The sequence below is a fragment of the Pseudomonas sp. AU12215 genome, assembly GCF_001675465.2.
Lineage (GTDB): Bacteria > Pseudomonadota > Gammaproteobacteria > Pseudomonadales > Pseudomonadaceae > Pseudomonas > Pseudomonas nitroreducens.
This window is the reverse complement of sequence record NZ_MACM02000003.1, coordinates 1-56,209: the sequence shown is the minus strand read 5'-3', so window position 1 is coordinate 56,209 and position 56,209 is coordinate 1. Positions and strand designations below refer to the sequence as shown.

General features: G+C 65.4%; 53 protein-coding genes and 1 riboswitch (1 of these 54 cut by a window edge). Of the genes, 24 read left to right on the top strand and 29 right to left on the bottom strand.

Going from position 1 to position 56,209, the window contains the following annotated elements; all coding sequences use genetic code 11:
* The 3 genes from rnt to bfrB form a co-directional block, all read left to right on the top strand.
* Positions 1–577, top strand: the 3' portion of a protein-coding gene (gene rnt, locus A9513_RS00575; protein ID WP_024765402.1) for a ribonuclease T. Its footprint begins 104 nt before the window's first position; only the last 577 of its 681 coding nucleotides appear in the window; its start codon lies off the left edge, out of view; the stop codon is at positions 575–577.
* A 363-nt stretch (positions 578–940) separates the two neighbouring features.
* A complete protein-coding gene (locus tag A9513_RS00570; protein ID WP_024765401.1) occupies positions 941–1,156 on the top strand; it encodes a bacterioferritin-associated ferredoxin in 216 nt (71 codons plus the stop codon).
* 218 nt (positions 1,157–1,374) lie between these two features.
* On the top strand, positions 1,375–1,851 hold the full coding sequence (gene bfrB, locus A9513_RS00565) for a bacterioferritin BfrB (protein ID WP_024765400.1): 477 nt from the start codon (positions 1,375–1,377) through the stop codon (positions 1,849–1,851).
* A 48-nt stretch (positions 1,852–1,899) separates the two neighbouring features.
* On the opposite strand, the gene A9513_RS00560 is transcribed toward bfrB, so the two are convergent.
* From A9513_RS00560 to A9513_RS00550, 3 genes are all read right to left on the bottom strand, one after another.
* On the bottom strand, positions 1,900–3,063 hold the full coding sequence (locus tag A9513_RS00560; RefSeq protein WP_065083704.1) for an MFS transporter: 1,164 nt from the start codon (positions 3,061–3,063) through the stop codon (positions 1,900–1,902).
* A gap of 64 nt (positions 3,064–3,127) precedes the next feature.
* On the bottom strand, positions 3,128–3,454 hold the full coding sequence (gene grxD, locus A9513_RS00555) for a Grx4 family monothiol glutaredoxin (protein ID WP_024765398.1): 327 nt from the start codon (positions 3,452–3,454) through the stop codon (positions 3,128–3,130).
* 135 nt (positions 3,455–3,589) lie between these two features.
* Positions 3,590–5,683: a molybdopterin oxidoreductase family protein gene (locus A9513_RS00550; RefSeq protein ID WP_065083703.1), complete on the bottom strand. Its 2,094-nt coding sequence runs from the start codon at positions 5,681–5,683 to the stop codon at positions 3,590–3,592.
* Positions 5,684–5,996: 313 nt separating this feature from the next.
* On the opposite strand from A9513_RS00550, the gene argF reads away from it, so the two are divergent.
* Both argF and A9513_RS00540 read left to right on the top strand, forming a co-directional pair.
* On the top strand, positions 5,997–6,914 hold the full coding sequence (argF, locus tag A9513_RS00545) for an ornithine carbamoyltransferase (RefSeq protein WP_024765396.1): 918 nt from the start codon (positions 5,997–5,999) through the stop codon (positions 6,912–6,914).
* Between the two features lie 20 nt (positions 6,915–6,934).
* On the top strand, positions 6,935–7,996 hold the full coding sequence (locus tag A9513_RS00540; RefSeq protein ID WP_024765395.1) for an ABC transporter ATP-binding protein: 1,062 nt from the start codon (positions 6,935–6,937) through the stop codon (positions 7,994–7,996).
* Here A9513_RS00540 and A9513_RS00535 read toward each other — a convergent pair.
* From A9513_RS00535 to ybaK, 3 genes are all read right to left on the bottom strand, one after another.
* Positions 7,993–8,937 (bottom strand): electron transfer flavoprotein subunit alpha/FixB family protein, encoded by a 945-nt coding sequence (locus A9513_RS00535; protein ID WP_065083702.1) that lies wholly within the window; start codon positions 8,935–8,937, stop codon positions 7,993–7,995. The genes A9513_RS00540 and A9513_RS00535 overlap by 4 nt on opposite strands.
* A 95-nt stretch (positions 8,938–9,032) precedes the next feature.
* The gene (locus A9513_RS00530) at positions 9,033–9,818 is read right to left on the bottom strand and encodes a PhzF family phenazine biosynthesis protein (RefSeq protein ID WP_024765393.1); all 786 of its coding nucleotides are present in this window, start codon (positions 9,816–9,818) and stop codon (positions 9,033–9,035) included.
* Positions 9,819–9,902: 84 nt separating this feature from the next.
* Positions 9,903–10,373: a Cys-tRNA(Pro) deacylase gene (gene ybaK, locus A9513_RS00525; protein WP_065083701.1), complete on the bottom strand. Its 471-nt coding sequence runs from the start codon at positions 10,371–10,373 to the stop codon at positions 9,903–9,905.
* A 172-nt stretch (positions 10,374–10,545) separates the two neighbouring features.
* Here ybaK and glpK point away from each other — a divergent pair, with 172 nt between their 5' ends.
* The 5 genes from glpK (at position 10,546) to A9513_RS00500 (ending at position 17,723) form a co-directional block, all read left to right on the top strand.
* Positions 10,546–12,060, top strand: a complete 1,515-nt coding sequence (gene glpK, locus A9513_RS00520; RefSeq protein ID WP_065083708.1) for a glycerol kinase GlpK — start codon at positions 10,546–10,548, stop codon at positions 12,058–12,060.
* A gap of 181 nt (positions 12,061–12,241) precedes the next feature.
* Positions 12,242–12,997 (top strand): DeoR/GlpR family transcriptional regulator, encoded by a 756-nt coding sequence (locus A9513_RS00515; RefSeq protein ID WP_024765390.1) that lies wholly within the window; start codon positions 12,242–12,244, stop codon positions 12,995–12,997.
* Between the two features lie 142 nt (positions 12,998–13,139).
* The gene (gene glpD, locus A9513_RS00510; protein ID WP_065083700.1) at positions 13,140–14,681 is read left to right on the top strand and encodes a glycerol-3-phosphate dehydrogenase; all 1,542 of its coding nucleotides are present in this window, start codon (positions 13,140–13,142) and stop codon (positions 14,679–14,681) included.
* Positions 14,682–14,801: 120 nt separating this feature from the next.
* Positions 14,802–17,285, top strand: a complete 2,484-nt coding sequence (locus A9513_RS00505) for an autotransporter outer membrane beta-barrel domain-containing protein (protein WP_065327301.1) — start codon at positions 14,802–14,804, stop codon at positions 17,283–17,285.
* 111 nt (positions 17,286–17,396) lie between these two features.
* The gene (locus A9513_RS00500) at positions 17,397–17,723 is read left to right on the top strand and encodes a GlpM family protein (RefSeq protein WP_164488295.1); all 327 of its coding nucleotides are present in this window, start codon (positions 17,397–17,399) and stop codon (positions 17,721–17,723) included.
* Between the two features lies 1 nt (position 17,724).
* On the opposite strand, the gene A9513_RS00495 is transcribed toward A9513_RS00500, so the two are convergent.
* The 5 genes from A9513_RS00495 to A9513_RS00475 all read right to left on the bottom strand — a co-directional run bounded on the left by A9513_RS00495 (position 17,725) and on the right by A9513_RS00475 (position 24,332).
* Entirely contained in the window at positions 17,725–18,810 is a 1,086-nt protein-coding gene (locus A9513_RS00495) for a helix-turn-helix transcriptional regulator (protein WP_024765386.1), read from the bottom strand.
* Positions 18,811–18,970: 160 nt separating this feature from the next.
* A complete protein-coding gene (locus A9513_RS00490; protein ID WP_065083698.1) occupies positions 18,971–19,930 on the bottom strand; it encodes a PDR/VanB family oxidoreductase in 960 nt (319 codons plus the stop codon).
* Between the two features lie 179 nt (positions 19,931–20,109).
* On the bottom strand, positions 20,110–21,231 hold the full coding sequence (locus A9513_RS00485) for an aromatic ring-hydroxylating dioxygenase subunit alpha (protein WP_024765384.1): 1,122 nt from the start codon (positions 21,229–21,231) through the stop codon (positions 20,110–20,112).
* 139 nt (positions 21,232–21,370) lie between these two features.
* Positions 21,371–23,002, bottom strand: a complete 1,632-nt coding sequence (locus A9513_RS00480; RefSeq protein ID WP_269215969.1) for a BCCT family transporter — start codon at positions 23,000–23,002, stop codon at positions 21,371–21,373.
* Between the two features lie 244 nt (positions 23,003–23,246).
* Positions 23,247–24,332, bottom strand: a complete 1,086-nt coding sequence (locus A9513_RS00475) for a tartrate dehydrogenase (protein WP_065083697.1) — start codon at positions 24,330–24,332, stop codon at positions 23,247–23,249.
* Positions 24,333–24,434: 102 nt separating this feature from the next.
* Here A9513_RS00475 and A9513_RS00470 point away from each other — a divergent pair, with 102 nt between their 5' ends.
* A complete protein-coding gene (locus A9513_RS00470) occupies positions 24,435–25,349 on the top strand; it encodes a LysR substrate-binding domain-containing protein (protein WP_065083696.1) in 915 nt (304 codons plus the stop codon).
* A gap of 103 nt (positions 25,350–25,452) precedes the next feature.
* On the opposite strand, the gene A9513_RS00465 is transcribed toward A9513_RS00470, so the two are convergent.
* Positions 25,453–26,448 carry an alpha/beta fold hydrolase gene (locus tag A9513_RS00465; RefSeq protein ID WP_024765380.1) on the bottom strand — a complete coding sequence of 332 codons (996 nt, stop codon included), beginning with the start codon at positions 26,446–26,448 and terminating at the stop codon, positions 25,453–25,455.
* A 193-nt stretch (positions 26,449–26,641) separates the two neighbouring features.
* Between A9513_RS00465 and A9513_RS00460 the strand changes: the two genes are divergently transcribed.
* Both A9513_RS00460 and metR read left to right on the top strand, forming a co-directional pair.
* Complete coding sequence (locus tag A9513_RS00460; protein ID WP_024765379.1) at positions 26,642–27,085, top strand: CopD family copper resistance protein; 444 nt, start codon at positions 26,642–26,644, stop codon at positions 27,083–27,085.
* 127 nt (positions 27,086–27,212) lie between these two features.
* Positions 27,213–28,133, top strand: a complete 921-nt coding sequence (metR, locus tag A9513_RS00455; RefSeq protein ID WP_024765378.1) for a transcriptional regulator MetR — start codon at positions 27,213–27,215, stop codon at positions 28,131–28,133.
* Positions 28,134–28,385: 252 nt separating this feature from the next.
* On the opposite strand, the gene A9513_RS00450 is transcribed toward metR, so the two are convergent.
* From A9513_RS00450 to A9513_RS00440, 3 genes are all read right to left on the bottom strand, one after another.
* Positions 28,386–29,030: a glutathione S-transferase family protein gene (locus tag A9513_RS00450; protein ID WP_024765377.1), complete on the bottom strand. Its 645-nt coding sequence runs from the start codon at positions 29,028–29,030 to the stop codon at positions 28,386–28,388.
* 57 nt (positions 29,031–29,087) lie between these two features.
* A complete protein-coding gene (locus A9513_RS00445) occupies positions 29,088–30,410 on the bottom strand; it encodes an APC family permease (RefSeq protein WP_024765376.1) in 1,323 nt (440 codons plus the stop codon).
* Positions 30,411–30,574: 164 nt separating this feature from the next.
* On the bottom strand, positions 30,575–31,396 hold the full coding sequence (locus tag A9513_RS00440; protein ID WP_065083694.1) for a carbon-nitrogen hydrolase family protein: 822 nt from the start codon (positions 31,394–31,396) through the stop codon (positions 30,575–30,577).
* 147 nt (positions 31,397–31,543) lie between these two features.
* On the opposite strand from A9513_RS00440, the gene A9513_RS00435 reads away from it, so the two are divergent.
* The 5 genes from A9513_RS00435 (at position 31,544) to A9513_RS00415 (ending at position 37,354) form a co-directional block, all read left to right on the top strand.
* Positions 31,544–32,323 carry a helix-turn-helix transcriptional regulator gene (locus A9513_RS00435; protein ID WP_024765374.1) on the top strand — a complete coding sequence of 260 codons (780 nt, stop codon included), beginning with the start codon at positions 31,544–31,546 and terminating at the stop codon, positions 32,321–32,323.
* Positions 32,324–32,426: 103 nt separating this feature from the next.
* Positions 32,427–33,806, top strand: coding sequence for an L-serine ammonia-lyase (locus A9513_RS00430; RefSeq protein WP_065083693.1), 1,380 nt, complete (start codon positions 32,427–32,429; stop codon positions 33,804–33,806).
* A 329-nt stretch (positions 33,807–34,135) separates the two neighbouring features.
* Positions 34,136–35,746, top strand: a complete 1,611-nt coding sequence (locus A9513_RS00425) for an FMN-binding glutamate synthase family protein (protein ID WP_024765373.1) — start codon at positions 34,136–34,138, stop codon at positions 35,744–35,746.
* A 110-nt stretch (positions 35,747–35,856) separates the two neighbouring features.
* Positions 35,857–36,693: an AraC family transcriptional regulator gene (locus A9513_RS00420; RefSeq protein ID WP_037011285.1), complete on the top strand. Its 837-nt coding sequence runs from the start codon at positions 35,857–35,859 to the stop codon at positions 36,691–36,693.
* Positions 36,694–36,745: 52 nt separating this feature from the next.
* A complete protein-coding gene (locus A9513_RS00415; protein WP_065083692.1) occupies positions 36,746–37,354 on the top strand; it encodes a LysE family translocator in 609 nt (202 codons plus the stop codon).
* A 4-nt stretch (positions 37,355–37,358) separates the two neighbouring features.
* Here the strand turns inward: A9513_RS00415 and A9513_RS00410 are convergent, their stop codons facing one another.
* A complete protein-coding gene (locus A9513_RS00410; RefSeq protein ID WP_038803779.1) occupies positions 37,359–38,267 on the bottom strand; it encodes a LysR substrate-binding domain-containing protein in 909 nt (302 codons plus the stop codon).
* A 118-nt stretch (positions 38,268–38,385) separates the two neighbouring features.
* Here A9513_RS00410 and A9513_RS00405 point away from each other — a divergent pair, with 118 nt between their 5' ends.
* Both A9513_RS00405 and A9513_RS00400 read left to right on the top strand, forming a co-directional pair.
* Positions 38,386–40,143: an amidohydrolase gene (locus A9513_RS00405; protein ID WP_065083691.1), complete on the top strand. Its 1,758-nt coding sequence runs from the start codon at positions 38,386–38,388 to the stop codon at positions 40,141–40,143.
* Positions 40,144–40,293: 150 nt separating this feature from the next.
* Positions 40,294–41,037: a TorF family putative porin gene (locus A9513_RS00400; protein WP_024765369.1), complete on the top strand. Its 744-nt coding sequence runs from the start codon at positions 40,294–40,296 to the stop codon at positions 41,035–41,037.
* Here the strand turns inward: A9513_RS00400 and A9513_RS00395 are convergent.
* The 12 genes from A9513_RS00395 to A9513_RS00340 form a co-directional block, all read right to left on the bottom strand.
* Positions 41,034–41,426, bottom strand: a complete 393-nt coding sequence (locus A9513_RS00395) for a DoxX-like family protein (protein WP_024765368.1) — start codon at positions 41,424–41,426, stop codon at positions 41,034–41,036. The two genes, A9513_RS00400 and A9513_RS00395, sit on opposite strands and share 4 nt — an antisense overlap.
* Positions 41,419–41,847, bottom strand: a complete 429-nt coding sequence (locus A9513_RS00390; RefSeq protein ID WP_065083690.1) for a thiol-disulfide oxidoreductase DCC family protein — start codon at positions 41,845–41,847, stop codon at positions 41,419–41,421. Before A9513_RS00390 ends, A9513_RS00395 begins: the two co-directional genes overlap by 8 nt.
* Before the next feature lie 69 nt (positions 41,848–41,916).
* Complete coding sequence (locus A9513_RS00385) at positions 41,917–42,372, bottom strand: DUF3237 domain-containing protein (RefSeq protein ID WP_024765366.1); 456 nt, start codon at positions 42,370–42,372, stop codon at positions 41,917–41,919.
* A 70-nt stretch (positions 42,373–42,442) separates the two neighbouring features.
* Entirely contained in the window at positions 42,443–43,264 is an 822-nt protein-coding gene (locus tag A9513_RS00380) for a class I SAM-dependent methyltransferase (protein ID WP_065083689.1), read from the bottom strand.
* A gap of 1 nt (position 43,265) precedes the next feature.
* Positions 43,266–43,637, bottom strand: a complete 372-nt coding sequence (locus tag A9513_RS00375) for a nuclear transport factor 2 family protein (RefSeq protein ID WP_037011283.1) — start codon at positions 43,635–43,637, stop codon at positions 43,266–43,268.
* Between the two features lie 102 nt (positions 43,638–43,739).
* Positions 43,740–44,564 carry an aldo/keto reductase gene (locus A9513_RS00370; RefSeq protein WP_065083688.1) on the bottom strand — a complete coding sequence of 275 codons (825 nt, stop codon included), beginning with the start codon at positions 44,562–44,564 and terminating at the stop codon, positions 43,740–43,742.
* A gap of 102 nt (positions 44,565–44,666) precedes the next feature.
* Positions 44,667–45,761 (bottom strand): D-alanine--D-alanine ligase, encoded by a 1,095-nt coding sequence (gene ddlA / locus A9513_RS00365; protein WP_065083687.1) that lies wholly within the window; start codon positions 45,759–45,761, stop codon positions 44,667–44,669.
* A 92-nt stretch (positions 45,762–45,853) separates the two neighbouring features.
* Positions 45,854–46,807, bottom strand: coding sequence for an ABC transporter substrate-binding protein (locus A9513_RS00360; protein WP_255302808.1), 954 nt, complete (start codon positions 46,805–46,807; stop codon positions 45,854–45,856).
* A 47-nt stretch (positions 46,808–46,854) separates the two neighbouring features.
* A complete protein-coding gene (locus A9513_RS00355) occupies positions 46,855–47,559 on the bottom strand; it encodes a ferredoxin (protein WP_065083686.1) in 705 nt (234 codons plus the stop codon).
* The gene (locus A9513_RS00350; protein ID WP_255302809.1) at positions 47,559–49,448 is read right to left on the bottom strand and encodes a TonB-dependent siderophore receptor; all 1,890 of its coding nucleotides are present in this window, start codon (positions 49,446–49,448) and stop codon (positions 47,559–47,561) included. The genes A9513_RS00355 and A9513_RS00350 overlap by 1 nt, the downstream gene beginning before the upstream one ends.
* 159 nt (positions 49,449–49,607) lie before the next feature.
* Positions 49,608–49,815, bottom strand: a riboswitch (cobalamin riboswitch).
* Positions 49,816–49,874: 59 nt separating this feature from the next.
* Positions 49,875–50,303: a VOC family protein gene (locus A9513_RS00345; RefSeq protein ID WP_024765359.1), complete on the bottom strand. Its 429-nt coding sequence runs from the start codon at positions 50,301–50,303 to the stop codon at positions 49,875–49,877.
* Positions 50,304–50,363: 60 nt separating this feature from the next.
* A complete protein-coding gene (locus A9513_RS00340) occupies positions 50,364–51,092 on the bottom strand; it encodes a bifunctional 2-polyprenyl-6-hydroxyphenol methylase/3-demethylubiquinol 3-O-methyltransferase UbiG (RefSeq protein ID WP_024765358.1) in 729 nt (242 codons plus the stop codon).
* A 165-nt stretch (positions 51,093–51,257) separates the two neighbouring features.
* Here A9513_RS00340 and A9513_RS00335 point away from each other — a divergent pair, with 165 nt between their 5' ends.
* On the top strand, positions 51,258–51,626 hold the full coding sequence (locus A9513_RS00335; RefSeq protein WP_024765357.1) for a cupin domain-containing protein: 369 nt from the start codon (positions 51,258–51,260) through the stop codon (positions 51,624–51,626).
* Here the strand turns inward: A9513_RS00335 and A9513_RS00330 are convergent, their stop codons facing one another.
* Complete coding sequence (locus tag A9513_RS00330) at positions 51,627–52,625, bottom strand: GlxA family transcriptional regulator (RefSeq protein WP_024765356.1); 999 nt, start codon at positions 52,623–52,625, stop codon at positions 51,627–51,629.
* A 101-nt stretch (positions 52,626–52,726) separates the two neighbouring features.
* On the opposite strand from A9513_RS00330, the gene A9513_RS00325 reads away from it, so the two are divergent.
* The 3 genes from A9513_RS00325 to A9513_RS00315 all read left to right on the top strand — a co-directional run bounded on the left by A9513_RS00325 (position 52,727) and on the right by A9513_RS00315 (position 55,969).
* Positions 52,727–53,275, top strand: a complete 549-nt coding sequence (locus tag A9513_RS00325; RefSeq protein WP_024765355.1) for a cysteine hydrolase family protein — start codon at positions 52,727–52,729, stop codon at positions 53,273–53,275.
* Between the two features lie 165 nt (positions 53,276–53,440).
* Positions 53,441–54,037 (top strand): LemA family protein, encoded by a 597-nt coding sequence (locus tag A9513_RS00320; RefSeq protein WP_024765354.1) that lies wholly within the window; start codon positions 53,441–53,443, stop codon positions 54,035–54,037.
* Positions 54,038–54,058: 21 nt separating this feature from the next.
* Positions 54,059–55,969 carry a M48 family metallopeptidase gene (locus A9513_RS00315; RefSeq protein WP_065083685.1) on the top strand — a complete coding sequence of 637 codons (1,911 nt, stop codon included), beginning with the start codon at positions 54,059–54,061 and terminating at the stop codon, positions 55,967–55,969.
* The last annotated feature ends 240 nt before the right edge of the window (positions 55,970–56,209 follow it).

Genomic DNA, 56,209 nt, shown 5'->3' with positions numbered 1-56,209 from the left:
GGTGGACGTCGAGACCGGCGGCTTCAATGCCGCCACCGACGCCCTGCTGGAAATCGCCGCCGTCACCATCGGCATGGACGAAAGCGGCTACCTGTTCCCCGAGCACACCTACTTCTTCCGTGTGGAGCCCTTCGAAGGCGCCAACATCGAGCAGGCCGCGCTGGAGTTCACCGGCATCAAGCTGGACCACCCGCTGCGCATGGCCGTGCCGGAAGAACAGGCTCTGACCGAGATCTTCCGTGGCATCCGCAAGTCGCTGAAGTCCAACGGCTGCAAGCGGGCGATCCTGGTCGGCCACAACAGCAGCTTCGACCTGGGCTTCCTCAATGCAGCGGTGAACCGCAGCGGCGTGAAGCGCAACCCATTCCATCCCTTCTCCAGCTTCGATACTGCGACCCTCGCAGGTCTCGCCTACGGCCAGACCGTCCTGGCGAAAGCCTGCCAGACCGCCGGCATCGAGTTCGACAACCGCGAAGCGCACTCGGCGCGCTACGACACCGAGAAGACCGCCGAGCTGTTCTGCGGCATCGTCAACCGCTGGAAGGAGTTCGGTGGCTGGATGGAAGACGATCACTGATCGGCTTCAACGCCCCATGAAAAAGCCCCGCACTGGCGGGGCTTTTTCATGGAGCCGGCATCAACACCCCGCCTTACCTGCAGGAGCGAGCTTGCCCTCGCGAACCCCAGCGCCTTCGGATGCCTGACAGGCGGGATTGGCGCCATAGCTGCCCCTGTTCGCGAGCAAGCTCGCTCCTGCAAAAAACATATCGCTCCCGGTGCCTATGCGCGCAGCCCGCAATCCACGCGGGTTAGATGCTAAGTCATTGAACCCAATGACCATTTGTCAGACATCCCGGATGCGTACTCGAGAACTTTTGACAATCATTCTCATTATTATTAGTATCGCTTCCAACAACCCCACAGCGACTGTAGTGCAACCATGTACGTCTGCCTCTGCCAAGGTGTCACCGATACTCAGATCCGCGATGCGATCTACGATGGTGCTTGCAACTATCGCGAGGTGCGCGAGTGCACCGGCGTCGGCACCCAATGCGGAAAGTGCGCGTGCCTGGCCAAACAGGTCGTTCGCGATACGCTCGGCGAACTGCAAAGCGCCCAGAGCATGAACTACAACCTGGCCTACGCGGCGAGCTGAAAAAATACCGCTGATCCGTTCAGCAGGAATTCCGAAGAAACCGGGCACTGGCCCGGTTTTTTTATGCCTGAAATTCAGGGATTTAGCGCCGGGATGCGGAATGAAAACATTCGCATTCATATTCCTTTTTATAACAAATTCAAGCACTTATGTTTGACATATGGTTATAAGGGGGCGAGAATTTCAATCTCTCCCACTCCACACGGCAGGACCCCGGCATGAAAGGCGACAAGAAAGTCATCCAGCATCTGAACAAGATCCTCGGCAACGAGCTGATCGCCATCAACCAGTACTTCCTGCACTCGCGCATGTGGAACGACTGGGGCCTGAAGCGCCTCGGCGCGCACGAGTACCACGAGTCCATCGATGAGATGAAGCACGCCGACAAGCTCATCGAACGCATCCTGTTCCTCGAAGGCCTGCCCAACCTGCAGGACCTGGGCAAGCTGCTGATCGGCGAGAACACCCAGGAAATGCTGCAGTGCGACCTGAACCTGGAGCTCAAGGCCACCAAGGACCTGCGCGACGCCATCGTGCATTGCGAAAGCGTGCATGACTACGTCAGCCGCGACCTGCTCAAGGACATCCTCGAGTCCGAGGAAGAGCACATCGACTACCTGGAAACCCAGCTCGGCCTGATCCAGAAAGTCGGTCTGGAAAACTATCTGCAGTCGCACATGCACGAAGACGACTGATCAGGAACAAGGCACCGGCGCGGTTGTGGACGCCGGTGCCCTTCCCTTCTAGCCGTTCGCCTTCGGCGGACGCCGCACCAGCCCGGCCTTGAATACCAGGCCAGCGCACAGTCCGATCACCACCAGCAGCGACAGGCGCAGCCCCACGTGCTCGGCGAGGAAGCCGATCAACGGCGGGCCCAGCAACAAGCCGCCATAGCCGAACGACGCCACTGCGGCCACGCCGCGCGAAGGCTCGACGCCCGGCCGGTTGCCTGCCGCGCCGATCAGGATCGGCACCACCACCGACAACCCCGCGCCCACGAGGGCGAAACCGGCAATCGCGCCGGAAATCCACGGGCTGAACAGCGCCAGCAGCATCCCCGCAATGGCCAGCAGCGCCAGGTTGCGTACCAGCGCCTCGTCGGCGAAGCGCACGCGCAGGCGGTCACCGAACAGACGCCCCAGCACCATGGTCGCGGAGAACGCCGCGAAGCCCAGTGCCGCCACTCGCTCCGACGCTCCCATGACCTGGTGCAGCAGCAGGGCGCCCCAGTCGGCGACCGCGCCTTCGGAAACGAACGCGCACAGCGTCAGCACCCCAAGACCTATCAGTGCCGGTGGCGGCAGGCGCCAGCCACGTTGGGCTGGCGCCTCCTCCTCCGTGGGCTCCGGGCGCCCTTCGAACAGATGACGGGCGAAGAACGGCAGGATCGCCACCGCGATGACTGCCAGCAGGGTGAAGTGCCAGACAGGCGCCATGCCGGCAAAGATCGCCGCGCCGATGGCGCCGGTGAGTCCGCCCAGGCTGTACATGCCATGCAGGCTGGAGATGCACGGCCGGCCGAGGCGCCGCTCCACTTCCACCGCCTGGGTGTTCATGGCCACGTCCATGGTGGCGAAGGTCAGGCCAACCAGCAGCAGCCCCGCTGCCAGGTACCAGACGTTAGGCGCCAGCCCGAGCAATGGGAAGCAAGCCATCAGCGCCAACCCGGAAACCACCGTGATCGCCCGGCTGCCATAACGCCGTACCAATGCCCCGGCGAAAACGAATGCCAGCAGCGCGCCCACTCCGGCGCCCAGCAACGCCTGGCCCAGTTGCTGCTCGTCCACGCCGGTCATGTTCTTCAGCGCCGGCACCCGGCCCATCAGGCTGCCATGCACCATGCCGCCCATGGCGAAGCAATAGCCACACGCCCAGCGTGCGGCCTTGGCCCGTGATTGTTCACTCATCCTTTATCTCTTCCCAAAAACAAAGCCCCGCCAAGGCGGGGCTTTGTGCGACAGCACGAAAGACTCAGGCGTTGGCCTTGCCTACGGCGTCCTTGATCAGCGGTTGCAGCTCACCCTTTTCGAACATCTCGGCCAGGATGTCGCTGCCACCGACCAGCTCGCCACCGACCCACAGTTGCGGGAAGGTCGGCCAGTTGGCGTACTTGGGCAGGTTGGCGCGGATTTCCGGATTCTGCAGGATGTCGACGTAGGCGAACTTCTCGCCACAAGCCATCAGGACCTGGGCGGCGCGGGACGAGAAACCGCACTGCGGAGCATTCGGCGAACCCTTCATGTACAGCAGGACAGGGTTGTTGGCGATCTGCTCTTTGATGGTATCGATGATATCCATGAACTTCCTCGGCTGAACTATCAGATACTGATCCGGCAGCCGCCTCCTCGGATGGCGATGGCCGGCACGGTACCGCGCATTGTACTGCAAAGCCGAGCGCTACGCTCGGCTTTGCAGATGCCTTGCGACAGCCTGTCAGGCCGCCTCGACCTCCACTGGCACACCGTTCAGCGCGGTGTTTCCGGAGAGCGCATCCAGATGTCGCTCGTCGGTGAGGTCATTGGCACTGGCGCCGCCCTGCTCGCGAGCAATCGACAGCTGCACGCCCGGCCGTGCGTGCCCCCAGCCGTGGGGCAGGCTGACGACCCCGGCCATGACTTCGTCGCTGGCCGCCACCTCGATCTCGATACTGCCGACCCGCGAGCGCACACGTACCTTCTGCCCGTCCACCAGCCCGCGCGAGGCGAGGTCCTGCGGGTGCATGAGCAGTTGGTGCCGCGGCTTGCCCTTCACCAGGCGGTGATAGTTGTGCATCCAGGAGTTGTTGCTGCGCACATGGCGGCGACCGATCAGCAGCAACTGGTCAATGGCCGGCGACTGGGTATCGGCGAAGCGACGCAGGTCATTGAGGAAGATTTCCGGCGCCGCCTCGATGCTATGGCTGGCCGTCTTCAGCCTCGGCGCCAGGTTCGGCCGCAGTGGCCCGAGGTCCAGCCCGTGGGGATACTCACGCAGACGTGCGAGATTCAGTTTGTGCTCGGAAGCATCGCCATAGGGGCCGAAACGCAGGCCCATCTCGATCATCTGCTCCGGCGCCATGGTCGGTTTCAGCTCGGTACCGCTGCGCGCCGCATAGGCCTTGGCCAGGCCGACGAAGATTTCCCAGTCGTGCAGTGCGCCTTCGGGTTTCGGCAGGATCGCCTCGTTGAAGCGGGTGACGTTGCGTACGGCAAAGACGTTGAAAGTGGTGTCGTAGTGATCGTGCTCCAGTGGCGCGGTGGGCGGCAGGATCAGGTCGGCGTAGCGCGTGGTTTCGTTGATATAGAGGTCCACGCTGAGCATGAACTCCAGGCCGTCCAGCGCCTGTTCCAGGCGTCGGCCATTGGGCGTGGACAGCACCGGGTTGCCCGCCACTGTCACCAGCGCACGCACCTGCCCTTCGCCTTCGGTGAGCATCTCTTCGGCCAGCGCTGCCACCGGCAATTCGCCGCCATATTCCGGCAGGCCGGACACACGGCTCTGCCAGCGGTTGAACGCGCCACCCGCCGTGGTCGCCACCAGGTCCACCGCCGGCGTGGTGCACAGGGTGCCGCCGACGCGGTCGAGGTTGCCGGTGACCAGGTTGATCAATTGCACCAGCCACTGACAGAGGCTTCCGAAAACCTGGGTGGAAACGCCCATACGCCCGTAGCAGACGGCCTTGTCGGCGGCGGCGAAATCCCGCGCCAACTGGCGGATGGCGTCGGCCGGCACGCCGCAGCGAACGGCCATGGATTCGACCTTGAAGGGCGCCAGCGCCTCACGCACCACGCCCAGGCCATTGACCGGCAACGAGGATTCGCGGGTCAGACCTTCGCTGAGCAGCGTGTCGAGGATGCCCAGCAACAGCGCGGCATCTTCGCCGGGGCGCACGAACAGGTGCTGGTCCGCAATCGCCGCCGTCTCGGTGCGACGCGGGTCGACCACCACCAGCTTGCCGCCGCGCGCCTTCACGGCCTTCAGACGTTTCTCCACGTCCGGCACGGTCATGATGCTGCCGTTGGACGCCAGCGGGTTGCCGCCCAGGATCAGCATGAAGTCGGTGTGGTCGATGTCCGGAATCGGGATCAGCAGGCCATGGCCGAACATCTGCTGGCTGACCAGATGATGCGGCAGTTGGTCCACCGAGGTCGCCGAGTAGCGGTTGCGGGTCTTCAACTGGCCGAGGAAATAGTTGCTGTGGGTCATCAACCCGTAGTTGTGCACGCTCGGATTGCCCTGGTACACCGCCACGGCGTTGCTACCGTGGCGCTCGCGGATTTCCGCCAGGCGCGTGGCCACCAGCTCGAAGGCCTCGTCCCAGCCGATCGGCTGCCACTCGTTGCCGACACGGCGCACCGGCTGGCGCAGGCGGTCCGGGTCGTTCTGGATATCCTGCAGCGCCACCGCCTTGGGGCAGATGTGGCCACGGCTGAAGCTGTCCTGGGCGTCACCCTTGATGGACAGAATGCGCTCGTCCTCGGTCTCGATGGTCAGGCCGCAGATGGCCTCGCACAGATGGCACGCACGGTGGTGGAGGGTCTTGCTCATGGCTCGCCTCGTTATTGTTGTCGCCGGCGCTCATGGAGCCGGTCGCGGGGTCGCAAGCACTATGAATCCAGTCCCGGCGAAGCACCACCAGCTTCCGTCGGGTGAATTGCGCGGCATCAGGAACGACCATGGTCAAGCCCCGCCCGACGGGCCTTCCGGGTGAAACTTGCGTAGATCCGTCATTTCCTTATAGGATCGCGCCTTCCCCCATTTTCCGCTCCATGCGGTCCCGCCGCAGGTTCAGCCCGTTTTTTCTCACGAAAGCCGGTCGGTACCTCGGCCTGATTCTGAGAATAAGTAGTAGGTACGAACCATGAGCGCACGTCACTTCCTCTCGATGCTGGATTACACGACCGACGAACTGCTCGGTCTGATCCGCCGTGCCACCGAGCTGAAGGACCTGCGCGACCGAGGCGTGCTCTACGAACCGCTGAAGAACCGCGTGCTGGGCATGATCTTCGAGAAGGCCTCGACCCGGACGCGAATCTCCTTCGAAGCCGGGATGATCCAGCTCGGCGGCCAGGCCATCTTCCTCTCCCCGCGCGATACCCAGCTGGGCCGTGGCGAGCCGATCGCCGACGCCGCGCGGGTGATGTCGCGGATGGTCGATGCCGTGATGATCCGCACCTTCGCCCACAGCAACCTGATCGAGTTCGCCGAGAACTCCCGCGTGCCGGTGATCAACGGCCTGTCGGACGACCTGCATCCGTGCCAGTTGCTGGCCGACATGCAGACCTTCCATGAGCACCGCGGCAGCATCGCCGGCAAGACCGTGGCCTGGATCGGCGACGGCAACAACATGTGCAACAGCTACATCGAGGCGGCGATCCGCTTCGACTTCCAACTGAATGTGGCCTGCCCGGAAGGCTACGAGCCCAACGCTGCCCTGATGGAGCAGGCCGGTGAACGCGTGAAGATCTTCCGTGACCCGCGCGAAGCGGTCGCCGGCGCACATCTGGTGAGCACCGACGTCTGGGCTTCCATGGGCCAGGAGGACGAAGCAACCGCGCGCCTGCGCCTGTTCCAGCCATATCAGGTAACACGTGCGCTGCTCGATGGCGCGGCGGCGGATGTACTATTCATGCACTGCCTGCCGGCCCACCGTGGCGAAGAGATCAGCGAAGACCTGCTGGACGACGCGCGCTCCGTGGCCTGGGACCAGGCGGAAAACCGTCTCCACGCCCAGAAAGCCCTGCTCGAACTGCTGGTCGAGCACGCGCATTACGCCTGAGCCCTCCTGTTTCGAGCCCGATGACCAAACCGCTGCTGCTCACCCTCGACGACCTTTCCTGTGGCTATGAACAGCAGCGTGTGGTGCAAGGCGTCAGACTGCACCTGAACGCCGGCGACATCGGCTGCCTGCTCGGCCCCTCGGGCTGCGGCAAGACCACCACCCTGCGCGCCATCGCCGGTTTCGAGCCGGTGCAGGGCGGGCGTATCGAACTGGGCGGCGAAGTGATTTCCCGCCCCGGCTTCACCCTGTCGCCGGAGAAGCGCCGGATCGGCATGGTATTCCAGGACTACGCGCTGTTCCCGCACCTGTCGGTGGCGGATAACGTCGCCTTCGGCATCCGCAAGCACCCCGAGCGCCAGCGCATCGTCGGTGAGCTGCTGGAGCTGGTGAAGCTCGACGGCCTCGGCCAGCGTTTCCCCCATGAGCTTTCCGGCGGCCAACAACAGCGCGTGGCCCTGGCCCGTGCACTGGCCCCGCAGCCGCAACTGCTGCTGCTCGACGAACCCTTCTCCAATCTCGACGTGGAGCTGCGCCGCCAGCTCAGCCATGAGGTGCGCGACATCCTCAAGGCGCGTGGCACCAGTGCGATTCTGGTCACCCACGACCAGGAAGAAGCCTTCGCCGTCAGCGATCATGTCGGTGTGTTCCGCAACGGCCTGCTGGAGCAGTGGGATACGCCATTCAATCTCTACCACGAGCCGCAGACGCCCTTCGTCGCCAGCTTCGTCGGCCAGGGCTATTTCATTCGTGGACAGATGCGCGGGACCGATGCGGTGCAGACCGAGCTGGGCCTGCTGCGCGGCAACCGCGCCTACTGCCTGCCCGACGGCTGCGCGGTGGATGTATTGCTGCGCCCGGATGACCTGGTGCCGGCCGCCGATGGCGCGCTGAAGGCGCGCATCGTCGGCAAGTCGTTCCTCGGTGCGGCTACCCTGTATCGCCTGCAATTGCCCACCGGCACCCAGCTGGAATCGCTGTTCCCCAGCCATGCCGACCACCAGCCGGGCGATGAAGTGGGCATCGGCGTCGCCGCCGAGCATCTGGTGCTGTTCCCGGCGCAGGGCAGCGTGGCGCTCTAGGCGAGCGCCTTCTCCAGTTCAGGCAACAACTCGAACAGGTCGCCCTGCAAGCCATAGTCGGCGATCTCGAAGATCGGCGCGTCCGGATCGAGATTGATCGCCGCGATGACCTTGGCGTCCTTCATGCCCGCCACGTGCTGCACGGCCCCTGAGATCCCCACGGCGAGATAAAGCTCCGGCGCGACGATGCGCCCGGACTGGCCAATCTGCAATTCCGCCGGGGCAAAGCCGGCATCTACCGCTGCCAGTGACGCACCCACGGCGCCGTGCAGCCGGTCCGCCAGCGGATAGAGCGCGGCGAAGCCTTCTTCGGTTTGCAGCCCACGCCCGCCGGCGACTATGACCTTCGCCGACTCCAGCGCAGGGCGCTCGAAGTCCGGGTGTTCCTCGCCCTGCCACTGCGACAGACCGAGATCGCCCGCCCCGCCGATACGCTCCAGTTCGGCATTGCCGCCGGCCAGTGGCAGCGGATCGAAAGCGGTTGGGCGAATGCCCAGCACGATCGACGGCCCCTCGCAGCGCACCGTGGCGATGGCATTGCTGGCGTAGATCGGGCGCTGGAAGGTCTGTTCGTCGATGACGGCGATGACGTCGGAGACCGCATCCACATCCAGCAAGGCTGCGATGCGCGGCAGGCAATCGCGGCCCACGGCGGTGGCCGGCGCGAGGATGTGGCGGTAACGCGGAGCCAGTTGCACCACCAGTGCCGAGAGGTTTTCCGCCAGCAGGTGGTCGTAGGCGGGATCGCCTGCCAGCAGGACGCGATCAACGCCCTCGACACCACAAGCCCGTGTCGCCAGTTCCTCGAGGCCACTGCCCGCAAGCAGCAGATGAACTTCGCCGCCGATCTGCCGGGCGGCGGCCAGAGCGTTCAGGGTAGCGGGCGCCAGGACGGCGGAGTCGTCGGTAACGTGATAGTCAGCGATGAGCAGAAGGGCCATGGGCCTGCCTCCAGGTCGGTGAGCCGCGCCGAACGGGCGCGGTTTCCAGTGAAGGCCAGCCTACGCCGGGGAGCGCAAAGCCCCCCGGTCACAGATCAAACAACCAGCAGACGACCGCTGGCGACCAGACGCGCGTAGCCGGCGATGCTGACGCGCTCGCCTTCCAGGCGGCACCACAGCTCGCCGCCGCGTGCGGAGGCCTGGAAGGCGCGCATCTGCAGCTTGTTCAGGCGACGCGACCAGTAGGGGATCAGCACGCAGTGGGCGGCGCCGGTCACCGGGTCCTCGTTGAGGCCGATGGCCGGGGCGAAGAAGCGCGAAACGAAGTCATAGCCGTCGCTGCGCGCGGTGACGATCACACCCAGGTACGGCAGGCGCGCGAGAGCAGCGAAATCGGGCTGGCAGTCGCGCACCGCCTGTTCCGACTCCAGCAGCACCAGCAGGTGGTTGGCGGTGTTCAGTGCGTCCACCACGTCGACGCCCAGCGCATTCTGCAACTCCACCGTAGAGCCGGATTCGCTCGGCGGCTGCGCCGGGAAGTTCAGTGCCAGCCGGCCTTCCTCACGAGTCACACGCAGCGGACCGGACAGGGAGTTCAGCTCCAGCACTTCGCCCGGCTCGTCGAACACTTCGAACAGCACGTGGGCGCTGGCCAGGGTGGCGTGGCCGCACAGCGGCACCTCGGCGGTCGGGGTGAACCAGCGGATGCGCCAGCCGGCCGGCTCCCTCACCAGGAAGGCAGTCTCAGACAGGTTGTGCTCGGCGGCGATCTGCTGCATCAGTTCGTCGCTCAACCAGGCATCGAGGCGGTACACCATGGCCGGGTTGCCGGCGAACGGGCGATCAGTGAAAGCGTCTACCTGGTGAAAATCGAGCAGCATGGCAGTCTCCTGAAAAGTGATGTCCGAGCATGACAGAAGCCGATGAACGACGAACCGTACAGAAGCGAGCAGACAGTCGTTCGCTCAACCGCGACCGATGGGGGCGAAGGTCGCCGATGTCAGCCCGGCCAGCGTCTCGGCGCTCAACTCTACTTCCAGCCCACGGCGGCCGGCGCTGACGTGGATGGTGGGGAACCCCTGGGCGGATTCGTCGATGAAGGTGCGCAAGCGTTTCTTCTGCCCCAGAGGGCTGATGCCGCCGACCAGGTAGCCGGTGGCGCGTTGCGCGGCGTTCGGGTCGGCCATGTCGGCCTTCTTCACGCCCGCCGCATGGGCCAGCGCCTTGAGATCCAACGTGCCCACCACGGGCACCACCGCCACCAGCAACTCGCCCTTCTCGCTGGCCGCCAGCAGGGTCTTGAACACCCGCGCAGGGTCGAGGTTGAGTTTCTCGGCAGCCTCCAGGCCATAGGATGGCGCCTTCGGGTCGTGCTCATAGCTCAGCACGTGGTGTTCGGCGCGGTTCTTCTTCAGCAGGTCGATGGCGGGGGTCATGATCGGCGGGCTTCTCGCAAGCGGCTTTCCAGCGCATAACAGTAAGCCAAGGCGTGCTGCACTGCACGGTGTTCGCTTCACCGGCGCGGACGAATCCCGTATGGTCTGCGCCATTCACCTTCCGGCCCGCGTGGCCGGGACTGCCGAACGGAATCCGCACAAGGCCGCCGCCATGACGAACCTTACGAACAAGAAATACGTCGTCGCCCTCGACCAGGGCACCACCAGCTCGCGCGCCATCATCTTCGACCATGACGCCAACGTGGTCAGCGTGGCCCAGCGCGAGTTCGCGCAGATCTACCCGCAGCCGGGCTGGGTCGAGCACGACCCGATGGAAATCTGGGCGACCCAGAGCTCGACCCTGGTCGAGGCGCTCGCCCAGGCCAACATCAGCGTTGCCGAGGTGGCGGCCATCGGCATCACCAACCAGCGCGAAACCACCCTGGTGTGGGACAAGGCCAGCGGCCGGCCGATCCACAATGCCATCGTCTGGCAATGCCGGCGCAGCGCGGCCATCTGCGAGCAGCTCAAGCGCGATGGCCTGGAACAGTACATCCGCGATACCACGGGGCTGGTCATCGACCCCTACTTCTCCGGCACCAAGCTCAAGTGGATCCTCGACAACGTCGAAGGCGCCCGGGAACGTGCGCAGCGCGGCGAGCTGCTGTTCGGCACGGTCGACAGCTGGCTGATCTGGAAGCTCACCGAAGGCGAGGTGCACGTCACCGACTACACCAATGCCTCGCGCACCCTGATGTTCGATATCCACACGCTTGACTGGGACGAGCGCCTGCTCGCCGCGCTGGATGTGCCGCGCGCCATGCTGCCGCAGGTACGCGCATCTTCCGAAGTCTACGGCCACGCCAAGGTCGGCGGCCTCGGGGTGCACCGCACGCCCATCGCCGGGATCGCCGGCGACCAGCAGGCCGCACTGTTCGGCCAGATGTGTGTGGAACCGGGTCAGGCGAAGAACACCTACGGCACCGGCTGCTTCCTGTTGATGAACACCGGCGACAAGGCGGTGAAGTCCACCCACGGCCTGCTCACCACCATCGCCTGCGGCCCGCGTGGCGAAGTCGCCTATGCGCTGGAGGGCGCAGTGTTCAACGGTGGCTCTACCGTGCAGTGGCTGCGCGACGAACTGAAGGTGATCAACGATGCCCACGACTCCGAGTACTTCGCCACCAAGGTGAAGGACAGCAACGGCGTCTACCTGGTCCCCGCCTTCACCGGCCTCGGCGCGCCCTACTGGGACCCGTATGCCCGCGGCGCCCTGTTCGGCCTGACCCGCGGAGTGAAGGCCGATCACCTGATCCGTGCCACCCTGGAATCCATCGCCTACCAGACCCGCGACGTGCTCGACGCCATGCAGCAGGACGCCGGCGAACCGCTGCGCGCGCTGCGGGTGGACGGTGGCGCGGTAGCCAACAACTTCCTCATGCAGTTCCAGGCCGACATCCTCGGCACTCCGGTGGAGCGCCCGCAGATGCGCGAGACCACCGCCCTCGGCGCCGCCGTGCTGGCGGGCCTGGCTAGTGGCTTCTGGGGCGACCTCGCAGAGCTGAAGAACAAGGCAGTGATCGAGCGGGTATTCCAGCCGGCCTGCGACGAAGCCGAGCGCGCGCGGCTATACAAGGGCTGGCAAAAAGCCGTCGAACGCACCCGTGGTTGGGCAGCGGAAGACTGATTGCTCTGCTGTAGGACCGAGGGGGACGCCCAGTCCTTGTTCGCGAACCGCTTGATTCCACAGAACCCGGCGGGGTCCGCGAGCAATAACGATGGCGTCCCCCTCGCTCCTACAAGTCCATGACAGCGTCGGCTCAGTGCGGCATCCTTGCCCTCCCGGCCCGTCCGCACGAGCGAACCGCATGAACCTGCCACCCCGCCAGCAGAACATCCTCGATCTGGTCCGCGAACGCGGCTACCTGAGCATCGAAGAGCTCGCCCAGCAGTTCGCCGTCACGCCGCAGACCATCCGCCGCGACATCAACCAACTGGCCGAGCAGAACCTGCTGCGCCGTTACCACGGCGGCGCGGCCTGGGATTCGAGCATCGAGAACACCGCCTACAACACCCGCGCCGACCAGATGCGCGACGAGAAGCAGCGCATCGCCGAAGCCATTGCCGCGCACATCCCGGACAATGCCTCGCTGTTCATCAACATCGGCACCACCACCGAAGCCATCGCCCGCGCCCTGCTCGGCCACCGGAATCTGAAGGTCATCAGCAACAACCTGCACGTCGCCAGCATCCTCGCCGGCAAGGACGATTTCGAAGTACTGATCGCCGGCGGCACGGTGCGCAGCGACGGCGGTGTGGTCGGGCAGGCGGCAGTGGATTTCATCGAGCAATTTCGCGTCGACTTCGCCGTGGTGGGCATCAGCGGCATCGACGAAGACGGCAGCCTGCTGGACTTCGACTACCAGGAAGTGCGCGTCTCCCGCGCCATCATCGATAACGCGCGGCAGGTATTCCTCGCCGCCGACTCCAGCAAGTTCGGCCGCAACGCCATGGTGCGCCTGGGCCCGATCTCCCTGGTCAACCGGGTCTTCACCGACAGCCCGCCACCCGCCGCCGTAGCGCGCCTGATGAGCCAGCACAAGGTTCAGCTCGAGCTGGTCTGAGACTTCCCAGTCATTTCACTTTCGAACATTCAGACGAATACCTGCGCGAATTCGCGCCAAAGGCTGGTCATTTTTCGTTCACTGAACTAGGATATTTTCGAAAACGAACATAAAAGATTCACTTTCAACACCAGGCGGCCCCATGAATTCCACCCGCTCGCGCCACGCGCCCCTTGCCGAAGTCTATGACCTGGCCGTCGTCGGCGGCGGCATCAATGGCGCGGGGATCGCGGCGGACGCCGCCGGGCGCGGGCTGTCGGTGTTCCTTTGCGAACAGCATGACCTCGCCGCCCACACCTCCTCCGCCAGCAGCAAGCTGATCCACGGCGGCCTGCGCTACCTGGAACACCACGAATTCCGCCTGGTCCGCGAAGCCCTCGCCGAGCGCGAGGTACTGCTGGCCAAGGCTCCGCACATCGTCCATCCGCTGCGCTTCGTGCTACCGCACCGCCCGCACCTGCGCCCGGCCTGGATGATCCGTGCCGGCCTGTTCCTCTACGACCACCTGGGCAAGCGCGAGAAGCTGCCGGCATCCCGTGGCGTACGCTTCGGCATCGACAGCCCGCTCAAGGCCGAGATCACCCGCGGATTCGAATATTCCGACTGCTCGGTGGACGACGCCCGCCTGGTGGTACTCAACGCCATGGCCGCACGCGAGAACGGCGCGCATATCCACCCGCACACCCGCTGCGTCAGCGCGCGGCGCAGCAAGGGTTTGTGGCACCTGCACCTGGAACACCGCGACGGCAGCCTCTACTCGATCCGCGCCCGCGCGCTGGTCAACGCCGCCGGCCCCTGGGTCGACCGCTTCCTGCGCGAGGAACTGCGCCAGAAACCGCCCTACGGCATCCGTCTGATCCAGGGCAGCCACCTGATCGTGCCGCGCCTTTACGACGGCGAGCACGCGTACATCCTGCAGAACGAGGATCGGCGCATCGTCTTCGCGATTCCCTACCTGCGCCAGTTCACCCTGATCGGCACCACCGACCGCGAATACCAGGGCGACCCGGCGCAGATCAGCATCAGCGAAGCCGAGACCGACTACCTGCTCAATGTGGTCAACGCGCATTTCAAGCGCCAGTTGAGCCGACAGGACATCCTGCGCAGCTTCTCCGGCGTGCGCCCGCTGTGCGACGACGAGTCCGACGATCCGTCCGCGGTCACCCGCGACTACACCCTGGCGCTGGACAACACCCCTGGCGAAGCGCCGCTGCTGTCGGTCTTCGGCGGCAAGCTGACTACTTACCGCAAGCTCGCCGAGGCCGCACTGGAGCAGTTGGCGCCGCACTTCGCCGGCGTGATGAAAGCGAGCTGGACCGCCAGTTCCCCGCTGCCCGGCGGCGAAGCCATGACCACCGTGGAAGACCTGGCCATCCAGCTCATGGAGCGCCTGCGCCAGCTCGACCCGGCCCTCGCCCGGCGCTGGGCCAGCACCTATGGCAGCCGCATCTGGAAGCTGCTCGACGGCGCGCACAACCTCAGCGAACTGGGCGAACACCTGGGCGCCGGGCTCTACGCGCGGGAAGTGGAATACCTGGTCCGCGAGGAATGGGCCCGCGACGCCGACGACATCCTCTGGCGCCGCACCAAGCTCGGGCTGTTTCTCAATGCTCAACAGCAACACCAATTGCAGCGCTATCTGACACCCGAAAGCCCTGCTCTGCCGAGTGCGTCTATTGCATAAGGCGACGCCAACGATCACCCGTTAACTACAACGTTTTCGGACGCAACTGATATTTCCCCCACCTGAATCGCCGTAGCCTCCTGCCTTTTCCAGGGATAGCCCCAACAATCAGGAGGTTACATGTCGACCCGACACCGTCTCGCTATCGTTATTGCTTCAATCATGGCCGACCAGGCGTGCGCCGAGAGCCTTTCCGTCATCGGCAATCCGTTGCAGTTGGCAGATACCTATACCAATTCGATCGACCTGGTTGGCGAGGCTCACACCACCGAGCCGCTGCTCACCGCCTGGATATCTGCCACCGGCACCTTTCAGGGCGGTCTGAACAATCACGCCACAGTGACGGTGAGCGGCCCGACCGCCGGGACCATCAGTGGCAATGGCGCGCTCTACCTCCAGTCACGAAACAGCTCACCAGCCAGCATCCAGGGCGACTTCGTCCAGGCGGGATCGCTACAAGCCAGCAACATCGCCGATGCCACCGTCTATGTGGGGAAGGCCAACATCAGCGGCAAGTTCAGCAACCAGGGTACGATCAGCCAGAGCAACACGTTGGGCGCCCTCTCCCCCACCCTCGACAACTACAACCTGCTGATCGATCAGTCGACACTGGGAGGCGGCTTCGAAAACAGCGGAGTCATCCACTCCCAAGGGGATGATTTCCAGAACCTGGTCATCGAGAACAGCAAGCTCTACTCCTTCAGCAACAGCGGCACCATCAGCGCCGATGGTGCGCGCAGCGTCGCAATGCTGTTCGGCCAAGGCAACAAGCTCCTCAACACGTCAGACGATGTCCTCTACAACAGCGGCACCATCAGCGCCAAAGGCCAAGGCTCGATTGCCCTGAAAGTGGAATCAGGATTGGGGGTCGAGAACGCCGGCCTGATTCAGGCGGACGGTACTGCTGTCGATCTTTCCCAGACCAGCGTCTACTACACACAGGAGGATGGTCTGACCGCGGGAGGGCAGATCGCCCTGTTAGGCAACTTCTCGCCGGACTCAACAGCCAGCAGCGGCACTCTTGCCAGCTTCGATGGCGGTGCAGTGCAAGGCGATATCCGTAACATGTGGGTCACCGAGGTGGATGGCAACGTGGCCATGGACTCCGCGCTGATCCAGACCCGCTACCTCGAACTGGGCGGCGGCCGCCTGACACTGCTACGGCCCCACACCGTGCTGGAAGGCAACCTGGAGCTGATCGGCAGCGAAATGGAGCTGACGCTGAGCCGCGCCACCGAGCAGAACCGGCCGATTCTGAAGGTTACCGGCGAGGCGGAGGTGGATCCGGGCAGCAGAATTCTGCTCACACCCAAACCCAACGACTTCAGCACCCAGGGCGACCAGCGATATCAATTGATCAGCGCCAGCCGCTGGTACCAGTTGGGCCAGGAATCGGTAGAGGTTCCCATCTCCGCCAGTGAGCTGTCAGTCGCCAGTACTTCCGCGCTACTGACGGTCAATAGCCATGAGTTCGAAGGCAACACCCTGGTCGCCAACCTGCGAGCCATCACCGGCGAAGAGGCCGGCCAGATAGTCGCCGAGGAGGGCGCCAGCGTGGATGCGCAGACTGCCATTGGCGAGCTCTCCGGTCAGATAGACAAACTTCTGCCCACCGACCCAATCTTCGAGCAGATTGCAAACGCGGACGCCGGGCAGATCGCCAAGTTTGCCGAGTCACTCTATCCCGAGGTGAATGGAGGGGCCAATGCAGCGGCCATCTCCCAGCAGCGGCAAATGGAAAACGCCGTCCGCCAGCGTGGTATGGCATTGCGTCAACTCCCCGACAACCTTGATAAGGGTGGAGTCTGGGTTCAGGGGCTTGACGGCCACGGCAGCCAGGGCAGGCGCCAGGACATCACTGGCTTCGATATGAACGCGAGCGGCATTGCCGCAGGGGCGGACGCCGTCCTGGCCCCTGGCCTGATTGCCGGACTGGCATATGGCTACATGGACGGGAACGTCAAGAGCCACAACGGCAACAAGACCGACATCGACGGCAACGCACTAACACTCTATGGCAGCTACCAGCAGGGCGGGTACTTCGTCGACGCCAACCTCTCCTATGGCTGGAGCGAAAACCACAGCAAGCGTTACATCGCCGATACCCGCGCCAAGGGTAATTATCACGGAAAACTGGCCGGAATGAGCCTTCTGGCCGGGTATGATTTTGCCTTGGCCCACGGGCTAGTTCTTGAGCCGCGAGTGGGAGCGCGCTACAGCAATGTCCGACTGGACAACTACGACGAGAGTGGCTCCAGCGCGGCGCTTCACGTCAATAGCCAACGCTACGAGCGCGGCGAACTCGGCGCCGGCTTGCGAGTAGCTGGCGCGCTGCCTGCTGGGAAAGGCCAATTGGTACCGGAGGCGTCGCTCATGGCCTGGCACGACCTGATTGGTGACCGCACGTCCACCACCAGTAGCTTCCTGATCGGCGGAGGCGACTTCGAAACCACAGGTGTACGCCTGTCTCGCGATAGCTATGAAGCTGCCCTGGGGCTCGACTATCGCCTGGGTGCGGTGAGCCTGGGAGGCGGCTATCGCTACGAAGGCAGCAAAGACTTCAACGGCCGTAACCTGGAGGCGCGCCTGCGATATGACTTCTGAGGTCCGTTGACTTCCCAGCCACAGAACGAGATATCCACACTGCCCCATGAGGCATACTACGCGACGCCACCGCCCCGGTGGCGTCGCCGCATAGAGAAAGACGTGGACCTGATCCTCAAGGCAGCCCTCGGCGCCGGCGTGGTGCTGATCCTCGCCGCGCTGTCGAAGACGCGCAATTACTACATCGCCGGCCTGGTGCCGCTGTTCCCCACCTTCGCCCTGATCGCCCACTACATCGTCGGCAAGAGCCGTTCGCTGGACGACCTGAAGACCACCGTCCTGTTCGGCATGTGGTCGATCATTCCCTACTTCGTCTACCTGGCCGCGCTCTACCTGATGGTGGATCGCATGCGCCTGGAGCTGTCGCTGGCGATGGCCGCGCTGGCCTGGCTGGTAGCAGCTTCGCTGCTGGTGTTCGTCTGGGTGCGCCTGCACTGAGTCAGGCGCGCGCCGCCAGCTGCGCTTCCAGTTCGCTGATTCGCGCCTGCAGGCGATCACGCTCGGCGCGTTCGGCACGGATGTCCTCGAACACGCTGATCAGGTGATCGGGCACCCCGTCCTGTGCGCGACGCTGCAGCGAGGTGCGCACGCGCACCCAGACATAGTCTCCGTCGCGGCGGCGCAAGCGTTTCTCGACCACATAGCGATCGAAATGACCGGCCAGCAATTGACGCAGGAGCTCCAGGTTGGTCGCCAGGTCGTCGGGGTGGGTAATATCCTGGAAGGTGATGGCGTACAGCTCCTCGGGGCGATAACCGAGCAACTCGCAAAGGCTGCCATTCACCCGCTGCCAGCTGCCGTCCAGCCCAATGTAGGCCAGTGCGCCCCAGGTCAGCTCGAAGATCGCCCGGAAACGCTCCTCGCTGTTGCGCAGTCGTTCCTCGGTGGCCATGCGCTCGGTGTTGTCCATGCTGATGCCGACCATCTTCAGTGGTCGGCCGACGGCATCGTTGACCACCGTGGCGCGCGAGGCGATCCAGCGCAGGCTGCCGTCGGGCTGGAGAATGCGGAAATCGCACTCGCAGCCCTTGCCCTCGGCAGCAGCACGCTCATACATCGCCTGCATGGTGGCCACGTCCTCCGCCGGGAGGTGGCTCCAGAACGTCTGGTTGGAGCTGACATGCCAGCCGTAGACCGCCTCGACGTTCGGCGAATAGGTCACTTCGTCGCTGATCAGGTTCCATTCCCAGGTGACGATCCGCGCGCCCTCTTGGGCCAGCTTCATCCGCGTCTCGCTCTCCATGATCTCGGCGGTGTAGCGACGGCGCAGGTCGGTCATCGGCAGCTCGATCGGCTCGGCATCCTGCACGCTGCGCAGGGCTTCCTCGCCGTAGCGCAGCCAGAGCCAATTGACCTTGAGAAAGTCCGCCAGCCGACGCAGGTTGTCGTAGTCGATCTCGCCGCCCTTGGTCCACTTGTGCACCGCCGTGCGCGAAATACCCAGGGCCGAACCCACTGCCTGCAACGTCAGCTTGTGGTGTTCGAGCAGTTCCTTGAGACGGAAGGCGAAGCTGTTTTCCATCATGGGTAGCGCGGTTTCCTGGAGGTAATCGAGGACCGCAGTATACACAGCTGTAAACCGGTGGATGACAGCACTGGACGTGCAGGAACGAGCTTGCTCGCGAACACACCCCGCCGCGCAGTGAGTTCGCGAGCAAGCTCGCTCCTGGATCAAGGCCAGGAAGCTACAGGTCGATCACCAACCGCTCCCCGCGAGCGCGGGAGACGCAGAGCATCAGGGTCTGTTGCGACGCCTTTTCCTCGTCCGACAGGTACTGGTCGAAATGCTCCACCTCGCCTTCGAGGATGCGCGTCTCGCAGGTTCCGCAGACACCCTCGCGGCACAGGCAGTCCACCTGGGCGGCCTTGACGTTCTCGATGGCCTGGATGATGGTCATGCCCTCCTCCACCCGCAGTTCACGGCCGGAGCGGCCCAGTACCAGGGTGAAGGCGCCACCGCTGGCGGGAGCGGCCGCAAACTGTTCGAAGTGCACGCGCGCGTCAGCGATTCCAGCCTTCCTCGCGCCATCGATGACGGCATCGATCAGTGGCTTGGGCCCGCAGACATAGACGTGGTCATTCGCCGCCAGGGAGGCGAACAAAGCGGCCAGATCGAGTCGGCGATCCTCGCTGTCCACATAGAAACGCACATTTCCGGCATGCGGACCGTCTGCCAGTTCGCCCTGGAAGGCGCCATGCTCCTGGCTGCGGAAGGCGTAATGCAACTCGTACGGGACAGCGCCGCCTTCCAGTTCATGCAACTGGGAAAGGAATGGCGTGATGCCGATACCACCCGCGATCAATACGTGACGCCCGGCCTTGGGATCGAGGGCGAAAAGGTTGTTCGGGGTGGAGATCGTCAACTGGGTGCCGACTTCGACCTGCTGGTGCATGAAGGCCGACCCGCCCTTGGATTGCTCTTCCCGTCGAACGCCGATCTGGTAGTGACTGAGGTCGCGCGGATCGCTCATCAGCGAATAGGCGTTGCTCAGGCCGTCGGCCATCTTCACGATCACGTGGCTGCCGCCGCTGAAGGCCGGCATTGGCTGGCCGTCGGCTCGCGCCAGGGTGAAGCGCTTGATCTGCGGGGTTGCCTGCTCCACGGCAGTCACGCGCACGCTGAACATCTCGTAGGTATTGGCCATGGTTCACCTCAACTGACCGGGTGGCCGCGCCACCCGCCTCTCTTCCGGCTCCCCGAGCGGCGGAGGAAGAGAGCTGTTTTCTTGGGAATGCCGCCCCGCTGTCTGCGGGGCGGGTGCCCTGCGCCAACTTCGTCGATGCAAGGCCTCACGCAAGTGCCGCCCACAGGCGGCGCACCGGATCAGTCCAGGTGCGACACGGCGATCAGGTTGTGGAAGTGGGCGATGCCGTGCTCGCTGATACCCGTGCGCTGCTTATCCACCATGATCCGGCCCTGGCCGCGGTAGCCGCGGGACTTCAGGCCCTTCTGCACGCTTTCCACCAGACGCAGGTCTTCCGGCCGGAACACTTCGCGGTACCAGTCGATGAGCTTCTGCTGCTCCTCGGTGATGTCCTTGTTGAGGAAGTAGATGTCGTAGTGCTGCAGCGTGGTTTCGGCGTCGACCGGGAACTCGTAGATCACGGTCATGAAGTTGGCGCCCGGCGGCACGTTGAACATGGTGCACGGCCAGGCCCAGAAGCCGGAGAAGGACGGATCGCTCACCGACTCGTCGACCTTGAAGGACTGCTCCGAAGACTTGGCGACACCGTACTGCAGGGTCCAGTTGCCGTGCAGGGTGTGGACGTACTGGCCGACGTCCACCGAGTCGGCAAAGCTCGGGTGGGCCGGGCCGCAGTGGTAGCACTCCATGTAGTTGTCGACGATGGATTTCCAGTTCGCCGGGGTCTGGCTGACGAAGCGCGCGGCCAAGTGCAGATCGTCGATCACGGCGCAGGCAGCGCGCATCTTGGCTTGCAGGCCGGGCAGTTGGTCTTCCACGCTGCCGGCGTTCGGGTCCATATTGATGAAAATGAAGCCGGCGTATTCCTCGACGCGCAGTTGCACCAGGCTGTAGTCGCCCTTGTCGAAGGCCTCGACCTGGTCGCAGTTGCGAACGTGGGTCAGCTCGCCGTCGAGCTTGAAAGTCCAGGCGTGGTACGGGCACGCGATGACGTTCTTGGCAATGCCGCCAGTGCCTTCGAGCAATTGGTGACCACGGTGCGGGCAGACGTTGTAGAAGGCGCGCAGCACATCGTCGCGGCCGCGCACGACGATGATGCTCTCGCCGATCACCTCGCGGACGATATAGGCATTCTTCTCGGCCACTTCACTGCGATGGCCCAGGCAGATCCAGCTGTGGGCGAAGATCTTTTCCTTCTCATGCTCGAATACGGCATCGCTGGTGTAGAAGTTCGCCGGAATGGTGTAGGCGCGCTCGTGGTCGCTGCAAAAATCGGCGGGCAGGCGTTCGAAGTCGGTCATCGGATATCTCCAGGCTTTCATCGACTCGCGCAGGGCGCGGTCCATTTGTTTTTGGTTTACTGCAACCCGTTGGTTAACAGCGCAGGCAAAAAAAAGCCTGCGGGTGGCGTCGCCCGGGCTGGCGACGCCACGCAGGAAATCACTGGGCCAGGGCCACTTCCCGTACGGGTTCGGCGATAATCGGGGGCTCGACTACGGCCTCGCCTGCCAGCGCCATCGCTGCGGCCTCCTCCTCGATGCGGTAGGCCGGCATCGAGCCATAGTCCGCCAGCATCCACTTGAAGAAGCCATAGACCTTGACCAGCAGGATCAGGGTGAACGGAATCGCGGTGAGCACCACGGCGGTCTTCATCGTCGACAGCGAGGCCTTGGCGAACAGCATGGCCAGCGGCACCAGGGTCAGGGTGACGGCCCAGAACAGGCGGTGGGTCGGCGTCGGATCATCGCCTTCCTGCAGGTTGCGGGTGCTTGTGGCGGCCACGGCGTAAGCCGCGGCATCCATGTGCGAGGCGCAGAACACGGCCATGATGAACAGGTACACGGCGAGGAACAGCTTGCCCCACGGCAGCGCCAGCAGCAGCGCCTCTACGGCGCTTTCGCCCCCCTGCTCGGTGAGGATCTTCGGCACATCGACGGCACCGGTGATGAACTGGTGCATGCTGTAACTTTCCAGCGCACCGAAGAAGAACCAGCAACCGAAGCTGCCGCCCAGCAGCAGGGCGAATACCACTTCGCGCATCTGCCGGCCGCGCGATACGCGGGTCACGAACATGGCCACGCCAGGGGCGTAGGACACCCACCAGAGCCAGTAGAACACCGTCCAGTTGCGAGTGAAGGCGCCATCGCCGGCCGGGTCGGTGAACAGGCTCATGTGCACGTAGTTCTGGATCATCAGGCCGATGCCGTTGGCGGTGTTATTGATGGTGAACTGGGTCGGACCGACCAGCAGCACCACCGCGGCAAACACCAGCGCGCCGTAGCAGACGATCTTGCTCAGTTTCTGCAGGCCGCCATCGATGCCGATGTAGGAGCTCAGGGAGAACAGCACGGCGATCACACCGATCACCAGTACCTGTACGGTGAAGGTATCCGGCGTGCCCACCAGCCCGGACAGGCCACGGGTCAGGGTCGAGGCGGTCAGCGCCAGGGACACGGTGAGTGCGCCCATCATGGTCAGCAGGAAGATCAGGTCCACCAGGCGCCCCACCGGACCGGTGGCCTTGAAGCCGGTGACGGCCTCGACGATGGAAGCCAGGTTCAGGCCGCTCTTCTTGCGCACGTGGAAGTGGTAGGCCATAGCCAGGGATGCCAGGGCGTAGATCGACCAGGCGCTGATGCCCCAGTGGAAGAAGGAGTAGCCGACGCTGTACTCCAGCGCCTCACGGGATTGCGGAACGATGTTCAGGCCGGGGGTCTGGTAGTAGTAGGCCCACTCCATCACGCCCCAGTAGAGCGTGGAGGAACCCATGCCAGCGCAGATGAACATGAATACCCAGGTGGCCGTGGAATATTCCGGTTTGCCGCTACCGAAGCGGATGTGGCCGTACTTGCTGCAGGCGATGTAGAGCACGGCCAGGGAGCTGCCGAAGATCAGCAGCTGCACGGCGGTGCCGAAGGTGCGGGTAGCAACCTCGAACAGCTGATTCGCGGCTTGCTCGGCCTGGGCCGGAAACGCAGCGAGCCCGATCACGGTCAGGAGCACCGCGACCAGGCTCATGGATATCAGGAATACATCGACCTTCTGGGTCTTGCGGGGCATCAAGGGGGACATCAGGCGTCTCCTGGGACGTTTTTTGTTGTTGTTGCGCATCCGCCGCAGGCTGCGGATGAAGCATCGTCGGACCAGTTGACTCAAACGCGAATAAACCACTGGTTAACAACGATCTAATGGTTAACAGTCTGCGATGAATCGCCGCAGGGTGCAAGAGCTACCCATCGACTCATGCTGCCCTGCCACGACGCCCGTAACCGCTCAGCTACGGGCTTTTCATGGGCAATCCCCGCAGATGTAGGATTTATCTGCTAACGATCTCAGCAATTGCCGCACCCACCGTCTGGGTCGACAACTGCCCGCCCATGTCTCGTGTCACCGATCCATGGGCGATGACCTGTTCGATGGCCGCGAGAATATCGTCGTGGGCCGCGCGGTAGCGCGCATCGCCCTGGCCCACGAAGTCCAGCATCAGCGCCCCGGACCAGATCATGGCGATGGGGTTGGCGATGTTCTGGCCGAAGATGTCCGGCGCCGAACCGTGCACGGGCTCGAACAGCGAGGGGAATCTGCGCTCGGGGTTGAGGTTGGCCGAGGGTGCGATGCCGATGGTGCCGGCACAGGCCGGGCCGAGGTCGGAGAGGATGTCGCCGAACAGGTTGGAGGCCACTACCACGTCGAAGCGCTCGGGCTGCAGGACAAAACGGGCGCAGAGGATATCGATGTGCTGCTTGTCCCAGGCGATCTCCGGATAGCCGGCGGCCATCGCCGCGGTGCGCTCGTCCCAATAGGGCATGCTCACCGCCATGCCGTTGGACTTGGTGGCCGAGGTCAGGCGCTTGCGTTCGCGGGTCTGCGCCAGGTCGAAGGCGTATTTCAGGATGCGGTCGACGCCGCGACGGGTGAACACCGATTCCTGCAGCACGAACTCGTTCTCGGTGCCTTCGAACATGCGCCCGCCCAGGGACGAATACTCACCCTCGGTGTTCTCGCGGATCACCACGAAGTCGATGTCGCCGGGCTTCTTCCCGGCCAGCGGGCAAGGCACGCCGGGGAACAGGCGCACCGGACGGATGTTCACGTACTGGTCGAAGTCGCGGCGGAACTTCAGCAGCGAGCCCCACAGGGAGATATGGTCCGGTACCTTGTCCGGCCAGCCGACGGCGCCGAAGAACAGCGCGTCGAAATCCTTCAGCTGTTCGAACCAGTCGTCCGGCATCATCTTGCCGTGCTCCAGGTAGTAGTCGCAGCTGGCCCAGTCGAAGTGCTCGAACTCCAGCATCAGTCCGTGCTTGCGCGCAGCGGCCTGGACTACGCGCAGACCTTCGGGAAGGACTTCCTGGCCGATGCCGTCTCCGGGAATGGCGGCGATTCTGTATGTCTTGCTCATGGGGCACCCTCGCTGGTGTGAAGTTGGAAGCAGTGCCAGCCATGCTATAAGTGGCAAAAACAAACATAATCCTTGCCACCGTAGATTCTTGAAACACGAACTGTGAACAATCTGCCGAACCTGGAAGATCTCCGTGTCTTCGTCCACGTGGCACGCCGCTCCAGCTTTGCCGGCGCCGCCAGCGAGCTGGGCATGTCCGCCGCCTTCGTCAGCAAGCGTATCCGCCTGCTGGAGGAGGGCCTCGGCGTGCGCCTGCTGCACCGCACCACGCGGCGGGTCTCGGTGAGCGAAGATGGTGAGCGCATCTATCAATGGGCGCTGCGCATCCTCGATGCCGTGCAGCGCATGGGCGATGACGTCAGCGCCCTGCACCGCGAGCCCAGCGGCCAGCTGCGCATCGCCAGCAGCCTGGGGCTGGGCCGGCGCTTCGTCGCTCCCGCGCTTTCGGAACTCGCCGCGCGCCACCCGCAACTGGATATCCGCCTGGATGTGCAGGATCGCCTGGTGGACCTGATCGACGAAGGTTTCGACCTGGACGTGCGGGTCGGCAACGAGATCGATCCGAACCTCATCGCCCGCCCGCTGGCGCGCAACCGCAGGGTACTCTGTGCGGCGCCGGATTATCTGGAGCGCCGCGGCACCCCGCGCACCCTTGCCGAGCTGGCCGGGCACGATTGCCTGGTGATCAAGGAGCGCGACCATCCCTTCGGCGTCTGGCACCTGCAGGGACCGGAAGGCGAGGAAAGCGTGAAGGTCACCGGGCCGCTGTCGTCCAACCACGGCGAGGTGGTGCACCAGTGGTGCATCGACGGGCGCGGCATCCTGCTGCGCTCCTGGTGGGACGTGCACGACAGCCTGGAGGATGGCCGACTGGTGCAGGTGCTGCCCGAATACCAACAGCCGGCGGACATCTGGGCCGTCTACGCCGCCCCACTGGCCAGCTCGGCCAAGGTGCGGGTGGCGGTGGAGTTCCTGCGGCAGTATTTCGCCGAGCGCTACAGCTTGCCCGCCCCCTGAAACTCACAGCGAGCGTGGGAGCGGTTTCCGGCCGCGATGTGCAACCGGCCGGCTCAGCGTGGTCGGAAATCGATCGCGGACTACGTCCGCTCCTGCGAAAGCCTCAGAGTTGGGCGACGTGTCCGCCACCCTGGTGCTCGCGCAGGTACGGCAGCACTGCGCCGAGCAAGGGTTCCTTGAAGTCTTCCTGGAAACGGTGCGCCATCCCCGGAATCAACTTCAGCACCGAGCCGCGAATGTGCGCGGCCACATGCACGCCGTGCATCACCGGCAGCAGCGGATCGGCCGTACCGTGGACCACCAGGGTCGGCACGTTCAGTCGGTTGAGCAGTTCCACGCGGCTGGGCTCGGCGAGGATTGCCAGCATCTGCCGCTGCACGCCTTCGGGGTTGAAGGCGCGGTCGTAGGAGCGCGCCGCCTGCTGCAGCAACTGCTGGCGGTCGTCGTGAACCTGCGGACTGCCGAGGGCAGCCAGCAGGTCGGCCTGCTGTTCGATGGCCTGTTCGCGGCTGGCGGCCTCGCGCCGGGCGAGCAGGCGCAGCAGCGACTCGCTGGGCGCCGGCAGGCCTTCGGCGCCGGAGCTGGTCATCACCAGGGTCAGGCTGATCACGCGATCCGGCGCGAGGTCGGCGACATGCTGCGCGATCATCCCGCCCATGCTCGCGCCCAGCACATGGGCGCGTTCGACGTGCAGGGCGTCCAGCAGGTGCAGTGCGTCGCCGGCCATGTCGGTCAGGCTGTAGGGCGCGCTCACGGGCAGGCCAAGGCGATAGCGAATCACTTCGTAGGTCAGGTTGCCGCTGGGCGTAGGAACACGCCAGGAAGACAGGCCAACATCGCGGTTGTCGTAGCGGATCACCCGGAAGCCCTGCTGGCAGAGCGCCTCGACCACCTCATCCGGCCAATGGATCAGCTGGCCACCCAGGCCCATGACCAGCAGCAGCGTCGGGTCCTGCGGACGCCCGATGCTCTGGTAGGCCAGGCGCACGTCGCCCAGGTCGACCAGTTCGGTCGGCACCCGCGCATCGCAACGATCGGCGGCAATAGCAAGGGAGGGCAAGCCGCAGAAAAGAACGACTGCCAGTAGAAAAGCACGCATGAATGAAAATCCGGAACGCAAAACCCCAGTTGATAGCGATTCTGATGAATTTCCGTCGCTCGCTCTGCCACAGGTCCGTGACAGTTTGATGAAAGGCGCTGAGCGGTCGCCGACGGCCCTTCCCATGATGCGGATCAAGAGCGGCCGCCCCCAACAGTCGCGAAGATAGAAGCCCCCGCTCGGAAGCTCTGCCATGGCCTACCCCATCCTGCTGGTGCTGCACCTGTTCGCCGCGATCCTGTTCGTCGGCACTGTGTTCTTCGAAGTGCTCATCCTAGAGAGCATCCACCGCCATGTGCCGGCGCGGGCGATGAAAATGGTCGAGGGCGCGCTCGGCCGTCGCCTGCGCCGGGTGATGCCCTGGGTCATCCTGACCCTGTTCGGCAGCGGCCTGGGCATGCTGCACCTGCGTTACGCGCCGCTGCTGGCCGAGCCGCTGGCATCGCCCTTCGCCACCCTGCTCAGCCTCAAGCTGCTGCTGGCCCTCAGTGTCCTGGGCCACTTCATCTTCGCCATGTATTCATTGCGTGTCGGGCGCATGACCGGCCAGCGTTCCCGGCGCATCCACTACAGCGTGTTCGCCCACGTCGTGCTGATCGTCCTGCTGGCCAAGGGCATGTTCTATCTGAGCTGGTGACCTCAGCCCGATGAGTCGGGCCCGGCTCCCCCTGCTGGTGAATCGCCAGCAGCCGGCTTATCATGAGGGCAGTTCAATTTATCCGCCTTTTCATCAAGATTTCCTCATACTGAGGCGAGGCCGCGCCATGCTTGAACTCCGTCACCTGAAAACCCTGCATGCCCTGCGCGAAGCCGACAGCCTCGTGGAGGCCGCCGAGCGCCTGCACCTCACGCAATCCGCCCTGTCCCACCAGTTCAAGGAACTGGAGGAACGCCTGGGCCTGTCGCTGTTCATCCGCAAGACCAAACCAGTGCGCTTCACCAGTGCCGGACTGCGCCTGCTGCAACTGGCCGACGCCGTGCTGCCGCAGCTGCGCGGCGCCGAACGCGACCTGGCGCGCCTGGCGGGCGGCACCGCCGGCCGCCTGCACATGGCCATCGAGTGCCACAGCTGCTTCCAGTGGCTGATGCCGACCATCGACCAGTTCCGCGACGCCTGGCCGGAAGTGGAGCTGGACCTCGCCTCCGGCTTCTCCTTCGCCCCGCTGCCGGCATTGGCCCGTGGCGACCTGGACCTGGTGGTGACCTCCGACCCGGTGGACATCGCCGGCATCACCTACGTGCCGCTGTTCACCTACGAAGCGCTGCTGGCGGTGGACAACCACCACGCGCTGGCCGGCAAGTCCTTCATCGTTCCGGAAGACCTGGCCAACCTGACGCTGATCACCTACCCCATCGAGCGCGATCGCCTGGACATCTTCACCCGCTTCCTCGAACCGGCCGACGTCGAGCCAGCGCAGGTCCGCACCTCCGAGCTGACGGTGATGATGATGCAACTGGTGGCCTCCGGCCGTGGCGTCTGCAGCCTGCCCAACTGGGCGCTGCACGAGTACAGCTCGCGGGGCTACGTGACCGCCAAGCGCTTGGGGGAAAAAGGCCTGTATTGCACCCTGTTCGCCGCCATCCGCGCCGACATGCTGGACGCACCCTTCATGCGCGATTTCCTGCTGACCGCGAAGGACACTTCCTTCGCTACCCTCGAAGGCGTCAGCGCCGCCAAGGGCTGAGCACGGCCGAAACGCGCGCATAAAAAAGGCCCTCCTTGCGGAGGGCCTTGGGGACATGAATCAAGGAGCGGCTTGTAATAGCTTTAGTTGCCGACGCCACGCGATGGGGTGCGCGGCGTTGGGGTGATCATTGATCAATCGAGGAGGCGAGAAAATATTCCGACACGAGAAAAGGAATACTCCCACCTCACTTGAGACCAACTCCTCAAATCGCGCATCACCTTTCCAGCGCGCGCGATTTCCATCCAGCGCTCACGACGGCTTCGCTTCCGCCGCCCTGGCATGCTCCTCCGCCCACTGTACATCCCGCTCCCAAACCCGCTTGAAGGCCGGGCGCGAGGTCACCAGTTCCACGTAACGCTCGAACACCGGCAGCTTGGGCACGACGCCGAAGCCAATGGTCCAGCGCAGGGCCGCGCCCCACAGCACATCGGCAGCGGTCATGCGGTTGCCCAGCAGGTAAGGGCCGGTTTCCAGCTGTTCGGCGAGGGCGCGCATCACGCTGTCGTAGTCGCCATAAGGGCTCATGGCCTGCGGTGCGGCATCGCGCTTGAGGGCGCGGTCGACGATGGCCGGCTCGAAGCTGGAGCCGTAGAACACCAGCCAGCGCAGGTAGGGGCCGCGCAGCGGATCGTCGAGGGCAGGAGCGAGGTTCGCGCGGGGGAAGAGGTCGGCGAGGTAGATGAAGATGGCACCCTGCTCGGTGACCAGCGACTCGCCGATGCGGATCGCCGGCACCTTGCCCAGCGGATTGATCGCCAGGTACGCCGGTTTGCGCTGTTCGCCGGCCTTCATGTTGATCAGTTCGAGGTCGTACTCGGCGCCCAGCTCCTCCAGCAGCACCAGGGTGCCGCTGGAGCGTGTCTGGGGCGAATGGTAGAGAGTGAGGCGGGGCATGGCGGGATCTCCTCGGTCATCACGGCTCGGAGTCCCCAGCATAGCCCCGCGCGGGCCTCACGCCTCCTCGAAATGCATCTCCGGCGGTTGCTGGCGGAAGCCGCCGGTGATCACCGCGAGGTAGATCACGCCGAGCACCAGCCAGGTGGCGCCGAGCCAGATCGCCAGGTGATCGAGGCTGACCATCAGCCACAGGTCAGCGAGCAGGCCGATCAGCGGGAACAGCAGGAACAGCACCAGCTCGCGCAGACCGCGGCGTTCGGCATTCAGGTAGTAATGGAAGATCACCGAGAGGTTCACCAGGCTGAAGGCCAGGAAGGCGCCGAAGTTGATGAACGAGGTGGACGTGGTGACGTCCATGTGCAGCGCCAGCAGGGCCACCACGCCGCACAGCACGATGCTGTTCACCGGGGTTTCGAAGCGCTTGCTGATGCGCCCGAAGAACGGCCGCGGCAGCACGCCGTCGCGGCCCATGGCGAACAGCAGGCGCGAGGCGCTGGCCTGGGCCGACAGGCCGGAGGTGAACTGGCCGACGATCAGGCCGATCAGGAAGAAGCTGACGAACAGGTCGCCACCGATGTTGCGGGCAATTTCGTAGGCGGCGGAATCGGCGTTCTGGAACTCCACCGACGGGTGCGCCAGCTGTACGAAATAACTGGCGGCGATGAAGATGCCGCCGCCGATCAGGGTGATCAGCAGGATGGCACGCGGAATGGTCTTGCGCGGTTCGTGGGTTTCTTCGGTCAGGGTACTGACCGCGTCAAAGCCCAGGAACGAATAACAGGCGATGGCCGCGCCACCCATGATCAGCGGCAGCTGGGTGCCCTCCTTGAGGAAGGGCTCCAGGGTCCACAGCGGACGGCTGACGTCGCCCATCACGTAGTGGATGGCCAGGCCAACGAAAGCGATCAGCACGAGGAACTGCACCAGCATCAACACGCCGTTGATGTTCTTCGCCAGGCGCAGGCCGACCACGTTGATCGCGGTGGTTACGCCGATGAAGGCCAGTACCCACAAGGCTTGCGGCACGGCCGGGAAGGCGGAATGCAGATAGGCCGCGCCGATCAGCCAGATGGCCATGGGCAGGAACAGGTAGTCCAGCAGCACAGCCCAGCCGGCTAGGAAGCCCAGTTTCGGGCTGATCGACTTGCGCACGTAGGTGTATGCCGAGCCGGCAACCGGGAAGGCGGCGGCCATGCGCCCGTAGCTGAGCGCGGTAAAGAGCATGGCGACAGAAGCGACGAGGTAGGCCGAAGGCACTACGCCGCGGGTGACGTCGGCAAGGATGCCGAAGGTGCCAAGGACGATGATCGGGGTCATGTAGGCGATGCCGAACAGCACCACCGAACCCAGCGACAGGGTTCGTTTGAGTCGAGCCATTACTGCTTACTCCGCGTTGTGTTTGTTATGGCAGTACTTAAGTTGCCGACCTGCACTCACCCGCAGGCCTCGCGGGTGCTCGCGGCGCCCGTCGTTCTTGATGATTCGCTTGATCGGCGCAGCCCTGCGCCCCGGCACCCCGACAGCGGTGCCAGAAGAAAAACTCAGGCGGGAATGATCAGCTCGCGCAGACCGCCGTCGTGCTCGCGCAGCTCGCCGGGCAGCACGAAGCGCCGCTCGGCCAGGTAGCTGTAGTCGCGGCGCGACTGCGCCAGGCGTTCGAAGTCCAGCTCGACGATCTGCCGGCACTCTTCGCGGCCGGCCTCGACTATCAGTTGGCCGTACGGGTCGACCACGGCGCTGCCACCGGCGAAAACCAGGCCGTCATCACCTTCGCCGACGCGGTTGACCATCACGGCGTAGGCCTGGTTTTCCATGGCGCGGCCCATGATCGCGGTGCGGTGGGTCGGGCCGTACGGGTCCATGTTGCCGTTGGTCACGATGATCAGCTCAGCGCCCAGTTGGCCCAGCGCGCGGGCGGATTCGGGGAATTCGATGTCGAAGCAGATCACGATGCCGACGCGGATGCCGTTCCACAGGCAGGTGGCGTAGCGGTCGCCGGGGGTGAAGATGCCGCGGTCCGACGCCCACAGGTGCGTCTTGCGGTACTTCATGGCGATGCCTTCGGGGGTGATCAGCAACGTGGTGTTGTAGAAGCGGCCATCGTCAGCGGCTTCGGCGAAGCCCACGGCGACGGAGATGTTCTTCTCCTGCGCGGCGCGTTGCACGGCCTGCACGCTGGGGCCGTCCACCGGCTCGGCGATGGCGGCGATGTTCTGCGCGGTGGGGAAGCCGGTCAGCTGGGTCTCGGGGAACACCATCAGTCGGGTGTCGTCGGCGCAGGCGTGGATGGCCTCCAGGGTGCGGGCCAGGTTCCAGGCCACATCGCCATCACGACCGGCGAGTTGGACGAGTTCTACTTTCATGGGGCTTCCTCGGATTCTTGTCTTTGCGGTGACCGGACGCTGTCGGTCAAAATGCGCACCGCGCCGGTTCAAGGCATCCACCGAGTATGCCGGGCGTGCCATCACCGGGTAATTACGCCCGCGTGGTAACCCATCGGGGGTAGAGTCATGAGCCTTTCCCTTCAGGATATCGCCTGGCACCGCTCGGTCGGGCAGCTGATCGAAGCGCTGGACAAGCCGAACTTCTGGACCTCGCTGGTGCGCCTGCTGGGCCAGTATGTGCCCTTCGACAGCTGGGTCGTGCTGCTTTTCAGCAATGGCAGGCCCCAGGTGTTCGCCGAATGCCCCGGCGAAGATGGCGGCCCCGATCCGCTGTTCCAGGACTACCTCAAGGGCCTCTACCTGCTCGACCCCTTCTACATCGCCAGCCGCGAGGCGCCCGGAAGCGCGCTGCTGCGCCTGGACGACGTGGCGCCGGAGATGTTCGAGCAGACCGATTACTACCAGCGCTACTTCAGCCTCAACGTGGTGGCCGATGAAGTGCAGATCAACGTGCAACTCGACGGCGAGCGCACCCTCTGCTGTTCGGTGGGCAGCAAGGGCCGCTTCACTCCGGAACAGATCGCCCTGCTAACCCTGGTACACCCCTGGGTCGCCGGCCTGATGCGCCAACGCATGGCCTTCGAACGCGAAGTCCAGGAAGCGCCCCCGCCGCCACGCTGGCAGAACCGCCTGGAATCCACCGCCCAGCAGATGGAAACACCGCTCACCGCGCGCGAGCTGGAAGTGGGCCGGTTGATGCTCAGCGGCTGCTCCAGCAAGGAGATCGCCCGCAAGCTGGCGATCTCCGCCGAGACGGTGAAGGTCCACCGCAAGCACATGTACGCCAAGCTGGGGATCAAGTCGCAGTCCGAGCTGTTCTCGCTGTTCCTGCAGGCGCAGGGCTAGAGCCCCGAAGTAGCAACCGCCTCTGCAGGAGTCTGCAGCCGTCGAGCGGTCGGTGAGCATTCAAGGCCACACGGGTCCATGCTGGAAGACAGGAGGAACCCCCATGACCCTCAGCGTCTTCGACATGTTCAAGCCCGGAGTCGGGCCGTCCAGTTCGCACACCGTGGGACCGATGCGCGCCACCCGCGAGTTCGTCGATCGCCTGCGCGCCGAAAGCCTGCTGGCCCCAACCAAGGCCATAGAGGTGCATCTCTTCGGCTCCCTCAGTGCCACCGGCAAGGGCCACGCCACCGACCGCGCCTGCCTGATCGGCCTGCTCGGCATCGACCCGGCGGAAGCCGACCCCGCTGCCCTCGCCCCTCAGGTGGACGACATCCTGCTGCGTCATCGCTTGCGTCTTGGCGGCCTGCACGAAATCGACTTCGATCCGGCACGGCAACTGGTCTTCCACGACGACAGCCTGCCCGCCCATCCCAATGGTCTGCACCTGCGCGCCCTGGACGAAAACGGCGAACTGCTGGCCGAACGCATCTGCTACTCGGTCGGCGGCGGCTTCGTGGTGGATGCGGCGGACTTCAATACCGACCGCGCACTGCCGGACAACCCGATGCCCTACCCCTTCCACAGCGCCGAGGAACTGCTGCGCCTGTGCCATGAGCACGGTTTCCGACGCATCAGCGACCTGATGTGGGCCAATGAACGCGCGCTACGCAGCGACGAGGAAATCCGCGCCGGCCTTGCGCATATCTGGGAGGAAATGCAGAGCTGTGTGAACCGTGGTCTGGAAACCGAAGGCACACTGCCCGGCGGCCTCAAGGTGCGCCGCCGCGCGCCCATGCTCTATCGCCGGCTGAACGAAGCGGACAGCGGCAATCTGATCGCCACCACCCTGGGTGCCCTGGACTGGGTGGACCTTTGGGCGCTGGCGGTGAACGAGGAGAATGCCGCCGGCGGGCGCGTCGTGACGGCTCCCACCAACGGCGCGGCCGGCATAGTCCCGGCGGTGCTGCACTACTATGCGCGCTATGACGCCAACGCCAACGCCGAAGGCATCGAGCGCTACCTGCTCACCGCCGCCGCCATCGGCATCCTGTGCAAACTCAACGCTTCGATTTCCGGCGCTGAAGTCGGTTGCCAGGGCGAAGTGGGCTCAGCCTGCGCCATGGCCGCTGGCGGTCTCGCGGAAGTCCTCGGCGGCAGCCTGGAGCAGGTGGAAAACGCCGCCGAGATCGGCCTGGAGCACAACCTCGGGCTGACCTGCGATCCGGTCGCCGGGCTGGTCCAGGTGCCCTGCATCGAGCGCAATGCCATGGCCTCGCTCAAAGCCATCAACGCCGCCCAACTCGCCCTGCGAGGCGACGGCCAGCACCTGGTCAGCCTCGACAAGGCCATCGACACCTTGCGCGATACCGGGCGCGACATGATGGACAAGTACAAGGAAACCTCGAAGGGCGGGCTGGCGGTGAATGTGATCGCCTGTTAGTTCGGCGGATGCGCCTCACGAGCGGGCTCGCTCCTGCCGGCCTGACGCCGGCGCGCGCAAGAGCGAGCTTGCTCGCGAACAGCCCAGGGGCAAACGCCATCGTTCTTGCACCGCCCGAAACAAGCTTTCTCAGCGCCGGAGAAAATCGTTAGCTAGCTTTCTTTTTTCCCCGCTTCGGGCTACCGTCGGTGCCCGCCAGAACTAGAAAGACCTCCGAAAGCCCGTGTCATTGACCTTTGCCCAGGCACGTTCGCGCGATGCCTGCCATGCTCTGTGGCGGCCCTTTCGGCCAACCTGACCGTGATCAAAGCCTGACGACTGGAGATTCCATGAACCTGTCGCTCCTAAGCCGCTATGCCTTTTTTGCCGCCTGCGTCCTGTTCACCGTGCTCAGCCTGCCCTTCCTCGGGCATGACTGGGTCTGGCCCTTCACCCTGACCACCCTCGCCCTGAGCGTGCTCGGAGTCTTCGACCTGCTGCAGGAACGCCACGCGGTGCGCCGCAACTACCCGATCCTGGGCAACATCCGCTACCTGGTGGAAGCCATCCGCCCGGAAATCCGCCAGTACCTGCTCGAAGGCGACCAGGAGGCCCTGCCTTTCTCCCGCGCCCAACGCGCCCTGGTGTACTCGCGGGCGAAGAACGAGACCGCCGACAAACCCTTCGGCACCCTGATCGACGTCTACCAATCCGGCTTCGAGTTCATCGCCCATTCCATCCGCCCGGCGCCGGTGGCCGACCCCTGCACCTTCCGCGTCAGCGTCGGTGGCCCGGCGTGCAAGCAGCCCTACTCCATCTCGGTATTCAACATCTCGGCGATGAGCTTCGGTTCGCTCAGCGCCAACGCCATCCGCGCGCTGAACAAGGGCGCCAAGCTCGGCGGCTTCATCCATGACACCGGCGAGGGCAGCATCAGCCCCTACCACCGCGAATACGGCGGTGACCTGACCTGGGAACTGGGCAGCGGCTACTTCGGCTGCCGCAACGACGACGGCACCTTCAGCCCCGAGCGCTTCGCCAAGCAGGCGGTCGACCCGCAGGTGAAGATGATCGAGATCAAGCTCAGCCAGGGCGCCAAGCCTGGCCACGGCGGCATCCTGCCCAAGCACAAGGTCACCGAGGAAATCGCCGCCACCCGCGGCGTGCCCATGGGCAAGGATTGCATCTCGCCGTCCTCGCACAGCGCCTTCAGCACGCCCAAGGGGCTGCTCGATTTCATCGTCCAGCTGCGCGAACTCTCCGGCGGCAAGCCGGTAGGCTTCAAGCTGTGCATCGGCCACCCGTGGGAATTCATGGGCATCGCCAAGGCCATGCATGAGACCGGCATCCTCCCCGACTTCATCGTCGTCGACGGCAAGGAAGGCGGCACCGGCGCTGCGCCCCTGGAGTTCACCGACCACATGGGCCTGCCGATGCGCGAGGGCCTGCTGTTCGTACACAACACGCTGGTCGGCCTGGACCTGCGCGACAAGATCCGCATCGGCGCCAGCGGCAAGATCGTCAGCGCCTTCGACATCGCCAGCGTGCTGGCCATGGGCGCCGACTGGGCCAACTCGGCGCGCGGCTTCATGTTCGCCATTGGCTGCATCCAGAGCCAGAGCTGCCACACCAACAAGTGCCCCACCGGCGTCGCCACCCAGGACCCGTTGCGCCAGCGCGCCCTGGTGGTGCCGGACAAGGCCGAGCGCGTCTACAGCTTCCACCGCAACACGCTCAAGGGCCTGGCGGAGATGATCGCCGCCGCCGGCATCCGCCACCCCTCGGAGCTGGAAGCGCGGCATCTGGTACGCCGCGTCTCGGCCACCGAAATCCGCCTGTTCTCGCACCTGCATTACTTCCTGAAGCCGGGTGAACTGCTCTCCGGCAACATCGAGGGCGAGTTCTACGAGCGCATCTGGCGCATGGCGCGTAGCGACAGTTTCGACGCCATGCCTGGCTGATCCTGGCGGATAGTCGTGCAGCCGGCGGATCGACGGCTGCACGAATCTTCCAGACATCGCCTCATCGCGCGCTATGCTGGCCGACCGGGCAAGCGGTACGGAGGCGGCCCATGCACAAAGACAACTGGATCGACCTGCTGCAGGATGCCGACACCGGCATCCAGAGCCTGCGCGCGCACTTCAAGGGCCACGCCTACGACCCGCACTGGCACGACAGTTACCTGATCGGCTTCACCGAATCGGGCGTGCAGCAGTTCCGCAGCCGCAACCAGCGCTACGTCAGCACTACCGGCAAGGTGTTCTTCCTCGAGCCCGGCGATATCCATGACGGCGACGCGCCCACCGAGGGCGGCTTTACCTATCGCACCCTGTACCTCGACGCCCCCTGGCTTGAGCGCGAGATCGCCACGCTGTTCGAGGAGGCACCGGGCAATTGCCAATTGGCCGTGCCCGAGTTGCTGATCGACGACCCGCAGCTTGCCCGGCACATCGACAACGCCTTCCAGGCCGTGCATGGCCATGACCTGAAGATCGTCCGCCAGAGCGCCATCGACGATCTGCTCGATGGCATGACCCGTCACCTGCACTGGCGCCAGCGCGGCACCAGGCAGGCGCATCTGCCGCTGGTGGCACAGCGCGCGCGGGACTTCCTGCACGCCAACCTGACCGCCGACATCGGCCTCGACGACCTGGCCCAGGCCAGCGGCTGCGACCGCTTCCGCCTGACCCGCGCGTTCAAGCAGGCCTTCGGCCTGCCGCCCCATGCCTACCTGATACAACTGCGCCTGGCACGAGCCCGACAGTTGCTCGGCCGCGGCCTGGCCCCGGCGGACATCGCCGCCGACCTCGGCTTCGCCGACCAGAGCCACCTCGGCCGCTGGTTCCGCCGCGCCTATGGTGTGACGCCCGCGTACTACCGCAAGCGCTGCTCAAAGCTTCCAGACTGAGCCCGCCCCGCTGGCGATGATGAACTCCCACCGATTCACTGGAGTTCCCGCCATGCACCTCGCCCAGTTCAGCCAGTGGCTGCCCTTCCTGCTCTTCGCTTTCGTCGCCTCCATCACGCCCGGTCCCACCAACCTACTGGTGTTCAGCAACAGCGCGCGCTTCGGCTGGAGTGCGGCGTTACCGATCATGCTTGGCGGCTGCGGCGCCGCAGCGGCGCTGGTGCTGGCGGTGGGCAGCGGGCTGGGCGAAGTACTGGCCAGCCTGCCACGGGTGCAACAGGCGATGAGCGCAGTCGGCGTGCTCTGGCTGAGCTGGCTGGCCTGGCAGATCCTCCGCAGCCCGCCGGCAGACCCGAAGCGCGATACCGACGCCGCGCGCCTGGGAGCGGCAGGCGCTGCCGCGCTGCAGCTGGTCAACCCCAAGACCTGGATGATGGCGCTGGCGGTGATCAGCGTATACGCCGGCTACGGCGCCGATCGATTGGACCGCGTGCAACTGCTGTCGCTGCTGTTCTTCCTCGTGTCGATTCCCTGCATGGCGGTCTGGGCCGGCCTGGGTATCGGCAGCCAGCGCCTGCTCTCGCCCCGGCAGATGCAGCGGCTCAACCAGTTGATGGCAATCCTGCTGCTGGTCTCGGCCTGGGCCGGGGTATTGCTGTAACAACCTAGAGAATGCCGTCGCGCCGCAGGTACTCGCGCAGGTGCTCGATGAATGCGTGGATCTTGCGCGTCGCCCGGCGGTTGCTCGGGTAGACCGCGAGAATCTGCGCGCCGAAGGTGTCGGGTTCGAAGAAGTAGTCATCCAGCACCGTCACCAGCCGCCCGCTGCGCAGATATTCCAGCACGCTCCAGCGCGGGCACGGCAACAGGCCGTGTCCGGCAAGGCAAGCGGTCAGCAAGGTGGCCTGGTTGTCGCTGCTCAACCGGCCATTGCGCGGTGTGGAAAAGCGCATGCCGTCCACGTCGAACCACCAGCGGTCGTCCAGCGCCGGGTGGCGGTAGACCAGGCAATCGTGGTCAATGATTTCGCTCGGATGGCTGGGTGCACCGCGCCGCTCAAGGTAAGCGGGGCTGGCGCACATCGCCAGGCGGCTTTCGGCCAGCGGCTGGGCTATCAGCCCTGGCAGGTCGCTGTTGCCCATGCGCAGGGCGAGGTCGTAGCGGCCGTCGAGCAGATCGACATAACTATCGCAGAGGTCCACCTGCAAGCGCACGTCCGGGTGCAGGTCGAGGAATTCGGCACAGGCCCGGTCGAGGAACACCGGGCCGACGATCAGCGGCCCTGTGATGCGCAGCACGCCCCGCAGGCTGTGCTGCAACTGGGCGATCTCCTCGGTGGTTTCGCGCATCCGCGCCAGCACCTCGCGAGCACCATCCAGGTAGAGCTGGCCAGCCTCGGTGAGTGACATGCTGCGCGTGGTGCGCTCGAACAGCCGCGCGCCGACATCGATTTCCAGCTGGCCGACCGCCTTGGTCACCGCCGATGGGGTCTTACCCAGTTGCTCGGCGGCACGGCTGAAACTGCCGGTCTCGGCACTGGCGACGAACATTGCCAAGCTGCTGAATCTGTCCATCGTCATTCGTGCCAATCCTTCACAAGTGTTATGCCCGTTAGCGACTTCCGCGGCACACGCCACGCCATTAGCCTGCGCTGCAGACCAACAATAATCCATCGAAAAGCAGAGGAAAGTCATGCACGGCATGCTCAAGGGAGCGCTGGCGCTCGCCATCGCACTCGGTACTTTTGAAGCACAGGCACAGAACGCGGACCTGATCCTGTACAACGCCAAGGTCTTCACCGCCGAACCTGGCCAGCCGCTGCAGCAAGCCATCGCAGTCGCCGGCGGCAAGGTACTGCAGGTGGGCTCCAACGAGGACATCCGCAAGCTCGCCGGCAGTGGCAGCAAGCAGGTCGACCTGGGCGGCAAAGTGTTGATGCCCGGATTCATCGACAGCCACTCGCACTCCATCTTCGGCGGCCTGGAGCTGATCTCCGCCAGCCTGCAGGATGAGCAGATGGACCTCGATGCCTTCGAGAAACGCCTCAAGCAGGACCGCGACAGCGGCAAGGCCAAGGTGCACGACACCGTGGTGATGAACGGCATGAACTCCACCTACTGGTCCCAGGCCGACGGCCTGGCCAAGCGCTTCAACCAGGGCGAGTGGAAGGACACCCCGGTGGTGCTGATCGGCAGCGACCACCACACCGCCTGGGCCAACGCCGCCATGCTCAAGCGCGCCGGGCTGGATGCCAAGCGCGTGCGCGGCCTGAGCCCGCTGGAGCAGCAGAACGTCGCCCACGACAAGGACTTCAACCCCAGCGGCTTCCTGGTCGACTCCGGTTTCGACCTGGTGGCCGCCGCCATGCCGGTGCCCGACGCCGCCACCATGGACCGTGCCGGTGTCGCGGCCGTCAAGTACAACAACAGTCTGGGCATCACGGCCTGGATGGACCCGGCCGCCAACGGCACGCCCGGCGAGGCGCTGTTCGCCATCAAGCCCACCGAGAAGACCGTCGGCGTGCTGCCGGTCTATCGCGACCTGGCCCGCGACGGCCAGCTCACCGCCCACGTTGCCGCACTGCAGGTGGTGAACCCGAGAAGTACGCCGGCCGATCTGGACGTGATCGAGAAGGTCCGCCAGCAGTTCCAGGGCATCCCCAACCTGACGCTGCCGGGCATCAAGGTCTTCGCCGATGGCGTGATCGAGTTCCCGGCGCAGTCCGCCGCGCTGCTGGAGGACTACAAGAACAGCCACAAGCCGGGCGAACTGCTGATCGATCCGAAGCACTTCGGCGAACTGGTCAGCGCTGCCGACGCACGCGGCTGGCTGGTGCACATCCACGCCATCGGCGACCGCGCGGTGCGCGAATCGCTGAACGGATTCGCCCAGGCGCGCAAGGACCGGCAGAGCGGCGTGACCCACTCGATCACCCACCTGCAACTGGTCAACCCCAAGGACTTCCCGCGCTTCAAGGAGCTCGGCGTCATTGCCTCGATGCAGCTCGACTGGGCCGCCGCCGAACCCTACACCGTGGAGCTGGTGAAGCCCTACATCGCCGATGAGACCTACCGCTACATGTATCCGGCCAAGTCCCTTCTGGACAATGGCGCCACCATCGCCGGCGCCAGCGACTGGCCGGTCTCCACGCCGGACCCGCTGAAAGCCATCTACCAGGCCGTGACCCGCAAGGGCGAGGAAGGCGTACTCAACGCCGCCGAGCGCGTGGACCGCCAGACCATGTTCTACGCCTACACCCGCAATGCCGCGCAGACGATCGGCCTGAGCGACAAGATCGGCACCCTGGCGGCCGGCAAGCAGGCCGACATGGTGGTGCTCGACCGTGACGTGTTCACCGTTCCGGACCAGCAACTGGACGAAGCCCGCGTGCTGCACACCCTGTTCGAAGGCCGCGAAGTCTACCGCGCCGACGATCAACCGGCTCTCTGAGCCGGGCTCCTGCGCCGGGGTCTGAACAGCCCCGGCGCCTTGCCCGCCAGCCCTGCCCTCCCTTAACGCTACCCGGCATAGCCGGGAAGGCGGGTGCTGCGCGGGATTTTTCATCTGCCCACAGACAATCACAACAAAGGGACTTCCCGCATGAATCGCCCCCATTGGCTGGCCGGCGCGCTGCTCGCCTGCGCGCCGCTCACCTCCGCCCTGGCCGTCGAGCTGGGCCACGACTTCAACCTGCAGATCGACACCGCGCTGGTCAGCGACTACCGCACCCGTGGCATCTCGCAGACCCAGGGCGACCCGGCCCTGCAGGTCGGCGCCACCCTGCAGCATGCCTCCGGCGCCTACCTGGGCGTATGGAGCTCCAACGTCGATTTCGGCGGTGGCCTGAAGACCCGTCAGGAAATCGACTACTACGGTGGCTGGTACTGGCAGGCCGACGAAAACATCGCCCTGGACCTGGGCTATATCAAGTACGCCTACCCCAAGGAAAGCCAGTTCAACCAGAGCGATACCTACGCCATCCTCCACGCCTACGGCATCGAGGTCGGCGCCTACTACGGCAACGATTACCCGACCTACTTCGGCGAGGACCAGGCCAACCTCTACACCTACCTGGCCTACAACGCCGAGCTGCCGGAGGAGTTCAAGCTGCGCGTGCGCTACGGCCGCAACGACGCCAAGGACCCGCTCTATCTTTCCGGCGACGGCAGTACCCGCGACACCTACCACGAGTGGGAAGCCAAGTTGAGCCATGAATGGGTGGGCTTCGACTGGGCGGTGAGCTACATCGACACCGACCTGTCGCAGAACGAATGCCGGACCCAGTTCGGCTTCGGCGACGCCTGCACCGCAACGGTAGTGGCCAGCGTTTCCCGAAGCTTCTAACGCAGCGGTGGCGGACGGGGCGGCGTGGCGTCCCGTTCGCCCAGCAGGGCGATGGCGCACAAGGCCAGCGCGGCGACGTTGGTGGAGACCGGATTGAAGGCGCCCAGCAGCAGTTCCGGGGCGAACAGCGCCACATCCACCAGCAGGCCCAGCAGCGCAGCCGCCGCCAGCCATAGCGGCCAGCGGCTGCGGCGCAGCAGCAGGATGGCCAGGGCCAGGACGATCTCGGCGGCGCCCGCGACCTCGGCAATACGCTGGGTGGAGAGCGGCCAGCCGTGGGCCTCGATCATCCGCACTTCGTCCGGGCTGAGGAACAGCAGCTTGGGCACCAGGCCGTGGTAGAGGAACACCAGGCCCAGCGCCAGGCGCGCGATGGCCGCGCTAGTCATTGCCGAGGAATCGCCCGCGGTACTGCGGCGAGGGCACCAGGCACTGCTCTTCGCGGCCAAACAGGCGATAGCGGTTGAGGGCGATACGGTCGTAGCACCAGTCGCGCAGTGGCCGTGGAATCAGCCAGAGCACCCGCAGCCAGTTCCACGGCGCCGGCAGTTGGCCGATCACCCGCAGGAAGGCGTCGCTGCGCTCGAAGCCTTCGCGTCCCTCGACGTAGAGCATGGTGTCGAAGTACTCGGTGGGCAGGCCGAACCAGTCGAGGATCGCCTGCCCCTCGGCGGACTGCACGCTGCACAGCTTTACCCGGCGCTCGCGGTCGTGCTGCAGGAGGAAGCGGCTCCAGCCGTTGCACAGGCGGCAGGCACCGTCGAACAGCACCACTTTATCGTCGGGCTGCATGTTGGGAGGCAGAGCCATGGGGTCGTCTCCAGATCCCTGATGCCTCAACTGTGCCCTCCGCGTGTGACAAGTCCTGCTCTTCATCGCTCATCCATTGGCGAGGGAGTACAAACGGTATTCGACCCAGCCCGGCCCCAGCCGGCCCTCACCCACCGCCAACTGGTGGTTGAGCCAGCGGTAGCGGTCGTCGCCGACCTCGAAACGCGGCTGGATCATGAAATAGGTGTCGCCGAACTCGGTACTGTCGCCCCGCGAGACTGCGTGGATGATCTTCGGGTTGGCCACCAGCAGTCCGTTGTGCTGCATCAGGATACGCGCGCCGTCGTCGGTGCGCAGCACCAGGCGCACTTCCAGGTGCCAGCCGCCGTCGCCATCCACCAGGATCCAGTCGCCGCCACCGGGCAGCACTTCGCCGCTCAGGCGCTGGCCCTTGAAAGTGCCGCCGCCGGCCGCCGAGATCAGCCGCTGGCCCTGGGGCACGCGGCCGATTTCCAGCGGCACGCTGGCCTTCACGTTCATCTCCATCAACGGCTCGAGCTTCATCGCAGCGCTCCTGCGCAAGGTCGTCGTAGACGCATCAGTAAAGCAGCCGCAAGCCCGCGCGGCCATCCGCCTAGGACGGCGTGGCGAAGCGATAGCGCAGCAGCCGGCCCATGCGACGCATCGCCGGAATGGCCAGGGTGATCTCGTAGAGCAGGCGCATGCCCAGGGGCAGCCGGGCGATCTGCTCGCGGTCGTAGGCGGCGATGGCATCGACGAACTGCAGGGCCGAGACCTGCTGCTCCAGCTCCCGGGGCTCGTCGATCCCCCAGTGCAGCACGGCGCCGGTACGGCGGATCATCGGGTTCCACTGCAGCAGGCGAATGCCCAGGCGGCTGTAGCCATCGAGTACCAGTTCGCCCTGATGGAAGTGCGCCACCAGGGCGCGCAGCAGCCAGGGAACCTTGTCCGCCTCCACGTAGGGCAGCGCGCCTTCGGAAAGCATCAGCACCGGCCGCCCTGTCGGAATCACGCGCCACCAGTCCGGTGTGGTCAGCGCGCTGGCCAGCAGGTGGCAGTTCTCCCGCGCGGGGTACAGGCGCTCGCGCAGCGCGATCACTTCCGGGAAGTCCACCTCGAACCATTGCACGGTGGACGGCGGGTCGATGCGGAAGATCCGACTGTCCAGCCCGCACCCCAGCTGCAGCACCACGCAGGCCGGATGCCGCGCCAGGAAGTCGCGTACCCAGTCGTCGAACAGCTTGGCCCGCAGGGCAATCCCCACCTGCTCCGCGCGGCCGATGCGCAGGCGGGCGAAGTCATAGTTGATCTGCTCCACGGCGCGGCGCGAGAGGTGGTCGCGCAGCAGACTGTCGGGCAGCTCGCTCTCCTTCGCCTTGGCGTAGAGGGTGATCAGCAAAGTTTCCGGCGTACCGCGCAGGCCGATGCGTTCCACGTCACTCGTGCAGGTAGTAGAGCTTGTTGACGATCTGCCAGCCGTTGCCGACCTGCAGCAGCGACAGGTAGTCGGTGAAGTGCATGCCCATGAACTCGTCGGTGACCTTGGCCACTGCGCTATCACCGGTTATGTCCAGGGACTTCAGCTCCCACGCCGGCGGCGCACCTTCGGCAGGCGGCGATTCGGCCTTGATGGCGCCGATGAACTCGTCCAGCGAGGCCCACTCCAGCGCGCCGTGGTAGTTGCCGATGATCTTGCAGGAAGGATGGAAGGCCTGGCGCAGCCGGGCCTCGTCACCGAAAGTCATGCCCTCGACGTAATCGGTCAGTACCCGATTGATGGCGGCGCCGTCCGCCGTGTAGTTGCTCATCGCTGTTGCCCTCCCAGGCCATCTTGGCCATGGAGGAAGGCTAGCACCCTGCCCCGGCCGCGCCCTGGGGGGCGACGATCGGGGCCGGTGCGTGGTGCGGAGTCAGACCACCGCGAGGTGCTGCTTGCGGTTCGGCGGCGGGAAGGCGGCGTCGAGGGCGTCGAGGTCTTCGGGCGTCAGCCGCAATTGCAGCGCGGCGGCATTGTCGCGCACATGCAGCGGCTCGACCGCCTTGGGAATGGCGATCACTCCCGGCTGCCGGATCAGCCAGGCCAGGGCGACGCGGGCCGGGGTGGCGTCGTGGCGGCCGGCGATATCCGCCAGTACCCGATCGCGCAGCAGGCGACCGCCCTGGCCAACCGGGCAGTAAGCCATCAGCGGCATGCGTTCTTCCTGGCACCAGGGCAGCAGGTCCCACTCGATACCGCGCTCCTCCAGGCTGAACTGCACCTGGTTGGTGGCGCAGGCCGGCTCGTTCAGCTCCTGCATATCGTCGAGGTCGAAATTGGAGACGCCCCAGCGCTTGATCTTGCCCGCCTCGCGCAACCGCTCGAAGGCATCCACGGTTTCATCCAGCGGGTACTGGCCGCGCCAGTGCAACAGGTAGAGGTCCAGGCAATCGGTACCCAGGCGCCGCAGGCTGCGTTCGCAGGCCTCGGGGATGCCACGCCGGCTGGCGTTGTGCGGGTAGACCTTGCTGACCAGGAAGACCCGCTCGCGCAGCCCGGCAATAGCCTCGCCAACCACCTCCTCCGAACCGCCCTCGGCGTACATCTCGGCGGTGTCGATCAGGGTCAGGCCCCGCTCGATACCTTCGCGCAGGGCGGCGACCTCGCGCTTGCGCTGGAAGCTGTCCTCGCCCATGCGCCAGGTACCCTGGCCGATGGCGGGTACGGCGGTGCCGTCGGCGAATACCACAGTGTTCATCTCGTGCTCCTTCTGACGGTTCGTTACGGGACACGGGGCCGGCCGCCCGAAACCGGGCGACGGGCACTCAGGGTAGCGCAGAAGCAGCTGGCGGGGCGTGGATCAGCGATTGGTCTGCAGGTTGCGCCGTGCGGCGTGGCGCTCGATGGCCAGGTCGATCAGGCGGCTGACCAGCTCGCTGTAGGTCATCCCGGCGGCCTGCCAGAGCTTGGGATACATGCTGATGCGGGTGAAACCGGGCAGCGAGTTGAGCTCGTTGACCAGCACCTCGCCACTGTCGGTGAGGAACACGTCGACCCGTGCCAGCCCGGAGCATTCCAGGGCGATAAAGGCGTCTACCGCGAGCTGGCGGATACGCTCGCCGGCCTCGGCCGGAATATCCGCCGGCACCACGACCTTGGCCGCATCCTCGTCGATGTACTTGCTGTCGTAGGAGTAGAAGCCGCTGCCGACGACGATCTCGCCGCAGCCGCTGGCGATCGGCTGCTCGTTGCCCAGCACCGCGCACTCGATCTCGCGGCCCTTGACGGCGGCCTCGACCAGCACCTTGTCATCGAAGGCCAGCGCCAGGCGCACGGCTTCGTCGTACGCGGCCTCGTCCTCGACCTTGCTGACGCCCACCGACGAGCCCATGTTCGCCGGCTTGATGAACAGCGGCAGGCCGAGCTTGCGCTGCGCCTCGGCAAACGGCGTGCGGGCGGCATTCGCGCGGGTCAGCGTGAGGAACGGCGTGATGGCGATGCCGGCGTCGCGCAGCAGGCGCTTGCTCACGTCCTTGTCCATGCAGATGGCCGAGCCCAGCACGTCGGAGCCGACGAAGGGAATATCGGCCATGCGCAGCAGGCCCTGCAGGCAGCCGTCCTCGCCCAGGGTGCCGTGAACGATGGGGAAGATCACGTCGACGTGATCGAGCAGTTGGCGGCTGCCGGTTTCCACCAGTTGCCGCTCGGCCTTGCCCGGCACCACGGCCAGCTCGCGATTGGAACGGTTCAGCGCAATGAGGGCCGGGTTTTCCTGGTTGAGCAGGTAGTCGGAGGCATCGTTGAGGTGCCAGCGGCCTTCCTTGTCGATACCGATCAGCACCGGTTCGAAGCGCTCGCGGTCCAGCGCGTCGACGATGTTCTTCGCCGATTGCAGCGACACCTCGTGCTCCGCCGAACGCCCACCGAAAATCACTCCAACGCGCAACTTGCCCATGACAACCTCCCAAGGATCGATGGGCGCTTTCTAACACGGGCTCCCGCGCTTGGGTAGGAACAGTGAGCGGCGAACAGACAGGACGCTTGCGTTCAAAACCGGCGCAGCGCCTGCGCCAGTTCGCGAGCCGCCTGGCCGCTGTGCACGCCAGGGAACAGATGAGTGAACGGCAAGGCCACGAAGCGCCCTTCGCGCACGGCGCGCAGTCGCGACAGCACCGGGTCGGCACGCAGCGTTTTCTTTTTCTGCTCGGCCGTGGACCACAGCGCATCGGCCAGCAGGATCACGTCCGGATCGCGTGCCAGCAGTTGTTCGGTGTTGGCGGTGAAGCTGCCCAGGTCGACATCCTCGAACAGGTTGTGCGCCCCGGCGGCATGCAGCAGCTGTGTAATGACTCCGCGCCGGCCCTGGCTCTCCAGTCCGTTGCTGGCGCTGTCGAGATAGAAGACGTTCAGCGGCTTGTGGTGGGCAAAGAGGCGGCGGGCTTCGGCCAGCTCGGCGCGTTGCTGGCGAATCAGTTCCTGCGCCCGCTCCTGCTCGCCAAGAATTTCGCCCAAGGTCGTCAGGTCCGTCTCGACACCGACGAACAGATCATCCGTCCACACCCCGCACCCAGCATCCAACAGGTAGCTGCCGACACCCTGGCCGGCCAGTTCTGCGCGGGACAGGTTGCCCAACCGGAAGGCCGAGGCGAAGCCGGCCACCACCAGGTCCGGCTTCAGCGCGTAGACCGCTTCCGCCGCCGGGTACTGGCGCGCCAGCAGCGGCACGCCGCGATAGCGGCCGCCACTCAGGTTGAGGTCGTCATCGATGTAGGCCACGCCGATCAATCGCGACCCGGCGCCCAACGCCAGCAGCAGGTCGGCAGCGTGCTGGTTGAGGGCGAGGATGCGTTGCGGAGGGTGATCGATGTGCCAGTCCTGCGCGCAGTTGCGGTAGTCCTGGGCAGTGGCCGTCGCCATGCCCTGCAGCAACGCCACCCCGAGCGCCAATGCCAATGTGTAGGAGCGAGCTTGCTCGCGAACCAAACCGGGCACCGATGACATCAAGCGCTTCGCGAGCAAGCTCGCCCCCACAAAGAGCCATGCCGGCCTCATGCTTCGTCATCCACGCGCAAATCCGCCACCGGCACGCCATCGCGCAGGTGCTCGGTCACCACCCGACAAACCTGCTCATCACTGCGCAGGCCGTACCAGACGCGCTCGGGGTAGACCGTCAGCACCGGCCCGCGATTGCAGGGGAACTGGCAACCGGTGCGGGTCAGCAAGGCGCCCTTGGCGTTCTCGTAGAGGTCGTGGCGAATCAGTTCGCGACGCAGGGTCTTCCACAACGGCAACGCGCCCCGGCGCACGCAGCGCGGCCCCGCGCAGAGGAACAGGTGATGACGATGCAGCGGCGGCGCGGACCAGTCGGGCTGCGACGGCACCGCACCGACACCCCGGCATTCCAGCTGCTGCGCCGGATCGTCGATCGCCGCCAGCACCGCACCGACATCGAGCCCACGCCGGCCCAGCGCCGATGCCGTGATGCTCGGCACCGGCGCCTGCGGAAACTCATCCGCCAGTACCGCCAGTTCGGCGCGCACCCAGTCGAGGTAGGCGCCGTCGGCGGCGGGCTCCAGGTCGACCAGCAACAACGACGCGGCATCGGCAAGCTGCGCGCGCGCTCGGGCCCAGAGCAGGTCGAAGCCCTCGCTGGTGTCGATGCTCTCGACACCCGCCAGACGCGCCGACACCTCGCGGTGCAGGCGCTCGCCCTGGGCGCCGGCCAGCGGGCCGACCAGCAGGATGGCCCTCATCAGAAGCTGAAGGTGTAGCGCAGCTCGGCGGTGCGCGGCCGGCCGAGGTTGTCCACCTGGCGGATGCCGTTGCTGGTGCGGCCGGTGGCGTAGTCGCGGTCCAGCAGGTTCTCCAGCAGCAGGCTCAGACGATGCGCGCGGGCCGCGTCGAGGTAGCGATAGGCATCGCCGTCGAGCACGGTGTAGTGGCCGTAGTCGTCGTCCTGGGCGCTGACGATGGAGCCCACGTAGCGTGTGGCGAGGCCAGCGCCCCAGAGGTTGTCGTCATAGCCGGCTCGCACGCGGGCGAAGAAGTGCGGGATGTTGTTCACCGTCACGCCCTTGCGGCTGTCCACCAGGTTGCGCGTGGCGTCGGCGGAGAGCTGCCAATGGCGGCCGAACTGCCACTGGCCGTTGGCTTCCACGCCGCGCACTTCGATCTCGCCGTTGCCGTTCACCCACTGATCGCCCGCGAGGGTGATCAGGTCGGTGATCTCGCGGCGGAACAGGGTGACGCTGCCGCTCCACGGCTGGTCGAACAGCTCGCCGGTGTAATCCAGGCCCAGTTCGGCGTTGCGACTGCGCTCGGGCTTGAGGTCACGGTTGCCGACTTCGTCGCCCGGCTCATTGACGAACAGTTGCTCGGCGGTGGGCAACTTGAAGGCCGTGCCGAACTGGCCGCGCAGCTTGAGTTGCTGGGTTAGGTCATAGAGCGAGGTCAGCATCCACACCGTGGCGCCTTCGCCGCCGGAGATTTCCTCGCGGCGCACGCCCAGGCTCGGGTGCCAGTCGGGCAGCGCGTCGATGCGCGGGCGCAGCTGGGCGTACAGCGCATGGGACTCGGCCTTGTCGTTGTCGATGATCAGCACATCGTCCTGGCCCTTGTACCACTGGTTGTCGCTCCCGAAGACCAGCTCGTGACCGCCACCGAACCTGGCCTTGCCTTCGAGCTGCGCCCCCCAGTCGGTAAAGCCCCAGTAGTCATTGTGATTGAGCACCTGGGTGCCGCCGCCCTGCAGGTTGTAGACGCGGTCGTAGCGGGTATCCCAGTCGTTGATGTGGGTCTTGGCGAACCAGCTGAAGTCGTCGTTGACGCTCTGCTGGAAGGTCGCCGTGGCGATCTGTTGCACGCGGTTGTTGCTGGTGTGATGGTTCGATGTCGGTCGGGCGAAGTCCAGCTCGGCGTCGGCGTACTGGTAGAACAGCTCCAGCCGCGAGGCATCGCCGATGGCCTGGATGGCCTTGGCGCCGAACACGTTGACGTCGTAGGAGCGGCGCTTGTCGCTGACGGTGTCGGTCATGTCGCGGTCGCGGTACGGCTGGTAGCCGTCGGAGCGGTTGTGGCTGACGTAGGCCATCAGGCCGAGGTCGCCCAGGCCGTTCTGCACGATTTTCTCCGCGCGGGCATCGCCGCTGCGGCCCTTGAACGTATCCAGGCCCAGGTTGACCTCGCCGGACGCCTCGCGCGAACGCGCGCTGCGGGTGACGATATTGATCACCCCGGACACCGCCTGGGTGCCGAACAGCAGGCCCTGGCCGCCCTTGAGCACCTCGATGCGCTCCACCGCGGTGGTCGGCAGGGTATCGATGTAGATGCCGCCGTAGAGGCGATTGTTCAGGCGCACGCCGTCCAGCAGGATCAGCGTGTCGTCGTTGCGCCCGCCCAGCAGCGAGTAGGTGCCGTAGTCGAACGGGCCGTTCTTCGGCGCGACGAACAGGCCGGGCACGTACATCTGCAGCACGCGGGTGATGTCGGCGCTGGGGCCGGCGCGCTCGATCTGCTCGCGGTCGATGACCTCCAGCTTGCTGCCGCAGCGCGCCATGTCGGCCACCGTGGTGGACTCCACGGAAGGAGCACTGACGATTTCATCGGCCAGGTCGAGGGGCGCCGCCACAAGCTGCGAACTCAGGGCGCAGAGGGAGAGAACGGGAGTCCAGCGCAAGGTGCGCCGGGAGATGGAAGCAGGAGAATGCAAGGTGATCGCCTCGAAATCGGGATTTCGCAGGCGGCGCAGCGACACCCGGAACGAGCGCGCCCCGGGAACCGGCTCACGCCCGCCCACCGCGGGTTTGCCAAACAGGTTCCAGGCCGGTCTCCGGGCTTGCGAGGGTCCTGGGGCATCCGCCTTCCCATGCTTGCGCACAGTGGCTTAGTGGATGCTCCGCTCGCTTACCGTTGCGGGGGCAGCGCCGGACTGATCGCACGAAGGCGACGCACCGGCTTCCCGTTTCACCCCACGCACGGCGGCGGGGGGCACCTGAAACGGGGCGCATATCAACACTTGCGATGGGAAAGCGTCAAGCCCGGGGCTTGCGCAGGATGTTGCAGGGCGAAGTCAGTGCCAGGGATCGTAGGTGCCGAAGCTCCAGATATGCCCTTCCGGATCACGGCAGGTGAAGCCCTGGCCGCCGTAGTCTTCGTCCTTGATGTCGATGACGATCTGCGCGCCGCCATCCACCGCTGCGCGGTACAGCGCTTCGGCGTCCTTCACCACCACGTAGATGCTCTGGGTACAGCCGCCGATCTCGTCGGGCTGGCGCATCAGGCGGCCGTACTCGTTGTCGTGCAACGAGCCGAGCATCACCAGGCCGCTGCCGTCGGCCAGTGCCAGCTGCGCGTGGGCGATTCCGCCGTGGTCATCGGCAACGACCAGTTGCCGCTGGAAGCCGAAGGTGGCACACAGCCAGTCGATGGCCTGGGGGGCATCGCGGTAGCGCAGGCAGGGAATGACGCTGGGGCGGACGACGGAGGCGGGCTGGGACATGGCGATCTCCGGGGCAGGACGGGCGCAATGCTCTGAGCATAGTCGCCCGTTTTTCGCTCTTCAGCGCTGCGCGGCGACCAGCAGCAACATCGGCCGCTCGCGTTCTTCGGCCAGTGCCGGATTGGCCTGCACCTGCCCGGCGCTCGGGCCCCAGTCCTCGACGTGGCGCAACGTCAGCCCCGCGCCGATGACCGCATTCAGGATGCTGCCCAGGGTGCGGTGCTGCTTGATCACTCCCTTAGCGAGCCAGTCGGTGCGGCGCTCGCCTTCGTCCTGGTAGTGATCCACCGGCCAGCAGCGGCGGCCATCGCCATCGACGACCCAGCCCGGCTTGAGCGAGGCCATGTAGATCGGGTGTTCGATGGAGAACACCAGGCTGCCGCCGGGGCGCAGCGCATCGTGTACGTTGCGGAAGAAATGCGGCAGGTCTGCGAGGTAATGCAGGGTCAGCGAGCTGTAGGCGAGGTCGAAGGCCGCGGTGGGCAGTTCGAGTTGGTCGAGGTCGGCATGGAAGTAGCTCACCTGCGCGGCGTCGGTGTTCGCCCGTGCGTGGTCGAGCATCTTCTGCGACACGTCCAGCCCGCTCACCGTGCGCGCGCCCTGCTCCGCGGCGTAACGGCTGAACCAGCCATAACCGCAACCGAGGTCGACCACGTCCAAGCCTTCCAGCGGCGGCAACAGCGAACGCAGCGAAGCCCACTCCGGCGCGCCGTCCAGGCCGTGCTGCGAACGTGGCAGCTGGGCGTAGCCCGCGAAGAATTCGGGATTGTCGTAGATGTTCTGCGCCATGGATCGGCACTCCTTTCTGACGGACCAAGGATCGATTGTCTGCGCCAGGGACGGGGCCGGCAACCCGATGAGGTCAATGCAGGGGTGATCGAAGCGCAATTTCCTGCAAGACCGCCCGCCGGGCCCGCCGTAATTTCGGGAGAAAGATCCCCAGGAGGAAACACCGTGACCCAACGCCAACCGATCAACCTGCAGGACAAGCTCGGCCGCATTACCGAAACCTGGCAACCGCGGGTGATCGCCGAGATGAACGACTACCAGTTCAAGGTGGTGAAGTTGCACGGCGACTTCGTCTGGCACAGCCACGCAGACACCGACGAAACCTTCATCGTGCTCGACGGCGAACTGCGCATCGACTTCCGTGACGGCCCGCTGACCCTGCGCGCCGGCGAGCTTTACGTGGTACCGCGCGGCGTGGAGCACAAGCCGTATGCCGAGCGGGAAGTGCAGGTGATGCTGATCGAGCCGCGCGGCGTGCTGAATACCGGGGATCAGGGCGGCGAGCGGACGGCGGAGAATGATCGGTGGATTTGATCAGCTCTTGACGGGCACTACCGCCGCTTTTGCCCCAAAGCGCTTGCGGTAATCACTCGGCGCCATCCCGGTGATCTTGCGGAAGGTGCTGCGGAACGAGCCCGGATCGAGGTAGCCGACCGTATAGGCGATGTGGTCCACCGTGCCGTTGGTGAACTCCAGCAGCTCCCGCGCCTTGCCCACGCGCAGGTGCTGGCAGTACTCGGTGGGCTTGAGCCCGGTGGCAGCGCGGAAGCGGCGCAGGAAGGTGCGCTCTTCCAGCCCGGCCTGGGCGGCCATGGCGGCGAGGCTGACGTCCACCGCCCCATTGCCCTGCAGCCAGTGCTGGACCTTGAGGATCGCGGCGTCGCCATGCCCCAGCAGCGGCGCGAAGTTGCTGCCGCATTGCTGGGCGCTGTCGCTGTGCTCCACCACCATGAAGCGTGCGGTGCGGCTGGCGATGCTCGGGCCGAGCAGGCGGTCGACGATGCGCAGGCCGAGCTCCGACCAGGCCATCAGCCCGGCGGAGGTGATCAGGTCGCCATCGTCGACCATGGGCTTGTGCGGCTCCAGGCGTACGCGCGGGAAACGCTTGGCAAAGGCTTCGGCACCGCTCCAGTGAGCGGTGGCGCTACGGCCGTCGAGCAGCCCGGCTTCGGCTACCAGCAGCCCGCCGATGCAAACCGAGCCGACGATGGCGCCCTCGCCATGGCGCGCAGCAAGCCAGTCGGTGAGGTTGCGCAGCGGCGCGGCGTCGGGCAGGCCGAACAGTGACGGCGGCACCAGCACCGCGACCAGGCGGCTGTCCGCGCCGGGATGCGTATCGAAGACACGATGCGGTTCGCTGCCGGCCTCCCCGCACCAATGGCTGACGCGCAGTGCCGGCAGCTGAGCGCCGGCCTCGTCGCCGGCGATGCGCTCCGCCACCGCGAAGAGATCGGTCAACCCGTGCAGCGCCGCCGTCTGCACACCGGGATAGAGCAGCAAGCCGATCTCGACGACGCTCCGTTCCACAGCCATTGTCAGTTTTCCCCTGGTTATTGTCGTTCCACCTGATCCCCGCTCGGCGAGCGGCGAACCATACTGGTCCCACTTCCTCACCACTCAAAAGGAATTCGGAAATGGCCAAGCAAGCGCTCATCCTAGTGGATATCCAGAACGACTACTTCCCCTCCGGCAAGTGGCCGCTGGTCGGCATCGAGCCGGCCGCCGACCAGGCCGCCAAGGTGCTCGCCGCCTTCCGCGAGCGCGGTGACCTGGTGGTGCACGTACGCCACGAGTTCGAAAGCGCCGACGCCCCGTTCTTCGCCCCCGGCAGCGACGGCGCGAAAATCCACGCCAAGGTCGCCAACCTGCCCGGCGAGCCGGTGGTCCTGAAGCATTTCGTCAACTCGTTCCGCGACACCGACCTCAAGGCCATCCTCGACCAGCACGGCGTCGACTCCGTGGTCGTTGTCGGTCACATGAGCCACATGTGCGTGGACGGCGTGGTGCGTGCCGCCGCCGATTTCGGCTACACGGTAACCGTGCTGCACGACGCCTGCGCCACGCTGGACCTGGAGTTCAACGGCGTGAAGGTGCCGGCCGCCCAGGTCCATGCCGCCTACATGGCCTCGTTTGCCTTCGCCTACGCCGAAGTGCTGTCCGGCGCCGAGTATCTGAACCGCTGATTTACAGGGCTCGGCAAAAGGGCCTCCATGGAGGCCCTTTTTTCGTTTCGCAACACGCCGCAATACGGCCGATGCACTGCCGAAGCAAGACGTGAGAAGTTGCCCAACATTCAGCTGGCTTTCCGCTATTATCGACGCTCGATCGCCTGCCGATAAGGACATCCCATGAGCGTTTCCTCGATCATTACCCTCGCCATCATCGCTGGCGTGATCTTCCTGCTGATCAGTGTGTTCAACCGTCTGGTGGCGCTGCGCAACCGCTACCAGAACGCCTTCGCGCAGATCGAGGTGCAACTCAAGCGCCGCTACGACCTGATCCCCAACCTGGTGGAAACCGCCAAGGCCTACCTCAAGCACGAGCGCGAAACCCTCGAAGCTGTGATCGCTGCGCGCAACGCTGCCGTGGCCGGCCTGAAGGCCGCGTCCGAGCAACCGGGCGACGCCGGCCGCATGGCGCAACTGGCCGCCGCCGAGAATGCCCTGGGTGGCGCGATGGGTCGCCTGAACGTGACCCTGGAAGCCTACCCGGACCTCAAGGCCTCGCAGAACCTGCAGCAGGTCAGCGAGGAACTGTCGAGCACCGAGAACAAGGTCGCCTTCGCCCGCCAGGCGTACAACGACTCGGTGATGGAGTACAACACCTACCGCCAGTCCTTCCCCGCCAACGTCCTGGCCGCCACCTACGGCCACAGCAAGGACGCCAGCCTGCTCGAGTTCGAGGACAGCAAGGCAATCCAGGCCGCGCCGAAAGTCGCCTTCTAAAACCTCGGCGCAGGACGCGCGATGAACTTCTTCGAACACCAGGACCGCGCCCGCAAGCAGACCGGGCGCCTGGTCCTGCTGCTGACTATCGCCGTGGTGTGCCTGGTGACCATCACCAGCCTGGCGCTGGGCTGGCTCTGGCGTCACCTCGGCGAGCCTGCTCTGCACCTGACCTCGCGCGCCTCCCTGCCCGATCCGGAGCTGTACCTGTCGGTGGCCGCCGTGATCGTCGGCGTGGTCGTCCTCGGCGCGCTGTACAAGCAGGTGCAGTTGAGTGCGGGCGGCAAGGTCGTGGCCGAGAGCCTCGGCGGCCGCCTGCTCAACCTCAGCGCCAGCAATGCTGACGAGCGTCGGTTGCTGAACGTGGTCGAGGAAATGGCCCTGGCCTCCGGCTCGCCGGTGCCGCCGGTGTATGTGCTGGAAGACGGCTCGATCAACGCCTTCGCCGCCGGCCTGACACCCCGCGACGCGGTGATCGGCATTACCCGCGGCGCCATCGAGCAGCTCGACCGCAATGAACTGCAGGGCGTGATCGCCCACGAGTTCAGCCACATCCACCACGGCGACATGCTGCTCAACACCCGGCTGACCGCCCTGCTCCACGGCATGCTCCTGCTTGGCCTGATCGGCGGCATGCTGCTGCGCGGCTGGAGCGAGACCAGCACTGGCGTGCGCATCAGCAGCCGGAGCAGCAGCAACGACAAGAACGGCGGCGGCAGCGTGGTGCTGCTGGTGATCGGCGCCGGCGTGGTGCTTTACGTACTCGGCTATGTCGGCACCTTCTTCGGGCAGTTGATCAAGGCCTCGGTCAGCCGCCAGCGCGAGTTCCTGGCCGACGCCTCGGCCGTGCAGTTCACCCGTGATCCCTCGACTATCGCCGGTGCGCTCAAGAAGATCGGTGGCAACCCGCTGGGCGCCCTGCTCAGCGCCCCGCGCGCGGCAGAATTCAGCCATATGTACTTCGGCGATGGCGTGGGCAGCAGCTGGTTCGACACCCACCCGCCGCTGAAGGACCGTATTCGCCGCGTCGATCCGGGCTGGGACGGAAACTACCCGAAATTCGAACCACGCCTAGACGTGGCGCTGATGAACAAGCAAGCCTGGACCTCCGCCGTCACCGGCCAGCCGTACCAGCCCAGCGCCGTGGACGTGGCAGTGGCCGCCGTCGGCGCACCCACCATCGCGCATCTGCAGGAAGCCCGCAGCACCCTGCAACGCCTGGACGAGCGCCTGCAGCGCGCCGCCCATGACAGCGAAGGCGCCGAAGCGCTGGTCTACGGCCTGCTGCTGGATAGCGACCCCGGCCTGCGGGCGCGCCAGCTGGAAGCGATCAAGCAACGCCTGAACCTCAGCCTGGCGCTGCAACTGGACCTGCTGGAGGAGTCGCTGCTACGACTCGATCCGGGCCAGCGCCTGCCCCTGCTCGACCTGGCCATGCCGGCGCTCAAGCAACTGGACGCCAAGGCCTTCCTCGCCCTGCGCGAGAACATGGCGCTACTGATCAAGCTGGACGGCAAGGTCAAGCTGCTGGAATGGACGCTGCTGCGCATCATCGAGCGCAACCTGCGGCCGGGCAGCGGCAAGATCGGCAACGTGGCACTGGCGGACCTGTCCGAAGCCTGCGCAACGCTGCTGGCCTTCCTCGCCCGCGTTGGCGAAACCAGCGACCTGCAGACCGAGCAGGCGTTCGCCGATGCCTGGAGCGGCCTGCCCTTCGCCCCCCGGCCGCTGCCGGGCGCCGCCAGCCTGCGCGAGCTGGAGACCGCACTGAAGCAGCTGGAACAACTGCGCCCGCTGCAGAAGCCGCAACTGCTCAAGGCGCTGGCGCGCTGCATCGAGCACGACGGGCGCATCACCGCTGGCGAAGCGGAGCTGATGCGCGCGGTGGCGGATATCCTGGATTGCCCGATGCCACCGTTGCTGGCGACCTGAAGCGCCCTCAATCCAATCTGTAGGAACGAGCTTGCTCGCGAAACCGATTCCGCAGCGAAGTCCGTTCGCGAGCAAGCTCGCTCCTACATAAAAGCCCCTCGCTCTGGTTCTGGTTCTGGCTTTAAAGGATTTCCAGAGAAACATCCGCACGCTCCGGAATGCCCCTTTCAGGAGGCCTCGTTGAAGCGGAGTTTCAGGGGTTGAGCGACATGGATGTCGCGAGAGCCACGATGGGCCAGG

Coding starts and splice junctions, on each gene's coding strand:
- A9513_RS00330 (WP_024765356.1), bottom strand. CDS start 52,625: ATGGCTGTGGAACGGAGCGTCGTCGAGATCGGCTTGCTGCTCTATCCC.
- A9513_RS00405 (WP_065083691.1), top strand. CDS start 38,386: ATGCACGGCATGCTCAAGGGAGCGCTGGCGCTCGCCATCGCACTCGGT.
- A9513_RS00410 (WP_038803779.1), bottom strand. CDS start 38,267: ATGGACAGATTCAGCAGCTTGGCAATGTTCGTCGCCAGTGCCGAGACC.
- ddlA (WP_065083687.1), bottom strand. CDS start 45,761: ATGGGCAAGTTGCGCGTTGGAGTGATTTTCGGTGGGCGTTCGGCGGAG.
- A9513_RS00325 (WP_024765355.1), top strand. CDS start 52,727: ATGGCCAAGCAAGCGCTCATCCTAGTGGATATCCAGAACGACTACTTC.
- A9513_RS00370 (WP_065083688.1), bottom strand. CDS start 44,564: ATGAACACTGTGGTATTCGCCGACGGCACCGCCGTACCCGCCATCGGC.
- A9513_RS00505 (WP_065327301.1), top strand. CDS start 14,802: ATGTCGACCCGACACCGTCTCGCTATCGTTATTGCTTCAATCATGGCC.
- A9513_RS00445 (WP_024765376.1), bottom strand. CDS start 30,410: ATGGCTCGACTCAAACGAACCCTGTCGCTGGGTTCGGTGGTGCTGTTC.
- grxD (WP_024765398.1), bottom strand. CDS start 3,454: ATGGATATCATCGATACCATCAAAGAGCAGATCGCCAACAACCCTGTC.
- A9513_RS00400 (WP_024765369.1), top strand. CDS start 40,294: ATGAATCGCCCCCATTGGCTGGCCGGCGCGCTGCTCGCCTGCGCGCCG.
- A9513_RS00385 (WP_024765366.1), bottom strand. CDS start 42,372: ATGAAGCTCGAGCCGTTGATGGAGATGAACGTGAAGGCCAGCGTGCCG.
- A9513_RS00460 (WP_024765379.1), top strand. CDS start 26,642: ATGGCCTACCCCATCCTGCTGGTGCTGCACCTGTTCGCCGCGATCCTG.
- A9513_RS00345 (WP_024765359.1), bottom strand. CDS start 50,303: ATGTCCCAGCCCGCCTCCGTCGTCCGCCCCAGCGTCATTCCCTGCCTG.
- A9513_RS00315 (WP_065083685.1), top strand. CDS start 54,059: ATGAACTTCTTCGAACACCAGGACCGCGCCCGCAAGCAGACCGGGCGC.
- A9513_RS00360 (WP_255302808.1), bottom strand. CDS start 46,807: ATGTCATCGGTGCCCGGTTTGGTTCGCGAGCAAGCTCGCTCCTACACA.
- A9513_RS00415 (WP_065083692.1), top strand. CDS start 36,746: ATGCACCTCGCCCAGTTCAGCCAGTGGCTGCCCTTCCTGCTCTTCGCT.
- A9513_RS00375 (WP_037011283.1), bottom strand. CDS start 43,637: ATGAGCAACTACACGGCGGACGGCGCCGCCATCAATCGGGTACTGACC.
- A9513_RS00480 (WP_269215969.1), bottom strand. CDS start 23,002: ATGTCCCCCTTGATGCCCCGCAAGACCCAGAAGGTCGATGTATTCCTG.
- glpK (WP_065083708.1), top strand. CDS start 10,546: ATGACGAACCTTACGAACAAGAAATACGTCGTCGCCCTCGACCAGGGC.
- A9513_RS00465 (WP_024765380.1), bottom strand. CDS start 26,448: ATGCGTGCTTTTCTACTGGCAGTCGTTCTTTTCTGCGGCTTGCCCTCC.
- A9513_RS00420 (WP_037011285.1), top strand. CDS start 35,857: ATGCACAAAGACAACTGGATCGACCTGCTGCAGGATGCCGACACCGGC.
- A9513_RS00425 (WP_024765373.1), top strand. CDS start 34,136: ATGAACCTGTCGCTCCTAAGCCGCTATGCCTTTTTTGCCGCCTGCGTC.
- A9513_RS00435 (WP_024765374.1), top strand. CDS start 31,544: ATGAGCCTTTCCCTTCAGGATATCGCCTGGCACCGCTCGGTCGGGCAG.
- metR (WP_024765378.1), top strand. CDS start 27,213: ATGCTTGAACTCCGTCACCTGAAAACCCTGCATGCCCTGCGCGAAGCC.
- A9513_RS00490 (WP_065083698.1), bottom strand. CDS start 19,930: ATGGCCAATACCTACGAGATGTTCAGCGTGCGCGTGACTGCCGTGGAG.
- A9513_RS00570 (WP_024765401.1), top strand. CDS start 941: ATGTACGTCTGCCTCTGCCAAGGTGTCACCGATACTCAGATCCGCGAT.
- A9513_RS00485 (WP_024765384.1), bottom strand. CDS start 21,231: ATGACCGACTTCGAACGCCTGCCCGCCGATTTTTGCAGCGACCACGAG.
- A9513_RS00430 (WP_065083693.1), top strand. CDS start 32,427: ATGACCCTCAGCGTCTTCGACATGTTCAAGCCCGGAGTCGGGCCGTCC.
- A9513_RS00440 (WP_065083694.1), bottom strand. CDS start 31,396: ATGAAAGTAGAACTCGTCCAACTCGCCGGTCGTGATGGCGATGTGGCC.
- A9513_RS00395 (WP_024765368.1), bottom strand. CDS start 41,426: ATGACTAGCGCGGCCATCGCGCGCCTGGCGCTGGGCCTGGTGTTCCTC.
- argF (WP_024765396.1), top strand. CDS start 5,997: ATGAGCGCACGTCACTTCCTCTCGATGCTGGATTACACGACCGACGAA.
- A9513_RS00530 (WP_024765393.1), bottom strand. CDS start 9,818: ATGCTGCTCGATTTTCACCAGGTAGACGCTTTCACTGATCGCCCGTTC.
- A9513_RS00390 (WP_065083690.1), bottom strand. CDS start 41,847: ATGGCTCTGCCTCCCAACATGCAGCCCGACGATAAAGTGGTGCTGTTC.
- A9513_RS00340 (WP_024765358.1), bottom strand. CDS start 51,092: ATGGCGCAGAACATCTACGACAATCCCGAATTCTTCGCGGGCTACGCC.
- A9513_RS00515 (WP_024765390.1), top strand. CDS start 12,242: ATGAACCTGCCACCCCGCCAGCAGAACATCCTCGATCTGGTCCGCGAA.
- A9513_RS00540 (WP_024765395.1), top strand. CDS start 6,935: ATGACCAAACCGCTGCTGCTCACCCTCGACGACCTTTCCTGTGGCTAT.
- A9513_RS00450 (WP_024765377.1), bottom strand. CDS start 29,030: ATGCCCCGCCTCACTCTCTACCATTCGCCCCAGACACGCTCCAGCGGC.
- A9513_RS00475 (WP_065083697.1), bottom strand. CDS start 24,332: ATGAGCAAGACATACAGAATCGCCGCCATTCCCGGAGACGGCATCGGC.
- A9513_RS00560 (WP_065083704.1), bottom strand. CDS start 3,063: ATGAGTGAACAATCACGGGCCAAGGCCGCACGCTGGGCGTGTGGCTAT.
- A9513_RS00535 (WP_065083702.1), bottom strand. CDS start 8,937: ATGGCCCTTCTGCTCATCGCTGACTATCACGTTACCGACGACTCCGCC.
- A9513_RS00550 (WP_065083703.1), bottom strand. CDS start 5,683: ATGAGCAAGACCCTCCACCACCGTGCGTGCCATCTGTGCGAGGCCATC.
- bfrB (WP_024765400.1), top strand. CDS start 1,375: ATGAAAGGCGACAAGAAAGTCATCCAGCATCTGAACAAGATCCTCGGC.
- ybaK (WP_065083701.1), bottom strand. CDS start 10,373: ATGACCCCCGCCATCGACCTGCTGAAGAAGAACCGCGCCGAACACCAC.
- A9513_RS00495 (WP_024765386.1), bottom strand. CDS start 18,810: ATGATGGAAAACAGCTTCGCCTTCCGTCTCAAGGAACTGCTCGAACAC.
- A9513_RS00355 (WP_065083686.1), bottom strand. CDS start 47,559: ATGAGGGCCATCCTGCTGGTCGGCCCGCTGGCCGGCGCCCAGGGCGAG.
- glpD (WP_065083700.1), top strand. CDS start 13,140: ATGAATTCCACCCGCTCGCGCCACGCGCCCCTTGCCGAAGTCTATGAC.
- A9513_RS00320 (WP_024765354.1), top strand. CDS start 53,441: ATGAGCGTTTCCTCGATCATTACCCTCGCCATCATCGCTGGCGTGATC.